A 57232-nucleotide genomic window follows, 5' to 3' on the forward strand; every position below is an offset into this window, starting at 1 on the left:
CCACAGTCCGAGCATCCTGCCCCCATTCAGCCGGGGTTCGCCGGACGGAATGTCCGGCTGCTGCCTCGGCTCGGGCCATTTCGGTCCGCCGTTTTTCGACGTCCCCCAGATCGCCGAAAAAGTGCGGGAAAGTGAGTACGGCTTAGACACTGGCCCCGGCAGGCCGGACGCGGGACGGCGAGCCATCCGACGAAGCAGCCTCATCCCCGACCGGTCAGGGACCGAAGGGATCCTCAATCTTGGAGAAGGGCAGGATCCGGCAGACACCGCGCAATGCGCGCAGGGTCGGCCTCTCGAGTTCGAGCTCGAGACGGTCGACCTGTGCATCGGGGACCGCGGTGACGATTCCCGGCGGCGTTCCGGCGGTCGCCAGGACATCACCGAGGCGGAGCAGAGCCTTGGCGGCCTTGCCGGCGTTGCTCTCGATCTCGTAGAGCCGATGGAGACGGCCGCCGCGCAGGACGACGACGTCGACCTGGGCGAGACTCCGATCGGCCGCGTCGTCGCCGAGGCTGGGGAGTGCCAGGGTCAGCCGGTCCCGAAGGTCGGGATGCCGGTTGCGGTCGCCCGCCGGGAGATAGACGCCGTCGCTCATCAGCAGGTGGGTGCCGGCCAGCAGCCCCTGAAGGCGTTCATGCCGCGACAGGGGACGGGGAGTGCCGGGAACGGCCGCTGGCACGCCGGTGCCCGCGAGGCTGACCGCGCGGATGAACGAGCCGGGCCGCACCTCGAGGTCCGGATAGCCCCCGACCGGGCCGGCGGCAGCAGCTTGGCGCGCAACTCATTGGCGATCTGCTGTGTCCGCTTCCCGGCGCGGTGGGGGGCGTGGGCGCTGGCCAGCAGCTCGGCGAGGCCGTTGGCATGCAGCCAGATCCCGAGGATGCCCGGATCGCGCAGCAGGGTCAGGGCGTCGCCGACGAGGGACCCGCGCCGGTGGCGGGCGGAAGCATGCGCGGCGGTGGGGGTGAGGGCGGCGGAGTGAAGCATGGCGGTCTCCTGGCCTCCGGCCGGCACGATGCCGGCGGCGGGGCAAGGAGGGCGGGATGACCGCCGATGCCGTCGTTGTGCCGGATCGTCCCCGCGGATCGCCACCCCGCCGCGCGGCGGCAGCGCGTTCCGGAGCCGTCATGTCTTCCGAAGAACGAACGGAACCATCCCACGCATGCGACGCCATATGTTCGTCAGCCCCTGCTTGACCGCGCCGATCCACCGATCGGCCGCCGTCGTCACGACAGGAGGCCTTCCATGCGAGTCGTCTACATCCATTCCGCAACCGCCGACCTGACGGAGGGGGATGCCGCCGCGATCGCCGGCGCCCGGATCGTGCAGGACACCAGCGTCGACCGGGCCGGCCTCTGCACCCTGCTGGCCCTCCTCGCGGATGGCGACGATCTCCTGGTCCCGGACTTCGGCCATCTCGGAGCCACCGCCCGCGCGGCGCTGGCGTCGTTGCGCCGCGCGTCGGAGGCCGGGGTTCGGGTCTTCGTGCTGCGGGGCGGCCTGGACGGCGCCGCCATTCTGCGGGTCGCCGAACATCTCGAGTCCCTGCCGGACGGCGGCGAGGCGCCGCCGCCGGCGCGTCCGGGAGTCGTCCCTACGGCCGCGCGACCCCGGAACGCGTCGCCGAGATCCTCGCTCTGTCCGCGGCCGGCGTCGTGGTTCGGGAGATCGCCGCGACCGTCGGGCTGTCGGTCGGCACGGTCATGCGCGTTCGCCGCGAGAAGCGGGCTGTACCCCGCGCTCTCCGGCCCACCGCCGGCCTCGCCGAGTGCCTGGGCAGTGCCGACTGATGCCCGCTTCGGAGTTCCTCCCATGAAGCCGAACCGCCACATCCTGATCCATCTCGACGGCCCCCGCTCCCCGAAGACGGTCGCCGTGTCACTCGAGCGCAGCGTGGTGATCGTCAGCCGCTACACGAAGGACGGGCTCTTCGACTCCGGCGAGTTGCTCGACCGCCCACCGACCCGCGAGGAGGCGTGCGCGGCCATCTGCGCGGCCCACCGGAGCTCCGACTTCAATCTCCTGCCCCCACAGGACAAGGCGGGCATCCTCTGGCGCCTCGCCCTCATCGCCGCGGGCCTGCCCAGGGCGGCTGGTCCGTAGGGCCGACGCGGCAAGGTGGAGTGCACCGGATGGCGGGGCCGGCACAGGCGCTGTCCCCGGAGTGGTGGAGGTCGTGATCGACGCGCGGCCGAGGCTTCCCAACCGGAGCCTTGTGGGGTGGGGGCCGGTGTCTATCTCGGGGGCGCCCCGGCGTCGCCGGGGCCGAAATGCGAAGCGCCCGGGGTCGGACCCGGGCGCTCCATCGGTCGAAACGTGTTGCGCCACGTCCGGCACGATCCAATCGACGAGATAGGCACATGCCTGTCGTCGACAAGCCCGGAAGTGGCCCGAGGAGAGGGCACATGGGACGATCCGCGTTGCCGCGGTTCCCGGTCCGGGCGGGGATGCATGGCTGATCTCGAGGAATGCGGCCGCGGTGTCGGCGCGCCGCCCCCACCGCACTACACCGTCGACGCCCTGCTGCCGGCCGAGGCGCAGGCGATCCTGCGGCAGGAGGCCGCCGTCTGGGCCGCCGCGGCTCTCGCCGGCCCGTCCGGGAGCGCCCGGACCGTGATCGGCATCCGGGGGGCCGCCGGCCTGGGAAAATCGACGACCCTGCTCGAGGCCGTCCTGCCGCTGCTGCGCGCCGGCCGCCGGGTGGCGTTCTTCGTCCCGCGTCACAACCTCGGGACCGAGCTGGCCGAGAAGACCCTCGCCAACCTCGAGGCCGTCGCCGAGGCCGAGCGTGGGGAGTCCGACCCGCTTGAGTTCTGGGAGCCGCCGGCGCCCCTGCCGCCCGTCGCCGTCCTGCGCGGCCGGGAGGCGATCGACGCCGCCGGTGCGGCGGTCTGCGGTCGGGCCACCCTCGTCAAGGCGCTCCACGCGAAGGGCCTGTCGGCCTACCGCAATCTGTGCGAGCGCGTTGCCGTTCAGGACGGGGCGCCGGTCACCCTCCGCTGCCCGATGGCGCACCGCTGCGCTCACTACGACCAGTCGAACGATGCCCGGCCGGGCCTGTTCTTCGCGCCCCACGCCTACCTGACGATGCCGGCGCCCAGCGGGCAGCGGAAGCCGGACGCGGTCATCATCGACGAAAGCTGGTGGCAGGTCGCCATCAAGGAGCGCAGCATCACCCTCGAGGACTGGCTGGCCGACCGGGTCTGGCTGGGCGACGCTCCCGTCGACGAGGACGACGTCACCCTCGGACCGGCCCGTGCTTGGCTCGTCAGGCGCGCCGGCCTCGCCCACCAGCTCATGCTCGCCGGCACCGCCCCGGCCGACTGGCCCGCCCACGGCCTGACGGCCGCCGACTGCCGGCGGGCCGCGCGGCTGGAGGGTGAGAGCGCCGCGCCGGCCATCGATCCGGCGATGGCGGACACCGCCATCGGCGCCGTCCTGGCGGCCCATACCCCCACGCCGGCCTCCCGCCTCGCCGGCCTGTGGCGCGCCCTCGCCGTGGAGATCGAGACCGCCCGCCCCGCGCTCCACTCCGTCGCCCTCACCAGGAGCGGCCCCGCCGACGCCCGCCGGACCGTCATCGCCTGGTGCAAGCGATCCGACCTGCGCGGCATCCCGGCCAAGGCCCCGGTCCTGCTGCTGGACGCCTCGATGGAGCCGGAGATCGTCCGCCTCTGGTTCCCGACCATCCGCATCGTCCGGCTGGACGTCGAGCGCAAGGCCTGCGTCGTCGGTCTGGCCGACCGCGCGCTGGGCCGGTCGTCGCTGGTGGAACTCGGCGACGAGGACGGCGGCTCCTGCGCCGGCCGGACCTTCGCCCGCAACAACCGGCGCGCCCTGGCAGCCCTGTTCGAGGTCGTCAGCGCGACCGCCGGGCCGACGCTGTTGGCGACGTACAAGGCCATTCTTCCGGCCCTGCGGGACCACGAGGACACCGCCGACACCATCGCCCGCGCCGTCGCCAAGGGCTCCGCCCTCGGGCATCTGGGCGGCCTGCGCGGCTCGGATGCCTACCGCGACTACGCCGCCGTCATCGTTGCCGGCCGCCTGCAGCCGACCGTCCTCGCCGTCGAGTCCATGGCCCGGGCCCTGTTCTTCGACGCCGGCACGCCGCTGGACTTCCTGGGGGCGAACCGTCTGCCGAAGGTGGAGCGCCGGCGCCGCATGCGGGATGGTTCCGACTCCGTGGCCCTGGTCGAAGCCCACCCCGAACCACGCATCCAGGCTGTCCTCGAGCAGTGCCGGGAGCGCGAGCTGGAGCAGGTGGTCGACCGCCTCCGCCTGATTCACCGGGACCGCCCGGCCCTGGTGATCGTCGCCTCCTCCGTCGTGCTGGACGTCACGTACGACGCCGTCCTGCCATGGTCCGACCTGGTGCCGTCGCGCGCCGTATCCGCCCTGGTGCGCGGGGGCGTTCTGCCGGCGAACGCGGGCCTGCGCGCCGTCGCGTTCCCGGATCTCTGGACCACCGCCGACGCCGCCAAGAAGGACGGCCAACGAGCGGGCCAATTGGGGGACAATCCCCTGTGGAAGCTCATTCAGAGAGCTTTGTCCCCCAATTGCGGCGCAGCGAAGACCCTGGCGGTGGACGCGACCTACCGGCGGGCCGGGGTGCGCGGCCTGCCGAGCGCCGCCAAGGTCCTCGCCGGCCTGACGGACGCTGAGATCACGACGGTGCTGGAGGGGCTCCACGGCGATGCCATCACGGGCCTGCAGGTGGCGCGTCCGGTCACAGCGGAGGCCGTTCCGGAGGCTCCGGCGGGTGCGCCCGAGCCGGAGCCGGACGCCGATCCGCCCGCCGTCGGCGGGATCGTCGTTCCCTTCCGGGACGCCACCGCCGGCGCCGGCCGCACCGGTGCTGGATCCAACGGCGGCGTCCGACTCCACGCACGGATGTCCGCCGCGTAGCCGTCCATCGGACTCCCGTCCGCAGCCGATCGCTCCGCCTCGCCGGCGGGGCGACGGGTGATCGACCAGATGCCCTTGGCGTTGGGGCCGGCGCCGATCCGACGCCACGCTCTGGATGCCCTCCCGCCGGCAGCGCCTGGGCTTGGCGCGGAGCGATCACGCCGCCGGTCTCGAGCCCCGCCGCGCGTGCCGCCGGCACTCCGGCTCCGGCCGGGGGGTGGCGGGGGGTGTCCCCCGCCTCATTTCGGATCGGCTCCGGGGCGGCCGCGGCGCCCGGTTCGACCGGCCCGTCCCGGGACCGGAATGGCACCGCGTTCCATCTTCACACGCTGCCTTCCACGCCCGCCCGTCCTCGCCCGTTGCGAAGGAGTCGGCCGCCGCCATCTCCCCGGCCCAGAGCGGGCCGCGGCGGAGGGTAAGGCGCACTTGTGGGATTAGGCCCTGCGGGACGCCGTGCTACGCCCGGCTCCTAATCCCCCACGTCCGCCCCAGCCCGCGCCGCTCACAGTTGGGGGAGGGGAAGGATGACCGAGCCGCGGGCCGAAGCGCCCTTCACCTGCTCGGCCTCCTTCATCGGCAAGGAGGGGCACGGCGACGCCGCCGTCGCTGTCGCCAAGGCGCACATCGACTACATCACCCGCGCGTCCGCGCTGACGGAGATCGTCGCCGTCGGCGCGGTCCTGGAGGACGGAGCGCCGGTCGGTCGGTTGCGCGCCGTCGCCAAGGCGGAGATCGACCGCAAGGCGGCCAGCCGGAGCAACGCCCGCGTCATCGACAAGATCGTCGTCGCGATCCCCTACGAAGTCCCGGACGCCCGCCGCGGCGAGCTGCTGCGCGCCTTCATCCTGGAGCTCGCCGGTATCGACACCGTGGCCGGCCTCGGGGAAGCGGTCGCCCTTGCCGCCATCCACGGCGACCCGGCGAACCCCCACGCCCACCTCGCCCTGATGGACGGCAAGGAGCCGAAGGCCGCGGCGCGCCGGCGGGCCAAGGCCTCCGGAGCGCAGCGCGTCCGGCAGCGCGACGTCTTCAGGCTGTCCGAGAAGGATGCCGTGGAGCGCGTCCGGGAGACCTGGGAAGCGGTCGCCAACCGCTTCCTCGAGGACCTCGGCGTGCCCGCGCGCATCGACCGCCGCAGCCTGGAGGCCCGCGGGATCGCCCGCCTCCCGACGGCCCATGAGGGGCCGAAGCGCCGCGCCCTCGTCGCGAAGGTCCGCGCGGCCGAAGGGCCCGCGGCCGCCGCCGACATCATTCACGTCGACCCGAGGATGGAGCCCATGCGCGCCAATGCCCTTGCCGCCCGTGCCAACGCGGTCCTTGCCGCGGAGGCGACGTGGACCGCAGCCATCCAGGAGGCCGAACGCCGTGCCGCCGCCGCCGAGACCACGGCGGAGCGCGAGCGGCGGTCCCGCGCGGAAGCCGAGGCCCGGGCCGAGCGGGAGCGTGCGGCGAAGGACGCCCTGGCCGTGCGCGTCGCCCGTGCGGAGGCCATCCTGCGCGACACCGAGGCAGCGCTCGCGCCGGTCGCCACGGCGGTGGCGGCGCCCATCCTTCCGGCCGACCCGCTGGCCACCAAGGTGCTGGCGACCGCCCGTGCCTCCTACGCGGCCGGCGCCAGGAAGGCCGGGGCCAAGGCCGCCGAGCGGGTCGCCAAAGCGACCACCCGCTCCACCAGGGAGGCCGCGCGGGCCGACGACTGGGAGGCGGAGGCACTGGAGCGCGGGCGGCTGGCCGAGGAGGCGAGCCGCACCGCCAATCGCCTACGCCATGCACTCGAGGACGAGCGGGAGGCCCGTGCCGATGCCGAGAGCCGCGCCGCCGACGAGGCCGCCGCCCGCGCCGCGGCCGCCGCCCGGGAGGCCGCGGCGACGACACGCGCCACCGCCACGGAAGCGGGGCTCGAGGCCGCGCGCGCCGACATGGCGGCCGCCCGGCGGCGGGAGGCGTCCCAGCGGGAACGAAGCGAGCGGCTCAAGGCGCGCCTGACCCACGCGCGGAGCCTCCTCGAGGAGATCGACACCGCGATGGCCGGCGTCGAGGCGAGGGAAGGCCTTCGCATCCCGGACTCGGTCCCGCTTCCCGCCCGCGTCGTCCAGATCATCGACGCCGTGCGGTGCGCCGCCTACCGTCGGGGCTTGGCCGAGGGCGCGCGCCGGATGCGCCGGCGGGCCGCCACCATCGCCCGCTGGCTGTGGGAGCGCCTCGTCAAGCGCCGCGAGGAGGCGGAGCAGGCCAGGGCGATCGTCACCGCCATGGCCGCCGGCGAACTGACCGGGCGGGGGCCGGACTGGCTCACGCTCCCGGAGTGGCAGCGGGCGCGGGCGCTTTCCAACCTGGTCCGGAACGGCGGGCTCACCGTTTCGGAGCCGCCCGGCCCCGCCAGGGTCATCCCGTTTCCCCGCCGCAGCCGCGACGATCGGGCCCGCTGACGGAGTGCGGGGACGAAGCACCGATTGCTCGGCTGGTTCGGTCGCCGGAGCTCGAGCCGGCGGCGCCCGCTTTCGGTGGGTGCGGTCTGCTGTCCGTCACATTCGCAATGTTCCGCACATTCGCAACATTGCGAATGTGACGGACAGCTTTGGGAATGTTGTGGACGGCTCCGGCTACGGCCCCATCTCCGATCCCGAACACGAACACTGGAGGCGAGCGTGGCGAACAAGAAGGTGGTGACCCGGCAAGCGGTCGAGGAGGCGATCCAAGCGCTTAAGGCGCAGGGGCGCGGCGTGTCCGCGACCGCCATCCAGGGGCTGATCGGCGGAACGCGGGCGTCGATCAACGCCGAACTGAGCGACATCAACGAGGAGAACCGCTGTCGCGCCGTGCCCCAACCCCAAGTGGGCGCGCCGGCCATCATCGACCCGTCAGCCGATACGCCCGCCGAACTGCCGGCTGTGGTTCTGGCTCAGGCCGACGCGCTGATGGTGTCCCTGGCCGATACCCTGACCGCGACCATTCGCCAGGAACGGGAGCGCGCCCGCCAGGAACGGGACGCCGAGCGGGAGGTCCATCGGGCTGCTCTGGAATCCGAGCGCGCCGCCGGGGAAGCCCGCGCCAAGGCTCTGCAAGGTCAGATCGATGCCCTCTCGACGTTGCGCGCCGAGATGAGGGACCAGCTCGCGGAGGCCGGCGCCGAGCAGGAGGCCCTCCAGGAGATCCTCGAGGCGAAGGACGCGGAACGCCGGGAGATGGAGGTCGCCCTCGATCACGCCAACGCCCTGCGCGACGAACTGACCGCCTCGTTGGACGTCGAACGCAGCCGGGTGAACCAGTTGGAGATGGACCTGCTGCGCGCCCAGGCCGACGCCGCCGAACTGCGGGGTCGCTTCGAGCAGCGCGCGGCCGATCTGGAGCAAGTCACGGCCGAGGCCCGCGCCTGCCTGACCCGCGCCGTCCTGGCCGAGGCCAACGCCATCCGCCTCGCCGATGAGCTGAACGAGATGCGGGCCGCCGCCAAGGAACGGCCCGCCCCCGAGCCGGCTCCAAGGTCCAGGAAGGGCGGTGCCGGCAAGGTTCGGCCGCCCGCGCCAGCCGCTGCCAAGGAGCGGGGCGTCGACGCCGTCGACGCTGCCATGGCCGTGGAGGACAGTCACCCGCCGCTACCGTTCGGCTCCGCCGGTGGGCCCGTCGGGAGCGCGTGACGTCCGTGTGAAGACGGCCGGCCCGGACCATGCGTCGGGACGGCCGCGGTCAGGGACGTTCTCCTCCCGCCCCGGACGTCGAGTGATGCCATCATATGACTGGCGCCGACTTCAATTCAGCTCCAAAAGTCGGCGTCGTCGCGGACGGAGTTCCCCAACCGAACCCGTTGGGGCGGCCTTGGCTGAGCGGACTGCCACCACCGGGCATAGCGCTCGAGGACGACCCGCCGGCGTGTCCGCGGCCGCCTGGCGCGGGTGAACGTTCGCTCGGCCTCGATGCTCAGCGCCGCGTTCAACGGCTGCTGGAACTGCGGCCATTCGCCTGACGGATACTCCTTCCACAGCTCCTCAAGCGCGCCTTCCTGGTACTCGGCTCGACTTCGGAACGGACGCACAGTGCCGGTGGGCAGGTCGATCAGCAGCCGATCCCGCCACCAGAGCGTTCGGCCGTTCCTATCGGTGCCGTAGGCCCAGCAGCGGGGCACCACGCCGGCGTCCATCAGGGGCGCTAAGTGCTCGGCGTCCTCGCTGGGGATGTGCCCCAGCATCCACGGGCCCGCCGGCCACCAAACCTCCACGGCGTTGCGGTCATACGGGTTCGCCGGATCACGCCGCAGTGCCAGGGGTTCCCACGCACCAGGCAACATGCCCATCTCCTCAAGTCCGCTGAGGTCGTGGTATGCTCCGCCGGCCAAGAAGAGGTGGAGCAGGTCGCCCACCGGCCGTTCGGCATGTTGGGCAGCCGCGGCCGCAGCAAGCGCAGCCAGCTCGTGCGCCGTCAGCGCCGCCCGCCTCATGACGCTCCGGCGGCGCTGCCGCCCTCCTCGGAGAGCGCGCCGGCCCGCCCCGCGGTGCGGCGGCGGGCGTGGGGGATCGCCTCCTCGCGGGTAGTCCGGCGCGGATCGGTTGCCTCTGGCACCGGGGGCAGCGGCTTCGCCAGCTGGGCCGTCTTGATCTCACCCTTCAGCAGTGTGCTGGCAACGCGCCAGAGCAGCGCGACGTCGGCCGCGCTGACGACAGCCGTGGCGTCGATCAGGCCCGCGGCCTTCATCCTGGCGCCGCGCCGGCTCGATCGTTCCGCCGGCCTCAGCCGCTCCTCCTTCCGCAGCAGCATCCATCCCCGCTTTCTCGTCACGCCTCCCACCTCCGCCTCCCTTTCCCCGCGGCTTCATGGAAGCGGATGTGGGGCGCCCAGCCCAGGGGCGATACTTTTCCTGCGGCGGCACGGGACGGACCTGATCCGATTGTCCGCGTAAGCGGGACTCGTCAGGTGGAGCCTCCTCGAAATCGGTGGTTCTTCCGCAGTTTGCGTGGATAGGAACGAGGGCCATCGTCAACAGCCTTTCTGCGGGGGAAAGGTCATCTCATTCAGCGATCCCTCCGCCGAAGTTTCCTGTTTTACGTTCTCTTACCTTGTGTATAACGATTTTTTCGTGCATCGTTGGTCAAGTTGCGGTCTGTTTGATCGATTCGCTCTGTGATCGTCAACCAGTGATATAGTAGGCATACGACGAATATTTTTTATTCTCTTCGCCCACCGAAGCCGAAGTGGCGGCATGCTGCCTGTGGAGTGCATCGTGTTCATAGAGCGTCAGCCATGAGCGTCGAAGCTGATCTCATCGCCCACGCCGAAATCGAAGAGCCCGATGGCCGGCCGCTTTTTGCCTACGGGTGCACGGATGCGCAGCGCGCGCAGCTCGCCCGCGATCTCGCCATACGGCTCGACCGAAGCCCTGCCAATCAAGTGACGGCCGCGCGTTTCGTCATCTGGGCGGCCGAGGAGATCCGCGCGAACCTTCCTCCGGGGCGGTTGACCTGGGATTGGCTCTTCGGCCGGCTCGGGCGACTGGCGGATGTCGAGCTCGGCCGCACTCTCACGCTCCGCGGCCTGGAGTCATGGAGCCGTGCGGTGCGCCTCTCCGAGGGCGGAAGCCGGCAGTATCTCTATTCCCTGATGGCCGAGGGAGGGCTGCCGGACGCTTATCTGGCAGAAGCCGTGCGTTACCGGGGCACGGTGCTTGCCATGTTGTCCGAGATCGAGGTCGAGGGAGCCCTTGGTCCGGCCGCGGCCGAGCGCGTAGCACGGCGACGCGTGGCCGACCTGCCCCAGACCTTCCGGAATGAGGATACAGCCCTCCTGCTCGCCGATCTCGCGCTCGCGCTTGCCCATGCACGGACGCTCCTGCCGCTCGGTCTCCCGCCCGAGGCGGCCGAAGCCTGGCTCGATCAACGGTCGCCCGACTGGCGCGCGCACCTGCCGCTCCGCCTTTCACCAGCGGCGTTCGAGGCACTGATCCGCCCGGCACTCCGGGCCGTACGCGGCGAGGCACGGCGCCCGTCTGGTTTCGTCTTCCACCGTGAACTCCGTCGCCGTGCCGATGGCGGCGGCTGGGTGGGCTACGCCGCAGTGAATGACGGGGCGGTTCTTGCCGCGCGGTTCCTCGACGATGCCGATCCCTCCTTGCGTCTGCGGCTTCAGATGTTGGCGGACGGCGACGGCCCAGGCCTGAGCTTTCTCGGCGTTCCCGAACCGGGTGGATGGCGGCTCGTACGAACGGGCGGTGGTGCCGAGGCGGCCGTTCGCCTTCCCCCCGATCGTCCGCTGATTCTCGCGGCGTTCGCCGACGGGCGCCCGATGGGCGAGGCCTTGGTGGACACGGGCCTACCGCTGCCCGAGGTCGCTCCCAGCTTCTGGCGTGCGCTCGACGCGGAGGAGGACCCGCCAGTCCGGCTTGAACGCCTGACAGGGTCCGCTCGAACGCGGGCGGCTCGGCTCTGGCTGCTCGCCGGCCCTGATGCGCAGCCAATCGCAGGCGGGAGCGTAACGCTTGGAACGCCGCGTCCGGCACCGGGCGGGCAGCTTTGGCCGATCACGGGAAGCGGGACAGTCACCGTGGTGGGACAGGAGCTGAGGGTCGCCACCGGCGCGGAAAGCGAGACCCTGCCGCACCGCTTGCATGTCTTCGGGCGCGTGCTGCCCCGCTGGCGGACCGAGGGCGGGCAGATACCCTTTGTCGGATCGCCGGAGTTCTGGGGTGCCGAAAGCGATGGTGCGCTGCATTATCTGCGCACCGGGGTCGCGCAGCGATCGCTCCCGCGCTGTCTCAGCGGAAGGATTGCGGAGTGGTCGGTGGACGGCGAGGTCGTGGCACGCACCTCCTTCATCGCGCTCCCCGAAGGAGTGAGGCTGGAGCTCGCCGAGACCAGCCCCGGGGCGCTGATGCTCGCCATGGAGGGCCTTGTTCCCGGCTGGCATGTCGGGCTGACCACGGCAGACGCCCGATCCGCAGTGGTGATGATCCGCTCCGACGGGAGCGCCCGGCTCGCACTCGCGGTCGATGGGCAGGCGGCAGCCGAGCTGCGGTTGCGGCTTTCCGACCCCGCAACCGGCGCGGCGCTCGTCCTCCTCGCCCCCTGGCCCGCGCGGCGCGGCATGATGGTGGGGCCGGATGGCACGCGCCTTGCCGGGGACCAGGGACTGGCCGTTGGTGCGCTCGGCGGCTGGCGCGCCTTCGTGCCGATGGGGCGATCCGGTACCCTGGAGCTTCGCCATGGTGCCAAGGGCCTCCGCCTGGGCCTGACCGTGGCGGGTGAGGTCCGGCTTGCGGCGGCCGAGCCGCTCGCGCGGACGATGCTCGCCTTGGGTGGATTGGATGCCGAGGTGCGGCTTCGGCTGATCGTCGGCGGCGAGGAAGGGCATCGCCTGACGCTGAAGCGCTACGACGACGGTGCGCGAAAGGTCGGGAACATGTTCTTGGGTGGGGCCTCCACCTGGACCCTGCACGCGGTGGCGCTCGATCCCCCGGGCGAGGTGCGCGCAGCGTGCGAGGTTCGTGGCCCCTTCGACCTCGCCGCATGGCTCAGTGACACGTCGAAACTCTGGCTGGCCCAGGCGCGCTCCGCCGACGGCGGCGTGGCACGCCCCCTTGCGTGGCACGCCGGACGACGCCCGGCGTCCACCCGTGCCGCACGCATCGCGGGCTATGCTGCCGACTGGCGCCGCCTGCTCGACGCACCGGGAGATCCGGCATGGGACGTACACTGGGCGCTGATTCGCGCCGCGCACGACGGGGGGACGCCGGCGCGCTCGACCAAGTGCAAGCGCTGGGCGAAACGCCGGAGGCCGCGGTCGCGCTCCTCTTCCGCGTTGCCGAAGCGGAACTCGCCGAGGCTCTCGCGCTCGAAGGCAGTGCCCCGCTGTGGTGGCCGATCACACCGATTTCCGCCTGGGTCGCGGGTGCGTTGATCGAGATGACGCGATGCTCCGACGCGCTCGCCTCACTGAGCTTTCCGGAAGCGGAACGGCGCCGATGCGTCGGTGAGATGATCGCACGCCGTGTCGGCATCATCTTGTTGCTCCGCCCGGAACTGCGTGGGCATCTCGGTGCGGCTCTGGTCACCTTGGGCTTTCCTCCCGTTGTGCAGGCGGCGCGCGGGCCAGAGCCTCTGGCGTTCTCCCAGCCACGGACCCGGCTGCGTGATCTGGCCAGAGACGCGGTCGAGCGCTTCGAGCAGCTGCCTGATGGAACGGCGGGGCTCCGGGCGCACCCGAAGCATCGCCTCGATCTGGGAAACGAGGCCGTGCGCCCCTTGCTCGACGCCCCGGTAGTCGCAGCCGAAATCGCTCAGGGTTTGCGGTCCGACGTCGACACAACCCTGCGCCTTCAGCTTCTCGGGCTGCGGCAGGCCGATCCGATCTGGTTCGACGCTGCCCTGCCTGTCGCCGTCCAACATGTCCTTGAAGAGAGCCGACGATGATCGCCTCCTCCGTCTCGCATCTCAACGAAACGCTCGATCGTCTCGCCTCCCGGTCGGCCGCCGCCGTGGTGGCGCGCGCGCGAGCCGCGAGCGCTGGGCTCAATGCGACGCTCCTGCGGCGGCTTTCCACGATCCCAGGGGCAGCCGATTCGCTGCTGGCGGAACCGGTGTTCGAGACGGCGCGCGCCTGGGCGCCGGCAGACAGGACCCTGGGGGCGCTCTCCGGTGGCCTTCTTCATCCCGATCTCATCGAAGCGCTGGACCGCGCGGGCGACTTCCGCATGGCGCGGGACATGACGCCCTACGTTCATCAGCTTGCCGCCTGGACGGCGACGCTCGCTGAGGGGCGTTCCTGCCTCGTCACCGCGGGCACCGGCGCCGGAAAGACCGAGTGCTTCCTGATTCCCGTGCTCGACGATCTCCTCCGACACACCCGCCGGGGTGGCGGGGTGCAGGCGATCCTGCTCTATCCGCTGAACGCACTGATCGAAAGCCAGCGCGAGCGGCTTGCCGCCTGGGCGGAGGGCCTGGATGGGCGCGTGCGCTTCGCACTGTTCAACGGCGACACGCCCGAGACCCCGCGCCAAGCGGGCGAGACGTCCACGAACGCGGAGATCAAGAGCCGCAAGGAAATCCGCGAGCGCCCGCCTGAAATCCTCGTGACCAACATCACAATGCTGGAGTATCTGCTCCTCCGGCCGGCCGATGCGCCGATCCTTACGGCGTCCCAGGGAGCGCTGCGCTGGCTCGTGCTCGACGAGGCGCATACCCACGCGGGAGCCCAGGCCGCCGAGATGGCGCTCCTGCTGCGCCGCGTGCGGGCCGCCTTCGGGGTGACGCCCGGGGACGTACGCCTCGTCGCCACCTCGGCCACGATCGGCGGTGAACAGGATGCTCGGACGAAGCTGCGCGACTTCGTCGCCGCGCTCGCCGGGCAGTCCCCCGAGCGCGTGGAGGTGATCGAGGGATGCCCGGTCGAATCGCCCCTCCCGCCGCCGGGGCCGGATCGACCACTCGACCCCGGCGGCTTCGCCGGGCTGAGCCCGCCGGTGCTCTGGGAGCATCTTGCGCCACACCCGAGGCTGCAGACGCTCCGCCGGGCCGCCGGGGAGAAGGCGGTTGGGCTGTCGCACGTGGCGCGCATGCTGTTCGACGCCCCGGAGCGGGCTGCGGACGCGCAGACCGTTCTCGACGCCGCCGCCCGGGCGCAGGGGCCGAAGGGGCCGCTTCTGCCATGGCGAGCCCATATCTTCCACCGCGCTCTCGGGGGTGTGTGGGCGTGCATCGATCCTGGCTGCCCCGATCGCGACCCGGAACTCGTGCCGACCGACGCCGGCTGGGGATTCGGTGCCATCCAGTTTGGCCCGCGCGACCGCTGCACCTGCGGGGCGCCCACCTTCGAAGTGGTGTTGTGCGGCGCATGCGGCACGGCGCATCTGACCGCACGGCAAGTGGCGGGGGCCGAGCCACGGCTGGCCGTGCCTACGGGCGGCGAGGTCGACGATTTCGCGCTCGATGCCGAACCCGAGGACGGAGCGGATCCGGCGGTCGAGACCGGCCACGCCTGGCTTGCCCCCGCCCGAGGTGAAGACGGCGGAGCGTGGGTGACCGTCGCGGACGCGCGTATCTGGGACAACAGGCCGTCGGATGGCGCCCGGACCGTGCGGCTCCGGATCATCGAGAATGCCGGGGCGCGCGGGTGCTGTGTCGAGGCGGAGGGGGCCGTGTTGTGGCCACTCCGCTACGGCCCCGCCTTCTTTATGGGCAACGGCCTGCCGCTCGTGCTCGAAGCGCTGGCCCCTGCGACCCACGGGCCGGACCGGCCGATGGCCGGGCGGAGGGCCTTGAGCTTCACCGACAGCCGGCAGGGAGTGGCGCGGCTCGCCGCCAAACTCCAGCAGGATGCCGAGCGCACGCTGACGCGCAGCTTCCTGTATCACGCGGTCCAGGAGAATGCGGACGTCGACCCGACCCGGGTCGCTGAGATTGAAGACCAGCTCTTGCGCCTTCGGACGATCCCGAAGACGTTCGACGACATGATCCGGGCGAAGGAGGAAGAACTCGCGGGCCTGCTCGGCAACGCCGTGCGGCACGTTCCCTGGCGCGACTTGAAACGTCGCTTTGCCCAGCAGGCGGATTTGCGTGATTTCGCGGGTGAGGTCTGGCGGCCACGGGTGACCGGTGGCGAATTTGCCGATGACCCGGAGCGGCTCGCCGAGGTGTTTCTGTTCCGGGAACTGTTCCGGCGCCCGAAGGTGCAGAACAATCCGGAGACCATGGGGCTTCTGCGCCTTTCGTTTCCGGACCTCGAAAACCGGGCGCGGCTTCAGAGGCCACCCCGACCGCTGGTCGAGGCGGGGATCGACGCCGAAGGTTGGATCGGGCTGGCCCTCGCAACCGTTGACTTCGTCTTCCGCAACCTTCTTGCCGTCGATCTGCCGGATCCGCGCTTCGTCAGTCTTGTCAGCCCCCGCTTCGGCGTGCAGCGCGGCGTTATGGCACCGGGCACCGCGTTCAGCGGAGCCGCCGGCGACAGCTGGGTGCGGTCGTTCCCAGGCCCGGTGCCCGGAGCGCGCCCCGGGCCGGCACACCGGATGATCTACGCGCTCATCGGGGGGCATTGGGACCATGCGGCCGACCGTGATCGAGCCGCGGAGGTGCTCGATGCGCTCTGGTCGCTCGTCACCACCACCGCCGCGCGGGACGTCGGGCGCGGCGTGTGGCGGATCGATTTCACGAAGGCGGAGGTGGCGCGGCTCGATCGCGCCTTCCTCTGTCCGGTCACCCGCCGCCCCTTCGGCTACGCCGTGGCGGGCCGCAGCCCTTTCAGCCTGGTACCCGGCCTGTCACTGGAAGCGATCCCCTCCATGGAGCGGATCGCCCTGCCACGCCTGCCACGGGCCAACGCCGGTGGCCTCGACGAGACCGGAGGGCGGCAGGTCGCCCGCTGGTGCGAAACGGACCCGCAGATCGCCCCCCTGCGTCGGCGTGGCCTGTGGACGGACCTTCATGACCGCATCGCCGCCTACTCCCCCTTCCTGCGCGCGCAGGAGCATTCCGCGCAGATCGAACGGAAGGTGCTCGCCAGCTACACGGAGGCGTTCAAGGACGGTCAGATCAACCTGCTCAACTGCTCGACGACGATGGAAATGGGGGTGGACATTCCGCAGGTGCGGCTCGTCGTGAACGCCAACGTCCCTCCTTCCATAGCCAACTATCGCCAACGCGCCGGGCGGGCAGGGCGGCGAGGCGAACCCTGGGCCTTCACGCTGACCTTCGCACGGGACCTGCCGCTCGACCGCTGGGCGGTGGATCGTCCGGATCGCTTCCTTGCCCATCCGATCACCGCCCCACGCGTCTGGTTCGAGAGCGCCCCGCTCGTTCAGCGCCATGTCAACGCCGCCCTGCTCGCGGCCTTCCTGCGCGGCCGGGGCGGACAAAGCATCAAGGGGTCCATCGGCGCCTTTGTCGGCGCCGGCGAAAGCGCGGACGCCGCCGTCCTGACTGATGCGCCCGCCGATGCTTTCCTCACCGCGCTGGAACAGGAGCTTCCGGCAAGCCCTTCCGTCGCGGCGGCGCTTGCGGCCCTCGTGCTGGGCACCGTGCTGGCGGGGCGCACTCCGGAGGCCCTTGCCACGGCAGCGGCACTGGGCTTCGAGGATCTTCTCCGCCAGTGGCGGGCGGAACACCGCCAACTGCTCGACCGTGCCGCGGCGATGAACGAGCCGGCGGCGCGTCGGGCGCTCGAGATGCGGGCGAGGCGGATGCAGGGCGAGTTCCTGATCGCCGAACTCGCACGGCGCGGATTCACGCCATCCTACGGCTTCCCGACCGATGTGGTGAGCTTCGACTATCTCTCCGGCAAGAAGGGCGCCTCCGACACGACCCTTGCCTTCGGCGACTTCCGCGGTGCTGCGTCCCGCACGCTCGACGTGGCGATCCGTGAATACGCGCCGGGTGCGGAGCTGGTGATCGACGGCTTGGTCTATCGCTCGGAAGGAATTCGCCCGGCCTGGGGTGCGGAGGCCGACGCCTCGCACCTGGAGGATCTGCGCGACCTCTGGTCCTGCCCCGCGTGCGGTGCTTTCGGGCTGGCGCGCCTTGCGCCGGGCGCCTGCCCCCGCTGTGGGGTCGAAGGGCTCGAGCATCAGCGTGCGCTGATCCCGGTCGGCTTCCTCAGTCGCCGGGCGGCGCACACCGGGTACGAGGCGCTGGCGCAGGTGCCTTACGAGATGCCACGGATTTCCGCCGGCGGCGCTCCCTGGATCGCTTTGCCCGATGCCTCGGCGTGGCGGCTGAGGGCCGATCCGGAGGGGCAGGTCATCGTCACCAGCGGTGCGGTGCATGGGCAGGGTTATGCCGTTTGTTTGGCCTGTGGCCGCGCCGAACCCGAGATGGACAGTGACGGCACGGCGATGCCGCCTTTGCCCGAAGCGATCCGGCGTCACAAACCGCTTATGCTCGCCAAGGGAATCCCGTTGACCAGTGACGGTTTCTGCCCTGGCGGCTACACCCAGCGCGAACGGGTCCAGCGGCTGGTCCGGTTCGTACACGCCACCCGGACCGATGTGTTCGAGCTTCAGCTTCCATCGGGCGTGACGTCCGAGGCCGGGCTTGCGCTTGCGGCCGGACTGCGGGAGGCGCTTGCCGAGCGGCTCGGCATCGAGGCGCGCGAGGTCGGGGTCGGGATGGGCCGTCCGGGCGGAGCAGGCACTCCCCTATCCGCTTTCCTCTTCGATCGTGCTGCGGGAGGCGCCGGCTATGTCGCGCGGCTTTCCGATCCCGAGACCTTCGAGGCGGCAATCGCGCGCGCGGCGGAACGGCTGGACTGTCCCGAAGGTTGCGCGCAAGGCTGCGCCGCCTGCGTGCTCCGCCCGGACCTGAACCTTCGCGATGTCCGGATCGACCGCCCCGGCGGGCATCTGGCTGCCGAAGCCCTTGCCCGCGCGCTCAACCTACCCGAAGACCTCCGCGTGTTCGGTCCCGAAACGCGCTTTCTCGGCCGATCGGCCGCCGACTGGATCGCCGCCGAACTGCGGGCGGGACGGCTGTCCAGGCTGGTGCTCTTCCTGCATGGAATGCCTGAAGCCTGGGACATGGGCGGTTGGCCCGGGACCGCACTCCTTCCCAAGCTCGCCGAGGCCGGTGTCGAGACGATGCTCGTGTTGCCGTCGGCTCTGCCGCACTCGGGCATGCTCGACCTCGCCGGCCGCCTCGCCCTGGCTCGTCTGGCGGGCTCGACCCTGCTGGCGACGCTTCCCACACTTCCGCAGGAGGCGGAATGGCCCGTGCTCGCGCTGGCCGAGGGACCGGGTGGAATACTCGCCATCGCAGCGTCTCGGGCGGAGGCCCCGCCTGGTCCGGACTGGGGAGGCGGGGCGATGGCTCCGGCCCTCTGCGGACCCTGGCCGGAGATGCCGCGGCCGGCACCGCTCGGCCCGGAGTCGCTGGTGCAGGGGGCTCTTGTTGGCGTGCGGCTTCTCTGGCTCGGGGCGGAACTCAGCGGCCCGCTCAAGGGCTTTGGTGCAAGATTCTGGCAGCTCGTCCGGCGCGAGGCACCGGCCGTTCACGGGGTGCTGTCCGCAACGGGAGTGGATGAGATCGCTTACAGCGATCGTTATCTGCTCACACCGTTGATGCTCGGGCTGTTGCGCGAGGTCGTGGGAACTGCGCCGGGCGCCGCGGGCGCCAGAATCGCGATCACACTCGCTCCTGTGGACCGGCCGGCGGCACAGCCGTACGCGGCCCATCATGCCTTTGCCGAGGACGCACGGCGCCGCGACGTCCTGGCGGCGTTGCTTCCAAGCGCTAAGATCACGCTCGCCAAGCGCAAGACGGACCTGCCGCATCACCGCCGTCTCGACCTCCGGCTTGCCGACGGGCAACGGGTGCTCATCCTCCTGGATCAGGGCTTCGGCGGCTGGCGCACGCAGAGTGTTGTCCGCTATGATTTCCATGCTACGGTTGCAGCACAGGGCCACAGCATAGCCGGGATACAGGCGTCCGTTTCCGCCGAACACGCGCGCGGCTACCCTGCCACCATCGAGGTGTCGCGATGAGCGATATGGTTCTGGAGGAAACGTCCGATTGGTTCGAAGGCCTGACGGTCGAACTCCTGCAGCAGATTTTCCCTATCGCGAATAGCATCCGGCGTGAGAACCGCGATCTTTTCGAGCCTTGGATCGCCTTCGATGCAATCAAGGACAATAGGCTGTTCTACGGAGCTCTGGCGCGGATCATCCGAGAAGAGCCCGACCTTATCCGTACCTTCGATCATCGGATGCTGAAGAAGCGGGGCAAGCGGAAATCGTTCTTCATCCGAGCCAATGACTTCCTCAATCGACACGTCGGTGGTGGGCTGGGGTTCGATGAACTGGCGGAACTGCCGGATGACCACTTTCCGCCTGGGTCCGACGAGCGGGCCATCCATCGCCTGTGGCGGCAGATCATGGAGCCGATCATCAAACAGGAAATCTCTCCGGTCTCTGTCGGGACCGACGCGGATTCGACCCACGCGGCATTCGGAGACGGCGACGAACCGGATTCGGACATGGGCAGCCTTGCCGGCCTGGCGGATGACTGGCGCGAGCTTGCCCTGGACCTGACGACCCTGTGCGGTGCGCTCGATGCGCCGGATCCCGGGCGCGCGGCCGCGATCGTCGACAAGGCGAAGCTGCTGCTCGAAGCATGCAAAGCGGCGGCGGAGCGCGAACGGGCGGCTTCGGCCCGGGCCGAACAGTTCGAGGCGATCGGCCTCCGTCTTGTGGCGCTGCGGCTGCCCCAACCCTCCGTGACCGCTCCCGCCATCGTTCCGGAATCGATCATCGAGGCGATCGAGGAGCGACTTGCCGCAGCCGAAAAGGCGCAGGCGGCCCTTGCGTGCGCGCAGGAGGCGGATGAGGCGCTCACGCAGCAGAAGAACGCCGCGAACGCCGACGAAGACCTCGACACCCTCATTTCGGTCGCTGCAAAGCTGAAGGAAGCCCGAACCGCCGTGCAAGCCGCGAGAGCCGCGGCCGATGCCGCCCTCGCGGACTGCCGTGACGCGCTCGCGGAACTGGACCGCGCCGGTTGCCTGGAGAAGGAACCCGGCGCACGGAGCGTCCCGGTTCCAGTGATTGCCGACGCGTTGGACGAGGAGGCCGAGGACGAGAAAGCCGTGAACCTGGACCTGGCCGATTCTGGCCGGCATGGTCCTTCGGAGGCGGTCCCGCAGGACGCTTCCGAGGCGGCGTCCACGGCCCCGGACGAGAACCCCGAAGAAGATGCCGCTGGCCCGTCTCCGGTCCATGTGCTGCCGGAGCCGACGATTGGGTCGCCGGCCGGGGCGAATGGCGGTGGTGTCGTTGGTTCCGCGATCGACGGGACGGGCGACCGCTCCGCCGCGCCGCCTGACGCGTCCGACGACCGGGCGGACGCGTCCGACGACCGGGCGGACGCGTCCGACACGGGCGATGATGCGCAAGCGTCGTGCGCTGCGGCACAGCCTCTGGACGATCTGCTCGCGCACTATCTGCTGCGCGGCGAATTCGCTTTCGCCCATCACCTCGCCGCGCTGGTGGAAGAGCGTGGAGAACTGCCCGGTGTTCCGTCGGCGCTGCTCAAGGCGCTTGTCTATGCACCGACGTTCGAGCGGCCCGAAGATGTCGCTGATAGCCGCAATCAGAACCTGTTGGCCGAGGCGATGGCGGCGCTCCTGGACACGGAACAGAGCGGGGACGAGAACCGCGCTGCCCGCGCCCGCGTGATTGCCTTCGCCGCGCTTCTCCGACCTGCGCTTTTCGATTTCAACAGGACGGCCCGCTCGCATCTCGGCAGGGTATCCTTGTCGGGCGCGCTTCAAGCGGTCGGGCCATTGGCCGCCGAGCTTTCAGGGCTTGGCTTCGATGTGCAGCCGTCGATCGATGACCTAGCCGAGATCCACGGGCGGGAACGTCAGCGGAAGACGCCCAGGGCGCTTGAGGAATTGCGCTCGTGGCTGGACATAAATCGGACAGCCCGCACGTCGCACCAGCCGACCTACCGGATCCTCCATTGGCTTCTTGCGCCAGAGAGAAGCATTGGCGCCGTCGTCGAGGCCGCGCTTCGGGGCGATTCACACGCGCCGGATCTTGCGCGTGACCTCACGGTGCGTCTGGCCGATGCCGAGCGCGTCGTGGCGGAGGCCGAAGACGCCGTTGGCCGGCCGCGGCGCGATCGGATCGAAGGACTGGCTCTGTCGTGGATCACCGGACGCCTGGAGGAAGGAAGGGCCAAGATCGACGCATGGATCGAGGCGCGGGCGGCAGATTCGCTGTTCGATGATGATCGGCGCCGCGCCGCGCTCCAGCGCTACATCGGCGCGTTGACCAAGATCAGCGATGGCATCCCCGGCGATGACGAACGGGAGGAGCCGGGTCTCTCCGGCGCCGTCCACACTGTCCTCGTCCGCTCGCTCGCCGATTTCTCCCGGCTCCTGCGTGGTGAGGCGGACATGCGCGACCGGAGCGCTGCCGGCGATCCCCTTCGGATGCCCTTGTTGAGGCTGCCCGCCTGTTGCCTCCCGCACTGGGGCGATGGCGACGCCTATGACGACGAGCGAGCCCTGCAACGCGAGCGTCTGTTTGCAGCACTCCAGCAGCCGGAGTGCATGGCGCCCGACCTGGACGCGGCGTTCCGAGCGCGCGTCGATGAGGAGGCGATGGCTGCCGCCACGGAAATCCTGGCCCTTTTGGAGCGCATGAACGGCGAGGAAGCCGCGTTGCGCCGAATGCGCCAGGAGCTCAAGGAGGCGATCGACTCCTTGCGAGACAGGGCGCGCGAGAGGATGCACTGCCTGCGCCAGGACTTGGCGACCCTGCTCAATCTCGATCTGAGTTCGGGCGAGGAGATCCGGCTCCGGCTCGACAGGCTGGACCTGATCGTTGCGAGCCTCTCGTCGGATCGCGACGACGGCCCGACGATCCCGGTGTCCAATGGCATGCGCAACCCGGAGGTGCCGCCGGATTTTTGCGAACTCGAGATACTGCTGAAGCAGTTCGACCATTTCCGCGACGAACGTCGAAAGCGCATTCGCGACGATCAGCAGGGTCGTCTGGAGCGGCTCGAACGTTCGCCGGATCGCGCCACGGCCACCCGCGAGTTGATCCGGCGTGTGCCGATGATCGATCCGGTGACGCTCGACGACATGATCGCCGATCTCGAAGCCGGTCGCGATCCCTTGGCATCCGACGAGGGCGCGAAAGATGCGTTTGCGGCGTTCTTTCCGGATTTTGTTGACGCGCTGGCGAAGGAACGCGATTTGAACCGCGGCAGGATCATCACCGCCGCCGCCGAAGGCGGGTGTGTCGGGCCGCTCGATTTCCGCAGCCTTGACCAGACCTCCGCGGACCGCGCGAAGGCACTCATCGAGACGTGGGGACAGGTCGGCGAGGCGCTGGGCCAGCGCAAGAACGAGAAACTGCAGTCATCGGTCGCGAAACTGCTTGGCCTGATCGGCTTCACCGGGGTGAGAGTCGAGGCCGAACGGATACTCGACCAGGGCAGACTGCATGGCCTGCGGCTCGCGTGCGACATACCGAAAGCCGGCCGCTGGTTCCTGCCCCCGATTTCGGCAGCATCGCGAAGGGCAGCTACCGGATCCTGGTCGCTTCAGCCGCGGTCGATCCCAACCAGGTCGCGACGACGGTCGGCGGGGCACCGGACCGCCCCTGGATCGTTCTCCATTTCGGCCGGCTCGACCGCAAGGGGCGCGAGACGCTGGCCCGGGCGATGCGGCAGGACCGACGCAAGGTGCTGACGCTCGACGAGGGGCTCCTCCTCCATCTTGCCGTCGCGGGCGGCGACCCGCTCGAACGGCTGATCGCCTGCGGCGCGCCGTTCGCCTGGGTGCAACCCTACACCACGGATCCGCGCAACATCCCGCCCGAGGTCTTCTTCGGTCGACGGGAGGAGATCGCACGCATCACCGCCCACAGCTCGGGAGGCTGCCTGATCTACGGTGGGCGCCAACTCGGCAAGTCGGCGCTTCTCAATCAGATTCGCCGCGATCTGCACCAGCCGGCCAAAGGTCAGTGCGCCATCTATCTCGATATCGTCGATATCGGCGCCGAGCCGGTTCCCACCTCGGCCGTATGGCAGCGGATCGCCTCCGCGCTCGAACAGGAGCGGGGACCGGCTCCGAAACGCGCGGATGCCGACGGTGTCCTCGATGCCATCCGGTCATGGCTGGACGGGGCGCAGGAGCGGCGCATCCTGCTCATGCTCGACGAGGCCGACCACTTCCTGGCGGGCGAGCATCCGCGCTATCCGAACCTGCGGCGCATGAAGGACCTGATGGAAGCGACGGCGTGGCGCTTCAAAGTGGTCTTCGCGGGTCTTCACAACGTTCGCCGCCTGGCGCAGGCCCCGAATTCCCCCTCGTTCATCTCGGCGAACCCGTCTGCATCGGTCCGATGAACACGACCAACGAGAACCGGCGCGAGCTCCGCCGTCTCGCCACGCAGCCGATCCAGGCCGCCGGCTTCGTCTATGACCCGCCGGAGCTCGCGGCGGACATTTTGGCCCGTGTGAATCACTACCCGTCGCTCGTGCAGGTCTTCTGCAAGGAAATCGTGGAAGCCGCGAACAACAGGTTCCGTGGGCTCGGTCCCGGCCCGCGCTGGAAGCTCGGGCGCGAGATGCTGTTCGAGGGTGGTCTCGCCTCGCGGATCGCGATGGAGATCAGAAAGCGCTTCCAATGGACGCTGGACCTGGACCCGCGCTATGACCTGATCGCCAAGTGCCTTGCGCTCTATCGGCTGGATCATGGCAACGGTCATGCCGCGGTGCTGCGCAAGGGCCTCACGGCCGAAGAGATCGGCGGCTTGGTAGAGCCGTGGTGGCCGGCCGATCTGGAACGGGTGTCGTCCGGAGACTTCCGTGCGCTATTGGACGAGATGGTCGACCTCGGTGTTCTCGGCAACAAGGACGAGGGCCGCTACGGGCTGCGCAACGCGCAGGTGGCGCAGATGATCGGGAACCGCGACGCCATCGAGGTGGAGATCCTCACGCTCTTCGAGAAGGAGGCGAAGGCCGATTACGACGCTGCGACTTATCACCGCCTCGGCAACCCGACGGATCCCGATAGCCTCTCGCCGCTTCCAGACCGGCAGTTGCAGAACCTGTTCGCCCGGGGGACCCGCGGCATCCGGTTCGTGGTCGCGGCGCCCATGCTTTGGGGGAGGATGTCGGCGCACGGCTTGCCGCGCTCGCCGGCGCATGGGAAGGGGAGGACGGACGTTCCCTTCAGGTGCTGCATCACATCGGCAAATTCGCCGACCTTCGTGGCCGGATCGAAAAGCAACGGGCGGTGCCGCTCGTCGTCGTCATCGAGGGAGATTGGGACAAGGCCGGCTTCGACTGGCTCGCCAAGCGGGCGGACGTGAAGAACGGGCAGGTCCGACCCATCTGGGTCATCAGCCCCGCGCAGGCTCGTCAGGCCCGGACCGACGGATCGGAAGCGGTGGTGTTCCGCGCCCCGATGCTGGGCGACACCATGCTGCGGCACTGGTTGCGTGGGCACGGACTGGCAAAGCTCGACGATGCCGGGACGCGCAAGGCGATCCTCGCCGCATCGGGGGAGTTCCGACACGCCTTTCCATGCTTCGCTCGATTCTCGCCGAACTCGGCGATGACAGTCCCGCGCACCGCGCTGCGCGTCTTGACGACTGGGCCGCCAAGCATCCGCTCGAGGCGGATGCCGTCGGGCTGGAGCGCGCTGCGGCCGAGAGCTTCCGGAACGTTGCTCCGCTTTTGAGCGGCGAGAGCGAGCCGAACACCGAAGACGAGCGGGACACCGTTCTTCAGCTCGTGCCGTCGGCCGGGCCGCTCTTGCCGGTGTTCACCGAAAGCGGGCTGCTCGAACCGTTTTCCGACCGGCGCCTGCAGCTTACGCAGCTCGGAAGGCTGCTTGCACAGTGATGCTCGCACGGGATCCGTGGCTGCTTCCCTCGGCCGCAGCCTTTCTGGACGAGATCGAGGCCGCGCATGATGCCGGCATCGCCATCATCGTTGCCGATCCGGCCATGCCGGACGGCTGGGAACGGGCCTTGACGGCGCGGCTGAGGATTCGCGGCCAGGACGTCCTTTCCGCCAGGGCCGAGGCTGGATGTCTGCCTGCCGCGGTGCTCGCCGACGAGCTTCATTGTCCGCGGACTCTTCAGGCGCTCGTGGAGCCCCGGCATCTCGGCACCAGTGTGATCGTCGACCTGTCTGCACTCGGTGCCGAGGCACGCGCCGACTGGTGTACGTTTCTCGGGCGCTTCAAGGAGGCCCGAGAACGGGCGGAAACTGGCGTCGCACTGGTCGTTGCGGGGGGCAGCCTTCGGACAAACTTCCCTCCGGGCTAAGGCGCCTTCATTGGGACTCGCGGTTGCGTCGCCTTGATGTGGCAATATGGGCCGACCTGAACACACCCGACGAACGAACTGAGCCGCTCGCAACTCTTGCGACGGCGCTCGGCGTCGAACTCTGCTGCTGGCGGCTTGATCTCGCAGCTGAGATTGTCCGGTCCAGCCGCAGTGATCTTATCGATCCGGTCTCCTGGCTTGAACGCCGCGATTCCGCGCTGATACCCGGTGAGCGGAGCTTCGGCGGGTTCCCGATGCGGTGCCCAATCGCCGTCTTGCGCGACGGAGACCGGGCAGAACTTGAACGACGGGTCTGGCGCGCGCACCTATCCGCGTTGTTTCCATGGATCGAGGACCTTCGCCAAGCCGTGATCACCCGCCACCGCGGACGCCTGAGAGTCGACGACCACCTCCGCAGTCTGGGTGTTCGGGACATCAAGGAAATCGAATTCGGCGCGCTCGCCTGGCAACTGCGGTCCCAAGTCGATCTGCATGAGGCGGCTCGGCTGGACTGCCTCGCCCGCATCAGGAACGCACTCGCTCATCGCAAGCCGGCTTCACCGGAAGACCTCGAGTTGGCGCTCAAGGGATACGTCACGTCTCGCTGAGCTCGAGTAGGTGAACTACGGCCCGTATGATTCCGGCCCGGTTCACGGCCTCACCAGTCGATCTCGATCATAGGACTATAACGATGAGAGCACTCCGCTGCTACCAGAGTTCACTCTGGCAATTTCATTACGTGTCGAGGTGTGATAAACGCCTCGTCGTTGTTAGACACTTTGATGGTTTGCCTTGGAATTGCGTTGGGAGTTAGACACCATAGTGGCGGCTAAGTTGTTGACGTAAGTACGATAATTGGGGCCTGAAAATCCCCGTGTCGGCGGTTCGACTCCGTCCCTGGGCACCATCCTCCCTCCGAAGTTCAAGGTCTGGATGGTGTGTTCCGGTCAAGCCAACTGGCCGTACTCTTTCCCCTTCGCATCAAAGTCTTCCCTTCGTTTTCAAAGCGCCCCCTCAAAGCGTCTTTGAATCGAACCACCCCACCCGCCCAAGTCCCGGCAGCTTCACCGCAAGGTCCAGCGGGTCGATGCCGATGGTCAGGCCCAGCAGGTTGATCTCCAGCCCCTCCTCCAGCGCCAGCAGCAGGCCGGCGACGCCGAACAGGCTGATCTGCCAGCCGGTGCCGCTCGGCGCCCGGGCGAACAGGCCGCGGCCGAGATAGTCCTTGCCCAGCGCGGTGGACGGCAGGTCGAGCCGCAGTTCCGGCACGGCGCGCCCGACCCAGGCGGCGAAGGTGTTGCTGTTGGGGCCAGGCCACACCCGGTACTCGCCGGCATAGGGGTAGCTGGCGGCGGCCGCGGCGATCTTGGGGATCGCGGCCTCCGCCGCCGGGCCGCGCAGTTCCGCCAGCAGCGTGGGCTGGGCACCGAACCAACGGCCGTCGGGGTCGCGGTTGCTGACGGCCACCACCGGCAGGCCACGGTAGGCGCGCCAGCCGATCACCTCATAGACGGTGTAGCTGCGGGCGCCGGCCTGCTTCACGGCGAACCAGGGGTGCACGCCGAAGGCGCCGCGCCAGGACAGCACGCGCGCGGCGTAGACCTGCACCACTGCCTCCGGCGTCGTCGCCGCATCGGGGGCGAGGCCCACCGGGCTGCGGTCGATGCGGCTCCAGTCGACAACCGTCGATACGGTTCCGGTCGCAATCAGAAAGGCCGGCCCGGCGAGCAGCAGGACCAGCGTCAACAGAAATACCAGCAGCACCTTCACGACCCTCACGTCCGGCCCTCGCGCGCGCTCCACGCCCGTCTTCTATGTAGTCACCCGGACAACGGATTTCCGGTGACAGCGAAGGGACGGTGCAAGGAACACGGACGGCTCGGGCCGCAAGGCGGTCAGATGCTGTAATCGCCCTGCTGCAGGCTCTGGTCCATGGTCAGCGCCGGGGCCGGCTCGTCGCGGCACCAGCCGACGACCTTGGCGGGCACGCCGGCCACGGTGGCGCAGCCGGGGACGTCCTTCAGCACGACGCTGCCGGCGCCGACCTTGGCGTGGGCGCCGATGGTGATGTTGCCCAGCACCTTGGCCCCGGCCGACAGCAGCACGCCGTCGCGGACCTTGGGGTGGCGGTCGCCATGCTCCTTGCCGGTGCCGCCCAGCGTGACGTTCTGCAAGATCGAGACGTCGTTGCCGATCACCGCGGTCTCGCCGATCACCACGCCAGTGCCGTGGTCGATGAAGACGCCGCGCCCGACCGGAACCGCCGGGTGGATGTCGACGGCGAAAGCCTCCGACACGCGGCTCTGCAGGAAATGGGCGAGGTCGTGGCGCTGGCGCTTCCACAGCCAGTTGGCGACGCGGTGCCATTGCAGGGCGTGGAAGCCCTTGAAATAGAGGAAGGGCGTCAGGCAGCCGTCGGCGGCCGGGTCGCGCGCCAGGATGGCGGCAAGGTCGGCGGCGGCGGCATCGACGATGGCCGGGTCGGACTCCATGGCGTCGCGCACCACGGCGGCCAGCCGGTCCTCCGGCATGGCGCGGTCGGCCAGCTTGCGCACCAGCAGCGCCGCCAGCGCCGGGCCGAAGCCGTCGCGCGCCAGCACCGCGTCATACAGGAAGGGGGCGAGGCCGCTTTCCTCCTCCGCGACGCGGGCGGCATCGGCGCGCAGGCGGCGCCACAGCGACTGTTCGACCGACTCCGCCGCCTCCCGCACTGCAACGTCCAGGCTGTCCATCGCCATCACCCCTTCCCGCGGGGCGTGCCCCGCGATATCCGTCCGCCATAGCCGAAGGATGCTACTGTGGTGAGGCGCCCCCGGTCCGGTCAAGGCCGTTGCCGTCAAGGCTGCCTCCCGCTGCACCGTTGGCCTCCTGCCCGTCCCTGGCGTGCGCCCGCCGGAAAGCCTGCGGCGACCGCCCCTCGCGCTTGGCGAAGAAGCGGGAGAAATAGGCCGGATCCTCGAAGCCCAGGGCATAGCCGATCTCCGCCATGCCGTGGCCGGTGTAGATCAGCGACCGCCTGGCCTCCAGCATCAGCCGGGCATGCACCAGTTGCAGCGTCGACAGGCCGGTGACGCGGCGGCAGGCGGCGTTCAGCCGGCCCGGGGTGACGCCCAGGGTCGCGGCATAACGCTCCACCGGCCAATGCTGGCTGAACCGCTCATCGATCATCGGCCGCAGCCGGGCGAGCAGCCGGACGTCGGCGGACTGCCCCTGCCCGTCGCGGGCCCCATCGCCGCGCCGGTCCGCCCGCAGCCGCGCCGCGGCGACCAGCAGCAGCATCACATGGGCCGAGATCGCGCTGGCCCGGCCGACATGGTGGGCGCGGAACTCCCGCCGGATGGCGGCGAAGGCATGGGACAGCGCCGCCGCCTCGTCCGATCCGGCCTCCAGGTCCCAGGCCGTCGGCAGGGGCGGGGCGTTGCGCAGTTCCGCCTCCGGCACGGCGGCCAGCACGCCGGCCAGGAATCCCTCCGACATGGTCAGCACATGGCCGTCGGTGCCGGGATCGAAGCGGAATCCGTGCACCACCTGCGCCGGCACGATGATGAGGGCGGGGGCGCGGAACGCGGTGTCCCCGCCGTCAGCCGTCAGCCATCCGCCGCCGCCGGTGACCAGCAGCGCATGGCTCAGCCCGTCGTGGCGGTGGGGCCGGACCTCCCAATTGTACAAGCGCATCCGCTCCGGGATCGTCTCGATATGGACGAAGCGAAGCTCCGGGACCGCCGGCGGTTCACCGTAGAGCCAATAGCGGGGAATGGGTTCGGCGGCATGGGCAAGCTGGGCGGACATCGCACGGCCTCCTGCGGTCTGGAGATGAAAAGTACAAGCCTTTCGCCGGTTCGTCTATGTCCGGCCCTCCGCCTCCGGGAATAGCATGTGCGCTAATGATTGGCGCGCACAACAATCAGCGGAATCGCGCCGGCCCCGGTTTCCCGAAGAGGGCGAGAGACATGCAGACCACCAGATCGAACCGCACCCAGGTCGCCATCGTCGGCGCCGGCCCGGCCGGCCTGTTCCTGTCCCATCTGCTGCACCGCCAGGGCATCGAGTCGGTGATCCTGGAGCATCGCAGCCGCGAGGAGATCGAGGGCACCATCCGCGCCGGCGTGCTGGAGCAGTGGGTGGTCGACCTGATGAACGACATGGGCCTTGGCGGCCGCATGATGCGCGAGGGTCATTTCCATTCCGGCATCACCCTGCGCTTCGACCGCCGCAGCCACCACATCGACATGGCGGAGCTGACCGGCGGCAAGCGCGTCACCGTCTATGCCCAGCACGAGGTGATCCGCGACCTCGTCTCCGCCCGGCTGGAGGACGGCGGCAGCATCCTGTTCGGCGTGTCGGACGTGCAGTTCCACGAGCTGGACGGCAAGGCGCCGCGCGTCCGGTTCCGCCGCGGGCCCGACGGGCCGGTGGAGGAGCTGCGCTGCGATTTCGTCGCCGGCTGCGACGGCTTCCATGGGCCGAGCCGGCAGGCGATCCCCGCCGCGCGCACCGAATACCAGATCGTCTATCCCTTCGGCTGGCTCGGCATCCTGACGGAGGCGCCGCCGTCGCACCCCGAGCTGATCTATGCCAACCACGAGCGCGGCTTCGCCCTGCTCAGCACCCGGTCGCCGGAGGTGCAGCGGCTCTACATCCAGGTCGATCCGAAGGACGACATCGCCAACTGGTCCGACGACCGCATCTGGTCCGAACTGCACCGCCGGCTGGAGGACGAGAGCGGCTGGACCCTGACGGAAGGTCCGATCTTCCAGAAGGGCATCATCGCCATGCGCAGCTTCGTCTGCGATCCCATGCAGCATGGCCGCCTGTTCATCGCCGGCGATGCCGCCCACATCGTGCCGCCCACCGGGGCCAAGGGCCTGAACCTGGCGGTCGCCGACGTGCTCGTCCTGTCCCGCGCCATGACCGCCTACTACAAAGCCGGCAGCAGCGACGGGCTGGACCGCTACAGCGCCACCTGTCTGCGCCGCATCTGGAAGGCGGAACGCTTCTCCTGGTACATGACCACCATGCTGCACCGGAACGAGCAGGAGTCGCCCTTCGAACAGCGCGTGCATCTGGCTGAGTTGGACTATCTCGTCCATTCCCGCGCCGCGATGACGGCGCTGGCGGAGAATTACGTGGGTCTGCCGATGGAGTGAGGGAGCTAACACCGCTTCCACCCCCGAAAATCCCACCCCCGTCCCCTGGCCCGCCCCGCAATCGCACGCCATCATCCCCCTCACCCGACACCGACAGGAAAGCCCGGCACGATGAAGCAGGTGATGTTCGTGGAACTCGGCATGGGGGTGGATCTGCATGGCCAGGACGTGACCAAGGCCGCCGTGCGCGCAGTGCGCAACGCCATAGAGCGCAACTCCATGCCCGGCATGCGCGCCCTGGTGGACGGCGACACCAGCCGGATGCAGGTGCGGGTCCATCTCGCCGTGCCGGCCGACGCCGACCGGCTGGACCACGAGGCGGTGAAGGCGGTCTTCCCCTATGGCGCCGTCACCATCCATGTCACCGGCGGCGGCATGCTGGCGCCCAGCGGCATCTTCCTGGCCGACAAGAACGACCGCAACGAGCAGATCTACGTCGTCAACGCGGCGGTCGAGGTCGGCATCTGAACGGCCGGCCTCTTCCCGGCCGGGGGTAATTTCCTTCAATACCGGCCCCCGCCCCACCCGCGACAGTCCACCGGCCTGACCTTCGTCCAACAGAGGAAAGCCGGACGTGACACGCTGCGCCTTCATCATCGACCGTGCCCTGCCGCCGGGCCTGATCGCCAACACTGCCGCCGCCCTGTCGATGACGCTGGGGAAGGAGCGGCCCGAACTGGTGGGCAGCGACCTGATCGACGCCGACGGCATCGGCCATCCCGGCATCACCACCATCGTCATGCCGATCCTGGTTTCCGACGCCGAGGGCTTGCGCGCCCTGCGCCGGCAGGCGGCGGAACGGGAAACCGACGGGCTCCGCGTGATCGGCATGACCGACGTCGCCCAGCGCGCCAAGAGCTACGACGACTACAGCCGGCGCCTCGCCGCCACCCGGCAGGAGGAGCTGCGCTATCTCGGCCTCTGCCTGCACGGGCCGGCGGCGCTGGTGCGCTCGCTGACCGGCTCCCTGCCGCTGCTGAAATAGGGCGGGACGATGACGATGCTCTACCTGTCGATGGCCGGCTTCGCGCTGGCCGCTTCGATCTCTCCCGGCCCGGTCAACGTGGTGGCGCTGTCCAGCGGGGTGGCCCACGGCCTGCGCGCCACCCTGCCCCATGTCGCCGGGGCCACCCTGGGCTTCGTCTTGCTGCTGCTGTTGGCCGGGCTCGGGCTGGCGGAGCTGCTGCAGGGCTGGCCCGCCGCCGTCACGCTCACCCGCTGGGCGGGCATGGCCTTCCTGCTGTGGATGGGATGGGCGCTGTGGCGGAGCGACGGCAAGGTCGCGGCGGGAGAACAGCCGCCCGCTCCCTCCCTGTTGCAGGGAGCCGCCATGCAGTGGCTGAACCCGAAGGCCTGGGTTGCCGCGCTGGCCGGCGTCGGTGCCTATGCCGGAGACGATCCGGCCCGGCTCTGGGTGTTCGCCGCGCTGTATTTCATCATCTGCTATCTGTCCGTTGGCAGCTGGGCCTATGCCGGCGCCCGGCTGCGCCATCTGCTGGCGGACGAGCGGCGGATACGCCTGTTCAACCGCACCATGGCCGCCCTGCTCGCGGCGAGCGCCGTCCATATCGGCTTCGCCGCCTGACCCCGTCAGTCCCGCCGCATGTACTGGCCCGGGGTGGCGGCGACATGCCGCTTGAAGGCGCGCTGGAAATGGGCCTGGTCGGCAAAGCCGGCATCCAGCGCGACCTCCACGATCGGCCGGCCGCGCTGCAGCTCGCGCTTGCCGAACTGGATGCGGCGGTTGATCTGGTAGGCATGGGGAGTCAGCCCGTAGCGCGCCTTGAAGGACCGCACCAGATATGAGGGAGACAATCCGCAGGCGGCGGCGATGTCGGCCAGCCGCAAGGGCTGGGTGCAATGGGCGGAGATGAAGTCGGCGGCCCGCCCCAGCGCCGCATGTTCCCCGCCGTCCGCCCCGTTGACGGGCGTTCCGCCCAGCGCCCGCCGCAGACCGGTGAAGAAGGACCGCACCGCCTCCTCCGTCCCGGCGCTGCCGGTGGCCGGATCGAACAGCAGCCCGAACAGCCGGCCCAGCCGGCCGGCCAGTTCCGGGTCGCGGCTCACCGCCGGGGCGAAGGGCCGGAAGCGCTCCTCCCCCTCCACCGCCGCCAGCCATGCCGCATCGGCATACAGCATCCGGTAGGACCAGGGCTGCCCGCCATGCGGGTTGCAGACATGCGCTTCCTCCGGGTTCATCAGCACGATGGTGCCGGCGGAAACGCGGTGGCAGTCGCTGCCGATGCGGAATTCGCTGACCCCGCCGGTCACCAGCCCGATGGAGAAGGTCGGGTGGCTGTGCCAGCCATAGCAGACCCCGTGCCCGTCCTCGATGCTCCGCGCCTCCAGATGCGGAAGCGCCGGGTCACGCCAGAAGCGGTGAAGGTTCGTCGATGCGCGCGCCATATTCGGCCTGTCCCGCCCAGGGTCTGTTCCGCTTGGGAAATGTTCAGGCGCCGATCTTATGACAGGCGGATCGCGTCCGCCATCCGCATGGACCGGAAAGAGGAGGCCGGCGGTGTCCGGTCAGCCCTGCCCTTCGCGCATCTTCGCTGGCGAGACGCCGAACCAGCGGCGGAAGGCGCGGCTGAAGGCGCTGACCTCCGAATAGCCCAGCAGCGCGCCGATGTCGACGACCGGGACATGGCGCTGGCGGATATAGACGGCGGCCAGATCGCGCCGCACCCCCTCCACCAGATCGGAGAAGCTCAGCCCCTCGTCGGCCAGCCGGCGCTGCAGGGTCCAGCGGGCGATGCCGAGCCGGTCGGCGATGTCCTCGACATAGGGCGGGCCTTCCGGCAACCGCGCCCGCACCTCCGCCTTCACGCGGTCGAGCAGCGGCGGCGTGCCGGTGCCGCGGGCGATGTCGATCAGCGTGCCGCAGAGCCCGGTCAGCCGCGCCATGTCGCCGCCGGGCATGCGGCGGTCGAGATGGCGGTCGCGCAGCAGGATGGCGTTGGTGCGCTGGCCGAAATGGGCGGGTGCGTCGAACAGCGCTTCGTGCTGGCGCCAGCCCTCCGGCTTGGGATGCTCGAAATGAACCTCCTCCGGCATCCACTGCGGGCCGAGGCAGGCGCGCACCACGTTGGCGAACATGCCCATGGTCAGTTCGGCATCCTGCCGCCGCTCCACGATGCAGCCGTCGAGGATGCGGTATTCCAGCCGCAGCAGTTCGCCCTCGCGGACGAAGCGGGTCTCGGTCGCCTGCTGGTGGAAGGGGAACAGCCGGGCGAGATGGTCAAGCGCGGCCCCCAGCGTCGGGGCCGCCAGCGCGATGGAGCCGATCAGCCCCAGCATCTCCGGCTGGAACTGCCGCCCGAACATCAGGCCGAAATTGTCGTTGCCGGTCTCCGCCGCCGCCACCTCCATCATCGCCACATAGGCGCGGAGGTCGAGCGCCACCGTCGGCTGGCCGAGCGCCCGCTCCTCCACGCCAGCGCGGTGGAACACCCGGTCGGGGCAGCCGCCCTGCGCCGCGATGAAGCCGGACACCCCGCAAGCCGCGGCGGCCAGGATGTTGTGCTGCACAGATCCTGTGCGTCGGTCGGCGTCTCGGTCGCCGATCTGCCCAATAGTCGGTCGGTGCGGTCCCATGACACAGCCCCTCGCAGCCGGTTTGCCGCAACGCAGCAAACATCATGCCGGGATTCAGGCTGCCAGAGACCGTTCGTATGGGAAATTGTACGATGGGCTTATGATTGCGTAGCCGATAACGGCGAACGCCCCCGCGGGGCACGGGCGGGAATGTCCGCCGGCCCTTTCCGATCAGATGCTGTAATTGTCCGCGATTTCCGAGCGCAGCTGCTCCACCTGATCGCGGAACACCGAGCCGTCGCGGCCGGCGCTGTTGCGCACGTCGCGCACCACCCGCGCCGGGGTGCCGCCCAGAACGATGATGCGGTCGGCGAGATGGACCGCCTCTTCCAGGTCGTGGGTGACGAACAGCACGGTCTTGCCGGTCTCCTGGTGGATGCGGCGCAGCTCGTCCTGCAGGTTGTGGCGGGTGATGGCATCCAGCGCGCCGAAGGGCTCGTCCATCAGCAGGATGTCCGGGTCCACCGCCATGGCGCGGGCGATGCCGACGCGCTGGCGCTGGCCGCCCGACAGCTCGTAGGGCCAGCGGCGGGCATAGCCGTCGAGCCGGACCAGCTTCAGCGCGGCCTCCGCCCGGCGGCGGCGCTCGTCGCGGCCGACCGGCAGGCCCTCCAGCCCGAACTCCACATTGCGGATCACCCGGCGCCAGGGCAGCAGGCGGGAATCCTGGAACACCAGCCCGACCGGGCGATGGCCGGGACGCTGGTCCTGGTGGATGGTGACGCCGCCGCTGCGGGCGGTGTGCAGCCCGGCGACGACGCGCAGGAGCGTGGACTTGCCGACGCCCGACGGGCCGACGATGGCGACGAAGCTGCCGCGCTCGATCGACAGGTTGACGTCGACCAGCACCGGCGGCGCGTCGCTGCCGTAACCGATGGACACGTCTTCCAGGTCGATGACCGACGCGGTGGCGGTCTTCGGGAGGGTCACCGCTGCCATGAGAGCACCCGCGACTGAACTTGCATGAACAGGAAGTCCGACACGCCGTAGAGCAGCGCGATGGTGACCATGTAGAGCACGACGATGTGGGTCGCCAGCAGGCCCGACGCCTCCATCATCCGCATGCCGAGGCCGGAGATGCCGAACAGCTCGGCCGCGACCACCGTCATCCAGCCCTGCCCCAGCCCGGCGCGCAGGCCCGACAGGATGCCCGGCAAAGCGCCCGGCAGGATGATCTTGAACAGGCGCGGGATCAGACCGCCCTGGCCGAAGGCATAGCCCAGCTCGATCAGGTCCTTGTCCACCCCGCGCACCGCGGCGTAGCTGGCGTAGTAGTTGATCCAGAACACCGTCAGCGCGATCAGGAAGGACGCCGCCGCCTCGCTGACGCCGAACCAGATGATGGCGAAGGGGATCCAGGCGATGGCCGGGATGGGGCGCAGCATGCGCACGACCCAGGCCTGGAAGGCGTCCCATTTGCCCCACAGCGCCGCCGCCGTGCCGAAGGACACGCCGAGGAAGGTGCCCAGCGCCAGCCCGACCAGATAGTGCGACAGGCTGGCCATCACCATCGCCTGCCAGGTGCCGCTCCTGAACTCGGTCAGGAAGGCGGCGGGCACGGCGCTCGGCGACGGCAGAAGCCGGGCCGGCACGACGCCGCTGCGCGCCAACGCTTCCCACGCCAGCAGGAAGACGACGACGCCCAGCGCCGACAGGGCGATCTTGTTATAGGTCTTCATCGGCTTTCCGATATCCCCGGGCGCGACGGCTTACTTGGCGACGGCGTCGTAGAAGCTGAAGTCGAAGGCTTCGGCCACCGGGATGGTCTCGCCGGCCGACCCGATCTCCTTGGTGAAGGCCATCATCTTCTCCACCGCCGGCACGACCGAATGCGGATCGGCGACGAACTTGGACCCCGGACCCTTGAAGGCCGCTTCCAGCGTCGCCGGCTCCATCAGGCCCTTGCCGAGATAGTTGTTCACCAGCTTGGCCGACGCGGCCGGGTCCTTGGCGATCATGTCGACGGCACGGATGTGGGCCTTGACCAGCGCCTTGATGGCGTCGGGGTTCTTCTTCAGAACCTCCGCGCGGGCGGAGACCACGGTGCCGGGCTGGTCGGGGAACATCTGGGCGCCGGTGGCGACCAGCACGACGTTCGGGTCCATCTGCTGGGTGACGGTCACCGTCGGCTCGCGGATGGTGGCGGCGTCGAGCGCGCCGGCCAGCAGGGCCTGCTGCGTCTTCTCGATGCCCATCGGCACCAGCTCGACGTCGGCCGGATCGACCTTCACTACCTTGAACAGCCAGTGCTTCAGCACGGTGTCGGGAACCGAGCCCGGCGGCTGGGTGCCGATCTTCGGCTTGCGGCCGGTATCGGCGGCGAACTTCCGGAAGGTCTCGGCGGTCGGGTTGGTACCGATCGCCTTGGCGAAGGGACCGCGGGCGGCCACCACCATCTCCTCCACCGCCGAGTTGGCGATGACGGAGATGTCGGCGCCCTTGGTGCGGGCGACCAGCACCGGGGCGACGCCGGCATAGAGCAGGTCGATCTGGCCGGCGGCCATCGCCTGGATGGCGTGCGGGCCGGATTCGAAGCGGGTCAGCTTCAGCTCGATCCCCGCCTCCTTGGCCCAGCCCTGCCCGTCGACGATGAACAGAGGCGAGGCGGCCAGGATCGGGATGTAGCCGATCTCCAGCTTCACCGGGTCGGCGGCGCGCGCGGTGCCGGGCATGACGGCGACGGCCGATGCGGCAGCCGACGCGAGGGCGACCAGGGCGGCAAGGGTGGAGCGACGGGTCAAGCGGAGCATCGGATCATCCTCGACTGGGGTTCCGACGCTATTTAGCACGATTGCGCGATTCGGGAAGAGAGATTTTCACACACCCGCTCACGGGAATTTACAATAACACATGAACGGCATGTTATAATGGAGAGAGGATTCGTCGGAAAGCCGCGGGAATTGTGGGTTCGGCGCGGAGCCGGCGGTTCGGACTCAGGTCTCCGTCAGCAAATAGAGCGAGACGCCGCAGAGCGAGACACCCACCATCAGGATCGCCACGGCGATGCGGGTCCAGAGTGCGATGTGCGAATCGAACGGTTCGGCAAAGTCGTCTTCGTCCATATCCGGACTTCCGTCACTGTGGGGGAGACGGCGGGGCGACCCCCGCCGGCTCTCGGTGACGGTAAGCGATAGCGGGGCCGTGTTGCCGCCGTGTGTCCCGCGGACGGCGTTGTGTAACGGATGGTAACGGCCCCCCAGCGCGTTACAGCCCCTCCACCACGATCATCTTGAAGTCGGCGGCGTCGCGCCGGGCCTCGCGCGCCTTGCGATATTCCGGGCTGTCGTAGAAGGCCTTGGCGCTGCCCAAGTCCGGGAATTCCAGGATGACGATGCGGTTGGGCTGCCAGTCTCCCTCGAGCACCGCCGTCTCGCCGCCGCGGCTGAGGAAGCGTCCGCCGTTTTTGGCGATCGCATCGGGGGTCAGCGACTTATAGACCTCATAGGCGATCGGGTCGGTCACGCGCACGTCGGCGATGATGTAGGCGGCCATGGTTTCCGCATCCTCTCTTGTCTTTTTCGGCCCAAAAGAAAAAGGGCGCGGGAAGCTTCGCCCCCACGCCCTTTCCGGTCAATTGCAGATGGATGCCGATCAGGCTTCCATCGCCTTCACCACCTCTTCGGTGACCTTTTTGGCGTCGCCGAACAGCATCATGGTGTTGGGCCGGAAGAACAGCTCGTTCTCCACACCGGCATACCCCGCGGCCATGCCGCGCTTGATGAAGAACACCGTCTTGGCCTTCTCCACGTCCAGGATCGGCATGCCGTAGATCGGGCTGGCCGGGTCGGTCTTGGCCGCCGGGTTGGTCACGTCGTTGGCGCCGATGACGAAGGCCACGTCGGCGGTGCCGAAGTCGCGGTTGATGTCCTCCAGCTCGAACACCTCGTCGTACGGCACGTTGGCTTCGGCCAGCAGCACATTCATGTGACCGGGCATGCGGCCCGCCACCGGGTGGATGGCGTATTTCACGTCCACGCCTTCATGCTTCAGCACGTCGGCCATCTCGCGCAGGGCATGCTGCGCCTGGGCGACGGCCATGCCGTAGCCGGGGACGATGATGACCGACTGGGCGTTCTTCATGATGTAGGCGGCGTCCTCGGCCGAGCCGGCCTTGACCGAGCCCTGCGGACCCTTGGCCGCACCGCCCGCAGCGGCACTCTCGCCGCCGAAGCCGCCGAGGATGACGTTGAAGATCGAGCGGTTCATGCCCTTGCACATGATGTAGGACAGGATCGCGCCCGAGGAACCCACCAGCGCGCCGGTGATGATCAGCAGGTTGTTCTGCAGCGTGAAGCCGATGCCGCAGGCCGCCCAGCCGGAATAGCTGTTCAGCATCGAGATGACGACCGGCATGTCGGCGCCGCCGATCGGCAGGATCAGCAGGAAGCCGAGAGCCAGCGCCACCAGCACGATCAGCCACATCGCGGCCGACGAGTTCGACTGCACCAGCCAGATGATGAGGATGACGGTCAGCACGCCCAGCGCCGCGTTCAGCGGGTGCTGCATCGGGAAGACCAGCGGCTTGCCGGTGACCAGCCCCTGCAGCTTGGCGAAGGCGACCAGCGAGCCGGTGAAGGTGATAGCGCCGATGGCGGTGCCCAGCGCCATCTCGACCAGCGAGCCCTTGGCGATGGCGCCGCGGATGCCGATGCCGTAGGCCTCCGGCGAGTAGAAGGCGGCGAGCGCCACGAACACCGCGGCCAGACCGACCAGCGAGTGGAAGGCGGCGACCAGCTGCGGCAGCGCCGTCATCTCGATCTTCTTGGCGACCACATAGCCGATGGCGCCGCCGATGGCGATGCCGAGCACGATCATCCAATAGGACTGGACGATGGGCGAGGCCAGCGTGGTCAGGATGGCGATGGTCATGCCGACCATGCCGTAGATGTTGCCCTGGCGCGAGGTCTCCGGGCTGGAAAGCCCGCGCAGCGCCATGACGAAGCAGACGGAAGCGACCAGATAGAGAAGGGCCGACAAGGTTTCCATGGTCTTACTTGCCCTTCTTCTTGAACATGGAGAGCATGCGCTGGGTCACGAGGAAGCCGCCGAAGATGTTGACGCTTGCCAGGATGACGGCGAGGAAGCCCATGACCTTGGAGAAGCCGAAGCCGGCCGGACCGGCGGCGACCAGCGCGCCGACGATAATGACCGAGGACACGGCGTTGGTGACGGCCATCAGCGGCGAATGCAGGGCCGGGGTGACGCGCCAGACGACGTAGTAGCCGACGAAGCAGGCCAGCACGAGCACCGTCAGGCCGGTGACGAAGAAGTCGCCGTGGCCGCCGGCGGCCTCGGTGACGGGCTGGGCCGCGTGGGCGACCTGGGCGGCCAGCTGGTCGGCCTGCTGGCTCAGCGCCGCGAGGTTCGCCTTAAGCTCGGCAATACGGGCGGACAGTTGGGTCTGGTCCATTGCGGTAAGTCTCCTCAGGCGCCCGGTCAGCCGGCGAAGGCGGGATGGACGACGGCGCCGTCGCGGGTCAGCGCGATGGCCTTGACGATCTCGTCGTCCCAGTTGACGGCGACGCCCGTTTCCTTGCCGTGCAGCGACGTCAGCAGCGCCAGCAGGTTCTTGGCGTAGAGCAGCGACGCAGACTCGGCGATGCGGCTGGCGTAGTTGGCATGGCCGACGATCTTCACGCCGTTGGCCGTGGTCACCACCTCGCCCAGCTTGGCGCCCTCGACGTTGCCGCCCTGCTCCACCGCCAGATCGACGATGACCGAACCCGGCTTCATCGACGCCACATGCTCCGCCGTCACCAGGATCGGCGCCTTGCGGCCGGGGATCAGCGCCGTGGTGATGACGATGTCCTGCTTCTTGATGTGCTCGGCAACCAAAGCCGCCTGCTGACGCTTGTAGTCGTCCGACATCTCCTTGGCGTAGCCGCCGGCGGTCTCGGCCTGCTTGAACTCGTCGTTCTCGACGGCGACGAAGCTGCCGCCCAGCGACTGCACCTGCTCCTTCACCGCCGGGCGCACGTCGGTGGCCGAGACGATGGCGCCGAGGCGCTTGGCGGTGGCGATGGCCTGCAGGCCGGCGACGCCGACGCCCATGATGAAGGCGCGCGCGGGCGGCACGGTGCCGGCGGCGGTCATCATCATCGGGAAGGCGCGGCCGTATTCCGAAGCGGCATCCACCACGGCCTTGTAGCCGGCGAGGTTGGCCTGGGAGGACAGCACGTCCATGACCTGGGCGCGGGTGATGCGCGGCATGAACTCCATGGCGAAGGCGTTCACGCCGGCATCGGCATAGGCCTTCACATGGTCGCGGCTGTTGTAGGGGTTGAGGATGGCGAACAGCAGCGCGCCCTTGCGGATCAGCGCCAGCTCGTCCTCGCCGCCTTCCGCGGCGATCAGCGGACGCTGCACCTTCAGCACGATGTCGGCGTCGGCCAGCGCCGAGGCCGCATCGGCGGCGATGGCGGCCCCCGCCGCCTCATAGGCCGCATCGGTGATGCTGGAGCCGAGGCCGGCCCCGCTCTCCACCACCACGTCCAGTCCCAAACCCTTCAGTTTCTTCACCGTTTCCGGTGAGGCGGCCACGCGAAGTTCGCCCGCACGTCGCTCCTTTGGAATGGCGACTTTCATTAGATAAGACTCCCCTGCCTCAGATACGCCGATCCCGGCATCCCCCATGGGTTATCGGCCCAGACGACGCGCATACATGCCGGATCCATGTGACTTTGTGAAGCCGGACCCCTCGATGGTAATACCAGCCTATACAGTGCATCGCAACAAAGGGAATAGCTGCGTGAGCCTATCGTACGATTGTTTCAGATAATAAGACAAATCAGCCACGGGCTGTTCAAATCCGCGCGGAGACCCAGGGTGTACGAAGGAACAACCGCGACGCGATGACGCAGGTGCAAACCCGCCCCGTCCGGCCGGGGCGCATCGTCGGCTTGCCAATCCCCCTCCCGCCGATATTGTCCCGCCCCTGTTCCAGAACACCCCCATCGTTTGAGGTTTTGCCATGTCCGACGTCGGCGGCATCGCGGCGGATCGCCTGAAGTCCTTCGTCGAGCGCATCGAGCGTCTCGAAGAGGAAAAGCGCGGCCTGCAGGAAGACATCAAGGAGGTCTACGCCGAGGCGAAGGGCACCGGGTTCGACACCAAGATCATCCGGCAGATCATCCGCCTGCGGAAGATGGACAAGGCCGACCGCCAGGAGCAGGAAGCCATCCTGGAGCTGTACAAGGAAGCGCTGGGGATGGTGGAGTAAGACCCGGGATAAGCTGATGGCCGGTCAGTTGCAGCCGGCCATCATCAGCCCCAGCGTCTTCTCGTCCGCCTCGTCCGGCAGCACCTCGCCGACGATGTGGCCGTCGAACATCACGACGATGCGGTCGGACAGGGCGCGGATCTCGTCCAGCTCCACCGAGACCAGCAGGATGGCCTTGCCCTGGTCGCGCAGGGCCACCAGCCGGCGGTGGATGAACTCGATGGCGCCGATGTCGACGCCACGGGTCGGTTGCCCGACCAGAAGCAGGTCGGGATTCCGTTCGATCTCGCGCGCCAGCACGATCTTCTGCTGGTTGCCGCCGGAGAAATTGGCCGCCGCCAGCGTGCCGTCGCGCGGCCTGGTGTCGTAATCCTCCATCTGGCGGGCGCAGTTGGCGGCAACGGCGTCGCGGTCGAGCAGCACCCGCCCGTTCCAGGCCGGATCGTCCTGGAACCCCAGGATCGAGCATTCCTCCGCCGAAAAGCCGGTGACGAGGCCGACCTTCTGCCGGTCCTCCGGCACATGGCCGACGCCGAGCCTGCGCAGGGCACGGGCGTTGAAGCGGTCGGGCCGGCCGGCCAGCTCCTCCCCCCGCAGCCGGACGGAGCCGCCGGCGATGGGCCGCATGCCGGCCAGCGCCTCCAGCAGCTCGGACTGGCCGTTGCCGGACACCCCGGCGATGCCGACGATCTCTCCCGCCCGCACCGACAGGCCGACGCCCTTCACCCGCTCCACGCCCGACGGATCGCGCACCCGCAACCCCTCGACCCGCAGCACCTCCGCCCCCGGCCTGGCCGGCGTCTTGTCGACGCGCAGCAGCACCTTGCGGCCGACCATCAGCTCGGCCAGCTGCTCCCGGCTGGTGTCGCGGGTGGCGACGTTGGCCACCACCTGCCCGCGCCGCATCACCGTGACGTTGTCGGTCAGCTCCATGATCTCGCGGAGCTTGTGGGTGATGATGATGACCGTCTTGCCCTGCTGGCGCAGCGCCCGCAGGATGCGGAACAGATGGTCGGCCTCCTGCGGGGTCAGCACGCCGGTGGGCTCGTCCAGGATCAGGATGTCGGCGCCGCGGTATAGCGCCTTCAGGATCTCCACCCGCTGCTGGGCGCCGACCGGCAGGTCGCCGACCGGGCTGTCGAGATCGACCTCCAGCCCATAGTCGCGGGCCAGCCGGGTCAGCTCCGCCCGCGCGCGGGCAAGGCCGCCCGCCAGGGTCACCCCGCCTTCCGCCCCCAGCAGCACGTTCTCCAGCACGCTGAAGGGATCGACCAGCATGAAGTGCTGGTGGACCATGCCGATGCCGGCGGCCAGCGCGTCGCGCGGCGTCCGGATGGCGGCCGTGCGGCCGTTCACCCGGATCTCCCCGCCGTCGGCGCGCAGATAGCCGTAGACGATGCTCATGATCGTCGACTTGCCGGCGCCGTTCTCGCCGATCACGCCATGGATCGTTCCGGCCGGCACGGAGAGCGACACGTCGCGGTTGGCATGGTTGGTGCCGAACCACTTGTTGATCGCCACCGTTTCCAGAGCGATCCCGGAGCGGGCGGGCGGCAGGCTTTCCTGCATCATCGACTGACCCGGCCTCAGGGCTTGTAGGGCTTGACCGCCAGCGATCCGGCGATGATCTGCTTCTCGGCCTCCTCCAGCTTGGCCTCCATCTCCGGCGTGATCAGCTTGCGGTTGTGCTCGTCCAGCGCATAGCCGACGCCATCCTCCTTCAGCCCGACGACGCGGTGGCCGGCCTTCCAGCTGCCCTCCTTCGCCGACTTCATGCAGTCATAGACGACCACGTCGACCCGCTTGACCATGGAGGTCAGCACCTTGCCGGGATGGACATGGTTCTGGTTGCTGTCGACGCCGATGGAGAGCTTGCCGGCATCCGACGCCGCCTGCATCACGCCCAGGCCGGTGGCGCCCGCCGCGGCGAAGACCACGTCGGCGCCGCGCGAGAACTGGCTCTTGGCCAGCTCGGCCCCGCGGCCGGGATCGTTCCAGGCGGCCGGCGTGGTGCCGGTCATGTTGACGAACACCTCGGCGCCGGGGGTCACATGCTTCACGCCCTGCTCGTAGCCGGTCAGGAAGTTGCGGATCAGCGGGATGTCCATGCCGCCGATGAAGCCGACCTTGCCGGACTTCGACGCCAGCGCCGCCGCCATGCCGACCAGGAAGGAGCCCTCCTCCTCCTTGAAGGTGACGGACTGGACGTTGGGGGCCTCCAGCTTGTCGTCGATCAGGCAGAACTTGGTGTTGGGCGATTCCTTCGCAACCTTATCCACCGCCGCGGTCTGCGAGAAGCCGACGGCGACGATCACCGAGGCGCCGCGGCGGACCAGCGTGCGCAGGGCCTGCTCGCGCTGCCCCTCGTTCGTGACCTCGAACTCGCGATAGGCGGTGCCGGTCTCCTTCTTGAAGCGTTCGGCGCCGTTGTAGGCGGCCTCGTTGAAGGACTTGTCGAACTTGCCGCCCTGGTCGAACACCACGGCCGGCGAGAAGTCCTGGGCCAGCGCCTGGGGCCCGACCGCAGTGATCGCCGTCATCGCCAGCATGGCGGCAAGGATACGCGTCTTCATGTCCCACCCACTCCGGAAAGCCGAAACTTGACCCAAAGGATAACCGCGCCATCATTCCGCACAACAGGGAAAGCGGACGATACGGTGCAGCGAATCGCGGCGCCCCCGGTTGACGACGGGAACGGGGGCGTTTATCACCCCCGCCGATAGTCGTTGCGTCGAACCGGTTCCGGTTTGCAGCGGCAAGCCGGCAACGGCCATAGGCTTCGGCCACGGAAATTGGCGATTGGGTTCGGGGGGCGACGCTCGGTGGACGAAGTCTGGGTGCTCTTGCAGGGAATCGTTCTCGGATTCGCCATCGCCGCACCCGTCGGGCCGATCGGTCTGCTGTGCATCCGCCGCACCCTGCAGCACGGCCCCCTGATGGGCTTCTTTACCGGATTCGGCGCCGCGGTGGCCGACACCATCTATGGCGCCATCGCCGCCTTCGGCGTGTCGGCGGCGCTCAGCTTCCTGCGCGGGCACGAGACGGCCTTCCAGCTGATCGGCGGCATCTTCCTGCTGGTGGTGGCGGTCCGCACCTTCCGCCAGCAGCCCGACGCGGAAGAGCGGGAGGCGGCGGCGGCCCCCGACACCAAGTCCTGGTTCACCGGCTTCATGACCGGCCTGTCGCTGACCCTGACCAACCCGGCGACCATCATGGCCTTCATCGCCATCTTCGCCGGATTCGGGCTGGGCGGCACGCTGGGCCGGCTGGAGGCCTCGACCCTGGTGCTGGGCGTCTTCATCGGATCGTCGCTGTGGTGGATGACGCTGTCGATGGGCGTCGCCGCCGTGCGTCACCGCATTTCCGACCGCGGGCTGACCATGCTGAACCACTGCACCGGCGTGGCACTGGGCGCCTTCGGCCTGTGGGCGCTGGGCATGGCCGCCACCGGCATCGCCGGGATGGCCTGAAGCCGCCACGCCGGCAGCCACATTCCAGCGGTCAGCAGCCCGCTTGCGGCGTGATGGTGGGCGTCTGGTCGCCGCCGCCGCCCTTGCGCAGCAGATGCAGGTGTCCGGCCAGCCGCCACAGATAGAGCCCGACCAGCACCACCAGCAGCCCGACGGTGAAATAGCCGACCAGCCGGTGGGCAAAGGGCCAGGTGGACAGCATGTAGCCGGTCCAGGCCAGCAGCGCCGTCCACAGGATCGAGCCGATGCCCGAGGCCAGCGAATAGTTCAGGATCGACATCTTGCACGCCCCGGCCGGGATTGAGATCAGGGTGCGCACCCCCGGCACCGGCTGCGAGAACAGCACGGCGATGCCGCCACGCTTGGCGAACCAGTCGGTGCTCTGCCGCACCTTCTTCGGGTTGATGGTCAGCCAGGGGCCGTATTTCTTCAGGAAGGCCTCCAGCCGGTCGCGCCCCATCAGCCGGCTCGGCAGGAACCACACCAGCTGCCCGGCCAGCGAGCCGAGCCCGCCGGCGATGGCGACCCCGACCAGCGTGAACTCTCCGGTCGCCGCCCCGATCCCGGCCAGCGGGATCACCGATTCGGCCGGCAGCGGCGGGAAGATCCGCGCCAAAGCCACCAGCAGGAATATCCCGATGTAATGGAGGTGGTGCATGGTCTGCACCAGCCAGTCCGTCAGTCCGCCATCCATTCAGTTCCGCCCTCCCCCACCGGTCGATATGACCCGCATCAGGAAAACGGCCGGCCGCGGCGGGCGGTTCCCGCCCCTTCGGCAGAGCAGGATTGAGTCGTTGGGGGAGGGCGGACCGGCATTCGGCGGCCGGACCCGGAAGGGCGGGGACGCCGGGGCGTTGGATTGAACGTGCCCGCACATCCCCAAGCGTCCCCGCCCTTCCGGATGGTTCGGCCGGCCATCCTTCGGCACCGGACAGGAGGCCCGCCGGGACAAGACCCTCTGAACCGGAGGATCCTGTCTGGAACAGTTCCAAAGATGCCCTTAAAGGACTGATCCGTCCAATCGATTTTATGGAACGCATTGATAGGAACAGTCGATCGGCGGGCAGGCGCCCCCTGCGGGGCCACTCAGGCCGGCCGCGCCATCCCGCCGCCGGAGCCGCTGTTTTCCTGGTGGCAGCGCCGCAGCCGGAAGGCGGTCACCAGCGCCAGCACCCCGAAGGCGATCAGGTAGGCCGCCACACCCCAGGCGAGCGCCAGCAGGCCCAGCGCCGGCAGCACCCACATGCTGAAGCCGAACAGGATCGACAGGACGCCGGCCACGCCCCAGGCCCATTTGCCGTGGGTGCGGTCCATGCGCCAGGCGCCCATCACCTCGGCGAAGCCGGTGATGACCGACCATGCCGCGATCAGGAAGACCAGGGCGAACAGGCTGGCGGCCGGCCACAGCGCGGCGACGATGCCGGCGATCAGACTGACGACGCCCTCCAGGATGAAGGGCAGCGCGCGTTCATGGTGGCGGGAGGCGCGGATGCCGGCCAGGATGGCGAAGACGCCGTCCAGCAGCAGATAGGCGGCGAAGGTCAGCGCCAGGGTCGCCACCGTCACGCCCGGCATCATCAACGCCAGGATCCCCAGCAGGATGGCCGCCGCCCCGCGCAGTGCCAGCGCCCACCAGTTGCGCGCCAGAAGCATGTTCATGCTGTGCAGGCGGCTTGCGGGCTCAAGCGTCGCCCGCCGTGCCGGATCGTAGGACATGATGCGCCTCCCGCTGCCCGTCTTGCGGAATGACAACAGGAGGCGAAGGGTTTTGTTGCCGGACCGGTGTTGAGGATGCCGGACCGCTCAGTTGCCGCGGCCGAAGTCCGATCCGCGTGCCGGCTCCTTGAAATAGAACATCTCGCGGTCGAAGGTGACGTCGGTGCGCGGGTTCAGCAGGGCGACCTCGGTGGTCATGCCCTGGGCGTCCAGCACCCGCCACTTGCGCAGCTGGAAGGGACGATCCTCGAACACCAGGGTCAGGGTGCCCTTGCCGGGATCCTTGGTCTCCAGCAGGCTGACCTCGATCACGCCGGGGGCCTGGAACACCTCGGTGACGGTCACGTCGCCTGACAGGCGGATGTTCTTGCGCAGGATGAAGTCGGCCAGCGTCGACCCGATGGGGGCGCTCGACTGCTGGCGCATCTCGCCGTCCCAATAGAAGACGAAGCTGCCGTCGGCGACGATGAAGTCCTTCAGCGGCCGGTCATATTCCAGCCGCATCCGGCCGGGCCGCCACAGATAGAAGGTGCCGGTCGCCTGCCGCCCGTTGGGCGCCACCTGCAGGAACTTCGACTGCAGGGTGGTGATGCCGTTCAGATACTCTTCCACCTTGGCGACGACGGCCTGATCCTGCGCCGACAGCGACACGGGCGAGGCCGGGGCGGCGACGGCGGACTGGGCGAGCATGGCCGGCAGCGGCACCAGCAGGGCGGCGGACAGCAGGGCGCCGGGAAGCAGAGAGCGGAAGAGGCGGCGAAGCACGGTCTTCATCCTTGGTCGTAGTGGCCCGTATTGCTTGGCCGGGCAGTGTGGCGGACATAAGGCGTCCGCCCCCCGCTGCCAAGGATTACCGGGGTCGGCAAAGTGGCTGCTTCAAAGTGGCTGCTTCAAAGCGGCTGTCCGCGGATCATCCGCGGCAGGTCGCCGACCACGCCCATGGCGTGCTTCATGAAGAAGCGCTTGACCGGCGGCAGGCGGTTGATCGCCGCCATCCCCAGGTTGCGCGCCAGCTTCAAGGGCGGAATGCTGTTGGAGAACAGGTGGACCAGCCCGTCGCACACCGCCGCCAGCAGCACGGTGTCGAAGCGGCGCCAGCGCTGGAAGCGGGCCAGCACCTCCGGTCCGCCGACGTCGAGGCCGAGACGATAGGCGTCGACCACCACCTCGGCCAATGCCGCGACATCGCGCATGCCCAGGTTCAGCCCCTGCCCGGCGATCGGGTGGATGGCATGCGCCGCCTCCCCCACCAGGGCCAGCCGGTCGGCGACGAAGCGGTCGGCCAGCAGGACCGACAGCGGCCAGGCCTCGCGCTTGGTCAGCAGCGTGATCTCGCCCAGATAGCCGCCGGAGCGGTGCTGCAGCTCGTCGATGAACTGGTCGTCGGGCAGCTTCAGATAGGTATCGACCAGCGAGGTCTTCTCGCTCCACACGATGGAACAGCGGTTGTCCGTCATCGGCAGCACGGCGAAGGGGCCGTTGGGCAGGAAATGCTCGACGGCGATGCCCTTGTTCGGCTCGGTGTGGCGGATGGTGCAGATGATGGCGCTCTGGTCGTAGGACCAGCGCCGCACCTTGATGCCGGCGCTGTCGCGCGCCAGCGACCGCCGCCCGTCGGCGCCGACCAGCAGCCGGCCGCGCACCGTGCGCCCGTCGGCCAGCCGCACCGACACGCCGGAGCGCGTGCGCTCCACCGCGGTCGCCTGGGCCGGCGCCAGATGGACCAGCCCCGGCAGTTCGGCCGCGCGGGTGAACAGGGCGCGGCGGATGTCCTTGTTGTCCAGGATCCAGCCGAAGGGCTGGTGCTTGCCCTCCATCGCCAGTTCGGTGTGGTCGTAGTGGATGAACAGGGGCGAGAACTGGTCGGCGATGCGGATGTCCAGCATCGGGCCGGCCTGGTCGGCCATGTGGCGCCATACGCCCGCCGCCTCCAGCACCATCTTGGAAGCGTAGGAGATGGCGGTGGTGCGGATGTCGAAGCCCTGGCCGCCCATGCGTTCCGGGCTGTCCCGGTCGATGCAGACCACCGGCACGCCGGCGCTGGCCAGCGCCGCCGCCATGGTCAGCCCGGCCAGACCGCCGCCCAGCACCACGACTTCGGTGGTGATGTCGCCGCCGACGCCGCCGACGCCTCCCTGCGGGGGGACGGTCGCGTTGCCCGATTCGGTGCCCGGTACGGCCATGATGCTCGCTGCCCTCTCGCCTTCTTGTGCCTGCGCTGCGGTCTGCCGGCCGGACGTGAGCCTTGCCGGTGCCGCGCGCGGTGAAACAATTGTCGCACGGGGGCGTCCTGTCCAGTCTCCTGTCCCCGGCCGGACGATGCCCCGCAGCGGACAGATTGTCGCTGAACGAATTTTAGGCAGATGCCGCCCTTTTGAGCGCCCAATCAACAGGCATATTCCCATCGTTGCAGCGCATTTCAACCGGCACGATTCTTGTAATCGTTGCTTTTTGCGGTCGACGCGAACAGGCTTGGGCCATCGGCGGGAGGAACGGAACGGCTGTCGGGCCGGACTGGAACCGCAACGGGGCGGCCACAGCCTTTATCCGCGGCCGGAACAACGCTTTAAGGGGAAGCCACATGAAACTGGTTATGGCCATCATCAAGCCGTTCAAGCTCGACGAAGTGCGCGAGGCGCTGACGTCGCTCGGGATCCAGGGCCTGACCGTCAGCGAGGTCAAGGGCTTCGGCCGCCAGAAGGGCCAGACGGAAATCTACCGCGGCGCCGAATATTCCGTGAGCTTCCTGCCCAAGGTAAAGGTCGAGGTCGCGGTGTCCGACGACCAGTACGAACAGGTGGTCGAGGCGATCCAGAAGGCCGCCAACACCGGCCGTATCGGCGACGGCAAGATCTTCGTGCTGGAAATCGCCCAGGCCGTGCGCATCCGCACCGGCGAGACCAACGCCGAGGCGCTGTAAGGCTTCCGGCCTGAGAATTGCCGGCCATGGCGGGTCCGCTCCCCGGGCGGGAACGGACCCCGCGGGCGCATGTCCCGCTTTCCGGCCGGCACGCTTCATCATCCGGCAAACGCATCCGCCGCCATCGCGCGGGCATAGTCGCGCAGGTCTGCCGGCCAGTCCGCCGTCAGCGCGTCGAACCGATTGCGGTCCGCGACATAGAGCGCCCGAACCGCCTCCTCGTAGCCCGGCCGGTCGCCGGCCAGTTCCAGCATGACGCGATAGGCGGCTTCCTGCGCACGGCGCACGCGGTCCTTCGCCTCGCCACCCTTGCGCGCCTCGTCGACCAGCTTGCGCAGCGCCACCGACGCCCCGCCCGGCTGGGCGTTCAGCCAGTCCCAATGGCGCGGCAGCAGCGTGACCTCGCGCGCCACCACCCCCAGCTTCGGCCGCCCCGGCCCCCGCGGCGGGGGAGACAGACGCCATGCGACCTCCGCATCGCTTCCCCGCAGGTCGAGGTCGACCCTCTTGCCGGTGGCATCGTCGAACACCAGCACCGGCGGGCCATCCGGCTCCGCGTCCAACACCGCCCGCAACGCCCGTGCAACGCTCAGCGCATCCCCGGCGGCAAGGCGGCGCTCGCCGCGAAAGGCGGTGCAGAGGGTCTCGGCAGTGACGGACATGTCGGAACTCCGGTTGTGAGACCCACGTTTTACCCGGATGAAATCCTTGAGTCAATATCATCCGGGTATAATGTAGATCGCCCTCTCCCGCCCCGGGAGAGGGAGGGGACCCGCGCCAAAGGCGTGGGGAGGGTGAGGGTGCGCCAAGAAGCCGGAAGCGCATGGTTCCTTGCTCTACCCCTCACCCTTCCCACCGCTTCGCGGTGGGCCCCTTCCCTCTCCCGGGGCGGGAGAGGGGTTTGTTGCCCCTGTGACCGTTCGGCCACCTGCTCCGCTCAAGGGTTTTGACCGCTTGTGCCCCTTGTCCGGCGCCGATAGGATCGGCCGGACATGGACGTGGCCGCCTCCCCTGGCCGGGGTATGGCGCCCAGGTGGGAAGAGGGTTCCGGTCGTCATGGTCTCTGCCGATTTCAACGTGAACAGCGGTGCCGTCTTCACCGAGGCGATCGGCAACGACCGGCTCGACCTGCTGACCGACTACCCCTTCACCCGGCTGGCCAACCTGCTGGCGCCGATCACCCCCCGCGCCAACGTCGCCCCCATCCTGCTGACGGTGGGCGAGCCGCAGCACACGCCGCCCGCCATCATCGAAGAGACGCTGCGCGCCAACGGCGCCGGCTGGAACAAGTATCCGCCGGTCGGCGGCACGCCGGAATTCCGCGCCGCCGCCGGCGACTGGCTGACCCGCCGCTACACGCTGCCGGCCGGGCTGCTGCATGCCGACAGCTCCGTCCTGCCGCTGTCCGGCACGCGCGAGGCGCTGTTCATGCTGGCCCTGCTGGCGGTGCCGACGCGCAAGGCCGGGCGCCAGCCGGCGGTGCTGATGCCCAACCCCTTCTACGCCCCCTATGAAGGCGCGGCGGTGATGGCGGGGGCGGAGCCGGTGTTCCTGTCGGCGACGCGCGAGACCGGCTTCCTGCCCGACCTCGACGCCCTGACGCCCGAGCTGCTGGAGCGCACGGCCCTCTTCTATCTCTGCACCCCCGCCAACCCGCAGGGTGCCGCCGCCACGCCGGCCTATCTCGCCAAGGCCATCGGGCTGGCGCGCCAATACGGCTTCGTGCTGGCGGTCGACGAATGCTATGCCGAGATCTGGCTGGACGCCCCGCCGGTCGGCGCGCTGCAGGTCGCGGCGGGACTGCCGCATGAGGACGGGAAGCCCTGGGCCAACCTGCTGGTCTTCCATTCCCTGTCCAAGCGGTCGAGCGCCGCCGGCCTGCGCTCCGGCTTCGTCGCCGGCGACCCGGCGCTGATCGGGCGCTTCTCCCGTCTGCGCAGCTACGGCTGTGCCGGCATGCCGCTGCCGATCCTGGCCGCCAGCACCGCCCTGTGGCGTGACGAGGCGCATGTGGAGGAGAACCGCGCCGCCTACCGCGCCAAGTTCGCGGCGGCGGAGGCGGAACTGGGCGGTCGCTACGGCTATTACCGGCCGGCCGGCGGCTTCTTCCTGTGGCTGGAGGTCGGCAACGGGGAGGAGGCCGCGAAGCGGCTGTGGGCGGAGGGCGCCGTCCGCGTGCTGCCCGGCGCCTACCTGTCGCGCAGCAACCCCGGCGAGCCGAACCCCGGCGACGCCTTCATCCGCGTGGCCCTGGTGCAGGACGCCGACACCGTCGCCCAGGCCTGCGCCGCCATCGTCCGCATTCTCGGCTGATCGGCTCCGGCCAGCCCCCGGTCCGACCAGCCTGCATCTTCGGTTTCTACAGCACGAGGTTTCCGCCCCATGGCCCGACCCGCCGGCCCCACCCCCGCGCGCCCCCGGCCCAGCCTGGGACGGACCGCCTCCAGCCCGCGCAAGGGGTCGCCCCGTGACGGCGGCAAGGAATTGGGCGCCAAGGATCCGGGGAAGGACCGCCTGCGCGCCGGCCGCAGCCGGCCGGAGAAGCCGCCCTTCTTCTCCCCGGCCATGCGCGCCTTCGTCGTCGCCCGCGCGCGCGAGGCGATGGGATTCGTGCTGGGGCTGTTCGGCCTGCTGCTGATGGTGGTGCTTGGCAGCTACGACCCGCGCGACGCCTCTCTGAACTCGGTCCCGGCCACGGCGGGCGACACCCACAATCTGTTCGGCCCGCCCGGCGCCTATGTCGCCGACCTGCTGATCCAGTCGCTGGGCTGGGCCGCCTTCGTCATCGCGCTGGTGCCGATGTTCTGGGGATGGCGGCTCGGCGCCCAGCGCAAGCTGGGGAACCCGCTGTTCCGCACCGTGCTGGCCCTGTGGGGGGTGATCCTAGTGTCGATGGCGCTGGCCGGCCTGACCGACGCCTCCACCGATCCGCTCGCCCCGCTGCCCGGCGGCAGCTTCGGCCAGATCCTGCTGCGCGGCGTCGGCAACCTGTTCGGGGCGGAGCCGATGGTGGCCACCGCCGCCGCGATCGGCGGCGGTCTGGTGCTGTTTCTGGCGGCCGGCCTGACCATCGGCGAATGGATCGCCAGCTTCCGCGCGCTCGGCCGCGGCACCGTGAACGGCGTCCACCTGATCCGCCACGGCGCCCGCAGTGGCGTCGACGCCCTGCGCCGCCACGGCCGCAACGCGGCGCAGGCCGCGGTGCAGACCGCCTCCATCGCGGTGGACGACGCGCTGCGCGGCGACGGGACGTCCAAGCGCAAGGGCCCCAGCTTCGACGATGCCGTGCGCGTGGAGCCGCTTCCCCGCCGGCCTGGATGCCGGCCCGGTGCCGCTGTCGGCCGCGCCTCCCGCCGCCGAGAAGCCGCTGCGCCCGGTTCCCATCGTCACCCCGCCGAAATCCGCCGCGGCTGAGCGCGACGCCGCCAAGACCGACCCGCGCCAGACCCGCCTGCCGCTGGGCGAGGAGGACGGTCCGCCGGGCTACGAGCTGCCCCCGCTCGACCTGCTGCAGGCGCCGCCCACCGGCATCCGCGGCGAACAGCTGGACGAGGCGGCGCTGCAGCGCAATGCCGGACAGTTGGAGGGCGTATTGGGCGATTTCGGCGTGCGCGGCGAGATCCAGAAGGTCCATCCCGGCCCGGTCGTCACCCTGTACGAGCTGGAGCCGGCCCCCGGCACCAAATCCTCCCGCGTCATCGGCCTTGCCGACGACATCGCCCGCTCGATGAGCGCGGTGTCGGTCCGCGTCGCCGTGGTGCCGGGCCGCAACGTCATCGGTGTCGAGCTGCCCAACGCCAAGCGTGAAACCGTGCTGCTGCGCGAGCTGATGGCGGCGGAAGGCTTCGACAAGCATGGCGGCAAGCTGGCGCTGGCGTTGGGCAAGGACATCGGCGGCCAGCCGGTGGTCGCCGACCTCGCCCGCTTCCCCCATCTGCTGGTCGCCGGCACCACCGGCTCGGGCAAGTCGGTGGCGATCAACACGATGATCCTGTCGCTGCTCTACCGGCTGCCGCCGGAGCGCTGCCGTTTCATCATGATCGACCCCAAGATGCTGGAACTGTCGGTCTACGAGGGCATCCCCCACCTGCTGACGCCGGTCGTCACCGATCCGAAGAAGGCGGTGGTCGCGCTGAAATGGACGGTGCGGGAGATGGAGGACCGCTACCGCAACATGTCCAAGCTGGGCGTGCGCAACATCGAGGGATACAACGCCCGCCTGCGCGAGGCGCGCGAGGGCGGCGAATCGCTGACCCGCCGCGTCCAGACCGGCTTCGACCCAGACACCGGCAAGCCGCTGTTCGAGGAGCAGCCGCTCGACCTCACCGAACTGCCCTACATCGTCGTGATCGTCGACGAGATGGCCGACCTGATGCTGGTCGCCGGCAAGGACATCGAGGCGGCGATCCAGCGGCTGGCGCAGATGGCGCGTGCCGCCGGCATCCATCTCATTATGGCGACCCAGCGCCCGTCGGTGGACGTCATCACCGGCACGATCAAGGCCAACTTCCCGACCCGGATCAGCTTCCAGGTCACCAGCAAGATCGACAGCCGCACCATCCTGGGCGAACAGGGTGCCGAACAGCTGCTGGGCCAGGGCGACATGCTCTATATGGCCGGCGGCGGCCGCATCACCCGCGTCCACGGCCCCTTCGTCTCCGACCACGAGGTCGAACAGATCGTCCGGTTCCTCAAGGCGCAGGGCGAGCCCAACTATGTCGACGCCATCCTGGAGGACGAGGAGGGCGAGGAGTCCTTCGACGACGGCGGCCTGCCCGGCACCGGCGGCGGGTCCGGCGACGACCTCTACGACAAGGCGGTGGCGGTGGTCTGCCGCGAGCGCAAGGCCTCGACCAGCTTCATCCAGCGCCAGCTGCGCATCGGCTACAACTCCGCCGCCCGCCTGATCGAGCGGATGGAGACCGAAGGGGTGGTCAGCAAGCCCAACCACTCCGGCAAACGCGAAGTGCTGGCACGCAACATCGACGAATGAGTGTTTTCGGGCTGGCCGTTGACAGCGATGGGATGCCGCACCAATATCGGGGGTAGGCAGGCCGGAGACTGGTACTCCCCGGCCCGCCCGCCCGATCTTAGTGCATCAGAAGGTCAAGCAGCCGCTTGACGATCTCCAGCACCAGGATCAGGAGAGTGAGGATCTTCTCCATCCTCCAGCCCTCCATTGGTACGGCGGCAGTGGCGGCCAGCCCGCCACTGCGTCCGCCGGCGGACTATGGCGCAGGCGAACACCGCCGCAAACGGGAAATCCACACGGCCGTATTCTTTTCCTGATTGCGGATACCGCCCTCAGCGCCGCAGCGGCACCAGCGATCCCAGCAGGAACAGCGCCGCCGCAGCCACCACCACACTCGGCCCGCCCGGCAGATCCCAGTTCAGCGACGCCAGCAGTCCGGCAACCACCGCGACAACGCCCAGGACCGAGGCCAGCGCCGCCATCCCCTCCGGCGTGCGGGCGAAGCGGCGGGCGGCGGCGGCCGGGATGATCAGCAGCGAGGTGATCAGCAGGATGCCGACGATCTTCATGGCGATGGCGATCACCAGCGCGATCAGCAGCATGAAGGCCAACCGCAGGGCGTCGACCGGCATTCCCTCCACCCGCGCCAGATCCTCGTCCACCGTCACCGCCAGCAGCCGGCGCCACAGCAGCGCCAGCCCGGTCAACGCCACCGCGCCGCCGCCGTAGATGGCCAGCAGGTCGCCGTCGGTCACCGACAGGATGTCGCCGAACAGATAGGCCATCAGATCGACGCGCAACGTCTCCAGGAAGGCCAGGGCCACCAGCCCCAGCGACAGCGACCCGTGCGACAGGATGCCCAGCAGCGTGTCCGCCGCCAGCGTCCGCCGCCGCTGCAAGGCCACCAGGGCCAGCGCCAGCGTCACGCAGACCGCCATCACCCCGACCATCGGGTTGACGCCCAGCAGGAAACCCAGCGTCACGCCGAGCAGGGCCGAATGGGCCAGCGTGTCGCCGAAATAGGCCATGCGCCGCCACACCACGAAGGACCCCAGCGGCCCGGCCAGCAGGGCGATGCCGCCGCCGGCGATCAGGGCGCGGATCACGAAATCATCCATGGCAGCAGCCCCCGTCATGGTCGGGCACGACCTTGCCGTCCTCGGCATGGGCGTGGTCGTGGTGATGGACATAGACGGCAAGGTCGCCGGCATGGCCGCCGAACAGGGCATGATATTCCGGATGCCGGCTGACATCCTCCGGCCGGCCGGAACAGCAGACATGGCCGTTCAGGCAGATCACCCGGTCGGTGCGCGCCATCACCGTGTGCAGGTCGTGGCTGACCAGCAGCACGCCGCAGCCGCGCCGCTGCCGCACCTGGGCGATGCGGTTGAACAGCTCCGCCTGCCCATGGACGTCCACCGCCTGATCCGGCTCGTCCAGCACCAGCAGGTCGGGGTCGCCCAACAGGGCGCGGGCCAGCAGCACCCGCTGCATCTCGCCGCCGGAGATGGTCTGCACCGCGGAGTCGGCAAGCCGCGCCACCCCGGCCTCCTCCAGCGCCGCCTCCACCCGGTCGGCGCTCACCGGCCGCCAGAGCTTCAGGAACCGGCGCACGGTCAGCGGCAGCGTCTGGTCCACCGACAGCTTCTGCGGCATGTAGCCGATGCGCAGGTTCGGGCGCCGCAGCACCCGCCCGCCGTCGGGCGCCACCAGTCCCAGCACGGCACGCACCAGCGTCGTCTTGCCGGCGCCGTTCGGGCCGATCAGCGTCACCACCTCCCCCGGCTGGACGGCGACGTTGACGCGGTCCAGCACGGTGCGGCGGCCGAAGCGGACGGTCAGATCCTCGGTCCAGGCGAGCGGGCCGGCGAACAGCGCGGAGGTATCACGGCTTGGATGGGGTGTTGACATGTTACGTTATAACGTGACACCAAAGTGAAACTGGCTTCCCTATGCGCTGAAACCAGCAGCCTGTCCAGCAAGTCGAGAGGATCCCTCCCATGCGCCGATCCGCGCTGTTCGCCGTCCTGATGGGCACCATGGCCGCCTTCGCCGCAACGGCGGCCCAGGCCGAGGCGCCGAAGGTGGTGGTGTCGATCAAGCCGATCCACTCCCTGGTCGCGTCGGTCATGCAGGGGGCGGGCGAGCCGACGCTGCTGGTGCGCGGCGGCGCCTCGCCGCACAGCTACTCCATGAAGCCGTCGGACGCGAAGGCGCTGTCGGCCGCCGATCTGGTGGTCTGGGTCGGGCCGGAGCTGGAGAGCTTCCTGGAAAAGCCGCTGAAGGCCAACGCGCCCAAGGCGACGCGGCTGACCCTGATGGAGCTGAAGGGCCTTACCCTGCTGGAAACCCGCGAGGGCGGCGCCTGGGAGGCCCACGACCATGGTCATGAAGGGGGTCGCAAGGGCGGCCACGATCACAAGCACGATCATAAAGGCCACGACCATGCCGAAGAGCATGAGGAGCTGAACAGCCACATCTGGCTCGATCCCGCCAACGCCCGCGCCATCGTGACCGCGACG

The 57232-nt window shown here is 69.4% G+C and carries 50 protein-coding genes (1 of these 50 cut by a window edge); 24 read left to right on the forward strand and 26 right to left on the reverse strand.

The features are described 5' to 3' along the window. Positions 1-214: 214 nt before the first annotated feature. Positions 215-679 (reverse strand): hypothetical protein, encoded by a 465-nt coding sequence (locus tag AB8P05_RS26760; RefSeq protein ID WP_472761552.1) that lies wholly within the window; start codon positions 677-679, stop codon positions 215-217. A 182-nt stretch (positions 680-861) separates the two neighbouring features. Here AB8P05_RS26760 and AB8P05_RS26765 point away from each other — a divergent pair, with 182 nt between their 5' ends. From AB8P05_RS26765 to AB8P05_RS26785, 5 genes are all read left to right on the forward strand, one after another. Beyond that, positions 862-1047 carry a hypothetical protein gene (locus tag AB8P05_RS26765; RefSeq protein WP_472761553.1) on the forward strand — a complete coding sequence of 62 codons (186 nt, stop codon included), beginning with the start codon at positions 862-864 and terminating at the stop codon, positions 1045-1047. Positions 1048-1245: 198 nt separating this feature from the next. Then, positions 1246-2103 (forward strand): recombinase family protein, encoded by an 858-nt coding sequence (locus AB8P05_RS26770; RefSeq protein ID WP_472761554.1) that lies wholly within the window; start codon positions 1246-1248, stop codon positions 2101-2103. Positions 2104-2451: 348 nt separating this feature from the next. Further along, entirely contained in the window at positions 2452-4908 is a 2457-nt protein-coding gene (locus AB8P05_RS26775) for a hypothetical protein (RefSeq protein ID WP_472761555.1), read from the forward strand. A gap of 524 nt (positions 4909-5432) precedes the next feature. Beyond that, complete coding sequence (locus AB8P05_RS26780) at positions 5433-7337, forward strand: MobA/MobL family protein (RefSeq protein WP_472761556.1); 1905 nt, start codon at positions 5433-5435, stop codon at positions 7335-7337. 219 nt (positions 7338-7556) lie between these two features. After that, positions 7557-8546, forward strand: a complete 990-nt coding sequence (locus tag AB8P05_RS26785) for a hypothetical protein (protein WP_472761557.1) — start codon at positions 7557-7559, stop codon at positions 8544-8546. Between the two features lie 116 nt (positions 8547-8662). Here the strand turns inward: AB8P05_RS26785 and AB8P05_RS26790 are convergent, their stop codons facing one another. Both AB8P05_RS26790 and AB8P05_RS26795 read right to left on the reverse strand, forming a co-directional pair. Continuing rightward, a complete protein-coding gene (locus AB8P05_RS26790; RefSeq protein ID WP_472761558.1) occupies positions 8663-9343 on the reverse strand; it encodes an HIRAN domain-containing protein in 681 nt (226 codons plus the stop codon). Beyond that, the gene (locus AB8P05_RS26795; RefSeq protein WP_472761559.1) at positions 9340-9660 is read right to left on the reverse strand and encodes a hypothetical protein; all 321 of its coding nucleotides are present in this window, start codon (positions 9658-9660) and stop codon (positions 9340-9342) included. The genes AB8P05_RS26790 and AB8P05_RS26795 overlap by 4 nt, the downstream gene beginning before the upstream one ends. Positions 9661-10143: 483 nt before the next feature. On the opposite strand from AB8P05_RS26795, the gene AB8P05_RS26800 reads away from it, so the two are divergent. Next, positions 10144-12792, forward strand: coding sequence for an STY4851/ECs_5259 family protein (locus tag AB8P05_RS26800; RefSeq protein WP_472761560.1), 2649 nt, complete (start codon positions 10144-10146; stop codon positions 12790-12792). Between the two features lie 32 nt (positions 12793-12824). On the opposite strand, the gene AB8P05_RS26805 is transcribed toward AB8P05_RS26800, so the two are convergent. Continuing rightward, positions 12825-13280 carry a hypothetical protein gene (locus AB8P05_RS26805; protein ID WP_472761561.1) on the reverse strand — a complete coding sequence of 152 codons (456 nt, stop codon included), beginning with the start codon at positions 13278-13280 and terminating at the stop codon, positions 12825-12827. A 20-nt stretch (positions 13281-13300) separates the two neighbouring features. Here AB8P05_RS26805 and AB8P05_RS26810 point away from each other — a divergent pair, with 20 nt between their 5' ends. The 7 genes from AB8P05_RS26810 (at position 13301) to AB8P05_RS26840 (ending at position 26280) form a co-directional block, all read left to right on the forward strand. Further along, positions 13301-19363 (forward strand): DEAD/DEAH box helicase, encoded by a 6063-nt coding sequence (locus AB8P05_RS26810; protein ID WP_472761562.1) that lies wholly within the window; start codon positions 13301-13303, stop codon positions 19361-19363. Further along, positions 19360-23082, forward strand: coding sequence for a hypothetical protein (locus AB8P05_RS26815; protein WP_472761563.1), 3723 nt, complete (start codon positions 19360-19362; stop codon positions 23080-23082). Before AB8P05_RS26810 ends, AB8P05_RS26815 begins: the two co-directional genes overlap by 4 nt. Continuing rightward, positions 23076-23741 (forward strand): AAA family ATPase, encoded by a 666-nt coding sequence (locus tag AB8P05_RS26820; protein WP_472761564.1) that lies wholly within the window; start codon positions 23076-23078, stop codon positions 23739-23741. The genes AB8P05_RS26815 and AB8P05_RS26820 overlap by 7 nt, the downstream gene beginning before the upstream one ends. Beyond that, a complete protein-coding gene (locus AB8P05_RS26825) occupies positions 23738-24709 on the forward strand; it encodes a hypothetical protein (RefSeq protein WP_472761565.1) in 972 nt (323 codons plus the stop codon). Before AB8P05_RS26820 ends, AB8P05_RS26825 begins: the two co-directional genes overlap by 4 nt. Positions 24710-24923: 214 nt before the next feature. Further along, a complete protein-coding gene (locus AB8P05_RS26830; protein WP_472761566.1) occupies positions 24924-25244 on the forward strand; it encodes a hypothetical protein in 321 nt (106 codons plus the stop codon). Continuing rightward, a complete protein-coding gene (locus AB8P05_RS26835; RefSeq protein ID WP_472761567.1) occupies positions 25244-25672 on the forward strand; it encodes a hypothetical protein in 429 nt (142 codons plus the stop codon). The genes AB8P05_RS26830 and AB8P05_RS26835 overlap by 1 nt, the downstream gene beginning before the upstream one ends. Before the next feature lie 23 nt (positions 25673-25695). After that, positions 25696-26280, forward strand: a complete 585-nt coding sequence (locus AB8P05_RS26840; RefSeq protein ID WP_472761568.1) for a hypothetical protein — start codon at positions 25696-25698, stop codon at positions 26278-26280. A 406-nt stretch (positions 26281-26686) separates the two neighbouring features. Here the strand turns inward: AB8P05_RS26840 and AB8P05_RS26845 are convergent, their stop codons facing one another. From AB8P05_RS26845 to AB8P05_RS26855, 3 genes are all read right to left on the reverse strand, one after another. Further along, entirely contained in the window at positions 26687-27451 is a 765-nt protein-coding gene (locus AB8P05_RS26845) for a DUF3750 domain-containing protein (RefSeq protein WP_472761569.1), read from the reverse strand. Between the two features lie 116 nt (positions 27452-27567). Further along, positions 27568-28410, reverse strand: coding sequence for a serine O-acetyltransferase (gene cysE, locus AB8P05_RS26850; RefSeq protein ID WP_014189812.1), 843 nt, complete (start codon positions 28408-28410; stop codon positions 27568-27570). A 55-nt stretch (positions 28411-28465) separates the two neighbouring features. Continuing rightward, on the reverse strand, positions 28466-29461 hold the full coding sequence (locus tag AB8P05_RS26855; RefSeq protein ID WP_472761570.1) for a helix-turn-helix domain-containing protein: 996 nt from the start codon (positions 29459-29461) through the stop codon (positions 28466-28468). 161 nt (positions 29462-29622) lie between these two features. Here AB8P05_RS26855 and pobA point away from each other — a divergent pair, with 161 nt between their 5' ends. The 4 genes from pobA to AB8P05_RS26875 all read left to right on the forward strand — a co-directional run bounded on the left by pobA (position 29623) and on the right by AB8P05_RS26875 (position 32404). Continuing rightward, positions 29623-30819 (forward strand): 4-hydroxybenzoate 3-monooxygenase, encoded by a 1197-nt coding sequence (pobA, locus tag AB8P05_RS26860; RefSeq protein WP_472761571.1) that lies wholly within the window; start codon positions 29623-29625, stop codon positions 30817-30819. A 111-nt stretch (positions 30820-30930) separates the two neighbouring features. Further along, the gene (locus AB8P05_RS26865; protein ID WP_472761572.1) at positions 30931-31287 is read left to right on the forward strand and encodes a Lin0512 family protein; all 357 of its coding nucleotides are present in this window, start codon (positions 30931-30933) and stop codon (positions 31285-31287) included. Positions 31288-31393: 106 nt separating this feature from the next. Beyond that, positions 31394-31804 carry a DUF2000 domain-containing protein gene (locus tag AB8P05_RS26870; protein ID WP_472761573.1) on the forward strand — a complete coding sequence of 137 codons (411 nt, stop codon included), beginning with the start codon at positions 31394-31396 and terminating at the stop codon, positions 31802-31804. Between the two features lie 9 nt (positions 31805-31813). Beyond that, positions 31814-32404: a LysE family translocator gene (locus AB8P05_RS26875; RefSeq protein ID WP_472761574.1), complete on the forward strand. Its 591-nt coding sequence runs from the start codon at positions 31814-31816 to the stop codon at positions 32402-32404. Between the two features lie 5 nt (positions 32405-32409). On the opposite strand, the gene AB8P05_RS26880 is transcribed toward AB8P05_RS26875, so the two are convergent. From AB8P05_RS26880 to AB8P05_RS26925, 10 genes are all read right to left on the reverse strand, one after another. Then, a complete protein-coding gene (locus AB8P05_RS26880; RefSeq protein ID WP_472761575.1) occupies positions 32410-33225 on the reverse strand; it encodes a helix-turn-helix transcriptional regulator in 816 nt (271 codons plus the stop codon). Between the two features lie 120 nt (positions 33226-33345). Continuing rightward, entirely contained in the window at positions 33346-34347 is a 1002-nt protein-coding gene (qhpR, locus tag AB8P05_RS26885; RefSeq protein WP_472761576.1) for an AraC-like transcriptional regulator QhpR, read from the reverse strand. 237 nt (positions 34348-34584) lie between these two features. Next, complete coding sequence (locus AB8P05_RS26890; protein ID WP_472761577.1) at positions 34585-35352, reverse strand: ABC transporter ATP-binding protein; 768 nt, start codon at positions 35350-35352, stop codon at positions 34585-34587. Further along, positions 35340-36092, reverse strand: a complete 753-nt coding sequence (locus AB8P05_RS26895; protein ID WP_472761578.1) for an ABC transporter permease — start codon at positions 36090-36092, stop codon at positions 35340-35342. Before AB8P05_RS26895 ends, AB8P05_RS26890 begins: the two co-directional genes overlap by 13 nt. A gap of 30 nt (positions 36093-36122) precedes the next feature. Further along, positions 36123-37163: an ABC transporter substrate-binding protein gene (locus AB8P05_RS26900; protein WP_472761579.1), complete on the reverse strand. Its 1041-nt coding sequence runs from the start codon at positions 37161-37163 to the stop codon at positions 36123-36125. Between the two features lie 183 nt (positions 37164-37346). Beyond that, positions 37347-37475 (reverse strand): hypothetical protein, encoded by a 129-nt coding sequence (locus tag AB8P05_RS26905; RefSeq protein WP_472761580.1) that lies wholly within the window; start codon positions 37473-37475, stop codon positions 37347-37349. A gap of 142 nt (positions 37476-37617) precedes the next feature. Next, positions 37618-37905, reverse strand: a complete 288-nt coding sequence (locus AB8P05_RS26910) for a DUF1330 domain-containing protein (protein ID WP_472761581.1) — start codon at positions 37903-37905, stop codon at positions 37618-37620. A 99-nt stretch (positions 37906-38004) separates the two neighbouring features. Then, entirely contained in the window at positions 38005-39399 is a 1395-nt protein-coding gene (locus AB8P05_RS26915) for an NAD(P)(+) transhydrogenase (Re/Si-specific) subunit beta (RefSeq protein ID WP_472761582.1), read from the reverse strand. Between the two features lie 4 nt (positions 39400-39403). Further along, positions 39404-39823, reverse strand: coding sequence for an NAD(P) transhydrogenase subunit alpha part 2 (locus AB8P05_RS26920; protein ID WP_472761583.1), 420 nt, complete (start codon positions 39821-39823; stop codon positions 39404-39406). A gap of 26 nt (positions 39824-39849) precedes the next feature. Continuing rightward, complete coding sequence (locus AB8P05_RS26925) at positions 39850-40998, reverse strand: Re/Si-specific NAD(P)(+) transhydrogenase subunit alpha (RefSeq protein ID WP_472761584.1); 1149 nt, start codon at positions 40996-40998, stop codon at positions 39850-39852. Between the two features lie 385 nt (positions 40999-41383). On the opposite strand from AB8P05_RS26925, the gene AB8P05_RS26930 reads away from it, so the two are divergent. Beyond that, the gene (locus AB8P05_RS26930) at positions 41384-41632 is read left to right on the forward strand and encodes a DUF2312 domain-containing protein (protein ID WP_012973951.1); all 249 of its coding nucleotides are present in this window, start codon (positions 41384-41386) and stop codon (positions 41630-41632) included. Between the two features lie 24 nt (positions 41633-41656). Here AB8P05_RS26930 and AB8P05_RS26935 read toward each other — a convergent pair whose 3' ends face one another. Both AB8P05_RS26935 and AB8P05_RS26940 read right to left on the reverse strand, forming a co-directional pair. Further along, positions 41657-43204: an ABC transporter ATP-binding protein gene (locus tag AB8P05_RS26935; protein WP_472761585.1), complete on the reverse strand. Its 1548-nt coding sequence runs from the start codon at positions 43202-43204 to the stop codon at positions 41657-41659. 14 nt (positions 43205-43218) lie between these two features. Next, a complete protein-coding gene (locus AB8P05_RS26940) occupies positions 43219-44205 on the reverse strand; it encodes a BMP family lipoprotein (RefSeq protein ID WP_472761586.1) in 987 nt (328 codons plus the stop codon). A 249-nt stretch (positions 44206-44454) separates the two neighbouring features. Between AB8P05_RS26940 and AB8P05_RS26945 the strand changes: the two genes are divergently transcribed. Next, positions 44455-45102, forward strand: a complete 648-nt coding sequence (locus tag AB8P05_RS26945) for a LysE family translocator (protein WP_455175478.1) — start codon at positions 44455-44457, stop codon at positions 45100-45102. Positions 45103-45133: 31 nt separating this feature from the next. On the opposite strand, the gene AB8P05_RS26950 is transcribed toward AB8P05_RS26945, so the two are convergent. From AB8P05_RS26950 to AB8P05_RS26965, 4 genes are all read right to left on the reverse strand, one after another. Continuing rightward, positions 45134-45796, reverse strand: a complete 663-nt coding sequence (locus tag AB8P05_RS26950) for a DedA family protein (RefSeq protein ID WP_472761587.1) — start codon at positions 45794-45796, stop codon at positions 45134-45136. A gap of 392 nt (positions 45797-46188) precedes the next feature. Next, entirely contained in the window at positions 46189-46818 is a 630-nt protein-coding gene (locus tag AB8P05_RS26955; RefSeq protein WP_472761588.1) for an HdeD family acid-resistance protein, read from the reverse strand. A gap of 87 nt (positions 46819-46905) precedes the next feature. Continuing rightward, positions 46906-47592: a LolA family protein gene (locus AB8P05_RS26960; protein ID WP_472761589.1), complete on the reverse strand. Its 687-nt coding sequence runs from the start codon at positions 47590-47592 to the stop codon at positions 46906-46908. 116 nt (positions 47593-47708) lie between these two features. After that, positions 47709-49001 (reverse strand): UbiH/UbiF/VisC/COQ6 family ubiquinone biosynthesis hydroxylase, encoded by a 1293-nt coding sequence (locus tag AB8P05_RS26965; protein ID WP_472761590.1) that lies wholly within the window; start codon positions 48999-49001, stop codon positions 47709-47711. A gap of 398 nt (positions 49002-49399) precedes the next feature. On the opposite strand from AB8P05_RS26965, the gene glnK reads away from it, so the two are divergent. Continuing rightward, complete coding sequence (glnK, locus tag AB8P05_RS26970) at positions 49400-49738, forward strand: P-II family nitrogen regulator (protein WP_012977707.1); 339 nt, start codon at positions 49400-49402, stop codon at positions 49736-49738. A gap of 98 nt (positions 49739-49836) precedes the next feature. Here glnK and AB8P05_RS26975 read toward each other — a convergent pair whose 3' ends face one another. Further along, complete coding sequence (locus AB8P05_RS26975; protein WP_472761591.1) at positions 49837-50400, reverse strand: DUF2239 family protein; 564 nt, start codon at positions 50398-50400, stop codon at positions 49837-49839. A 394-nt stretch (positions 50401-50794) separates the two neighbouring features. Here AB8P05_RS26975 and AB8P05_RS26980 point away from each other — a divergent pair, with 394 nt between their 5' ends. The 3 genes from AB8P05_RS26980 to AB8P05_RS26990 all read left to right on the forward strand — a co-directional run bounded on the left by AB8P05_RS26980 (position 50795) and on the right by AB8P05_RS26990 (position 54731). Beyond that, a complete protein-coding gene (locus AB8P05_RS26980; RefSeq protein WP_472761592.1) occupies positions 50795-52051 on the forward strand; it encodes an aminotransferase class I/II-fold pyridoxal phosphate-dependent enzyme in 1257 nt (418 codons plus the stop codon). 69 nt (positions 52052-52120) lie between these two features. Then, entirely contained in the window at positions 52121-53152 is a 1032-nt protein-coding gene (locus AB8P05_RS26985) for a DNA translocase FtsK 4TM domain-containing protein (RefSeq protein WP_472761593.1), read from the forward strand. Beyond that, entirely contained in the window at positions 53067-54731 is a 1665-nt protein-coding gene (locus tag AB8P05_RS26990) for a DNA translocase FtsK (RefSeq protein ID WP_472761594.1), read from the forward strand. The genes AB8P05_RS26985 and AB8P05_RS26990 overlap by 86 nt, the downstream gene beginning before the upstream one ends. A 311-nt stretch (positions 54732-55042) precedes the next feature. Here AB8P05_RS26990 and znuB read toward each other — a convergent pair whose 3' ends face one another. Next, complete coding sequence (gene znuB / locus AB8P05_RS26995) at positions 55043-55828, reverse strand: zinc ABC transporter permease subunit ZnuB (protein WP_455175486.1); 786 nt, start codon at positions 55826-55828, stop codon at positions 55043-55045. After that, the gene (znuC, locus tag AB8P05_RS27000; RefSeq protein WP_455175487.1) at positions 55821-56621 is read right to left on the reverse strand and encodes a zinc ABC transporter ATP-binding protein ZnuC; all 801 of its coding nucleotides are present in this window, start codon (positions 56619-56621) and stop codon (positions 55821-55823) included. The genes znuB and znuC overlap by 8 nt, the downstream gene beginning before the upstream one ends. 89 nt (positions 56622-56710) lie before the next feature. On the opposite strand from znuC, the gene znuA reads away from it, so the two are divergent. Further along, positions 56711-57232: the 5' portion of a zinc ABC transporter substrate-binding protein ZnuA gene (gene znuA, locus AB8P05_RS27005; RefSeq protein ID WP_472761595.1), read on the forward strand. The gene runs 456 nt beyond the window's last position; the window shows 522 of its 978 coding nt (coding positions 1-522); its start codon is at positions 56711-56713; its stop codon lies off the right edge, out of view.

The sequence above is a fragment of the Azospirillum sp. VT-I1 genome (assembly GCF_055698305.1).

Coding starts and splice junctions, on each gene's coding strand:
- AB8P05_RS26890 (WP_472761577.1), bottom strand. CDS start 35,352: ATGGCAGCGGTGACCCTCCCGAAGACCGCCACCGCGTCGGTCATCGAC.
- AB8P05_RS26795 (WP_472761559.1), bottom strand. CDS start 9,660: ATGCTGCTGCGGAAGGAGGAGCGGCTGAGGCCGGCGGAACGATCGAGC.
- AB8P05_RS26790 (WP_472761558.1), bottom strand. CDS start 9,343: ATGAGGCGGGCGGCGCTGACGGCGCACGAGCTGGCTGCGCTTGCTGCG.
- AB8P05_RS26875 (WP_472761574.1), top strand. CDS start 31,814: ATGACGATGCTCTACCTGTCGATGGCCGGCTTCGCGCTGGCCGCTTCG.
- AB8P05_RS26940 (WP_472761586.1), bottom strand. CDS start 44,205: ATGAAGACGCGTATCCTTGCCGCCATGCTGGCGATGACGGCGATCACT.
- AB8P05_RS26830 (WP_472761566.1), top strand. CDS start 24,924: ATGCTTCGCTCGATTCTCGCCGAACTCGGCGATGACAGTCCCGCGCAC.
- cysE (WP_014189812.1), bottom strand. CDS start 28,410: ATGGCGATGGACAGCCTGGACGTTGCAGTGCGGGAGGCGGCGGAGTCG.
- AB8P05_RS26770 (WP_472761554.1), top strand. CDS start 1,246: ATGCGAGTCGTCTACATCCATTCCGCAACCGCCGACCTGACGGAGGGG.
- znuB (WP_455175486.1), bottom strand. CDS start 55,828: ATGGATGATTTCGTGATCCGCGCCCTGATCGCCGGCGGCGGCATCGCC.
- AB8P05_RS26975 (WP_472761591.1), bottom strand. CDS start 50,400: ATGTCCGTCACTGCCGAGACCCTCTGCACCGCCTTTCGCGGCGAGCGC.
- AB8P05_RS26980 (WP_472761592.1), top strand. CDS start 50,795: ATGGTCTCTGCCGATTTCAACGTGAACAGCGGTGCCGTCTTCACCGAG.
- AB8P05_RS26965 (WP_472761590.1), bottom strand. CDS start 49,001: ATGGCCGTACCGGGCACCGAATCGGGCAACGCGACCGTCCCCCCGCAG.
- AB8P05_RS26950 (WP_472761587.1), bottom strand. CDS start 45,796: ATGGATGGCGGACTGACGGACTGGCTGGTGCAGACCATGCACCACCTC.
- AB8P05_RS26765 (WP_472761553.1), top strand. CDS start 862: ATGCAGCCAGATCCCGAGGATGCCCGGATCGCGCAGCAGGGTCAGGGC.
- glnK (WP_012977707.1), top strand. CDS start 49,400: ATGAAACTGGTTATGGCCATCATCAAGCCGTTCAAGCTCGACGAAGTG.
- AB8P05_RS26900 (WP_472761579.1), bottom strand. CDS start 37,163: ATGCTCCGCTTGACCCGTCGCTCCACCCTTGCCGCCCTGGTCGCCCTC.
- AB8P05_RS26825 (WP_472761565.1), top strand. CDS start 23,738: ATGAACACGACCAACGAGAACCGGCGCGAGCTCCGCCGTCTCGCCACG.
- AB8P05_RS26815 (WP_472761563.1), top strand. CDS start 19,360: ATGAGCGATATGGTTCTGGAGGAAACGTCCGATTGGTTCGAAGGCCTG.
- AB8P05_RS26895 (WP_472761578.1), bottom strand. CDS start 36,092: ATGAAGACCTATAACAAGATCGCCCTGTCGGCGCTGGGCGTCGTCGTC.
- AB8P05_RS26780 (WP_472761556.1), top strand. CDS start 5,433: ATGACCGAGCCGCGGGCCGAAGCGCCCTTCACCTGCTCGGCCTCCTTC.
- AB8P05_RS26835 (WP_472761567.1), top strand. CDS start 25,244: ATGCTCGCACGGGATCCGTGGCTGCTTCCCTCGGCCGCAGCCTTTCTG.
- pobA (WP_472761571.1), top strand. CDS start 29,623: ATGCAGACCACCAGATCGAACCGCACCCAGGTCGCCATCGTCGGCGCC.
- AB8P05_RS26985 (WP_472761593.1), top strand. CDS start 52,121: ATGGCCCGACCCGCCGGCCCCACCCCCGCGCGCCCCCGGCCCAGCCTG.
- AB8P05_RS26935 (WP_472761585.1), bottom strand. CDS start 43,204: ATGATGCAGGAAAGCCTGCCGCCCGCCCGCTCCGGGATCGCTCTGGAA.
- AB8P05_RS26930 (WP_012973951.1), top strand. CDS start 41,384: ATGTCCGACGTCGGCGGCATCGCGGCGGATCGCCTGAAGTCCTTCGTC.
- AB8P05_RS26800 (WP_472761560.1), top strand. CDS start 10,144: ATGAGCGTCGAAGCTGATCTCATCGCCCACGCCGAAATCGAAGAGCCC.
- AB8P05_RS26880 (WP_472761575.1), bottom strand. CDS start 33,225: ATGGCGCGCGCATCGACGAACCTTCACCGCTTCTGGCGTGACCCGGCG.
- znuC (WP_455175487.1), bottom strand. CDS start 56,621: ATGTCAACACCCCATCCAAGCCGTGATACCTCCGCGCTGTTCGCCGGC.
- AB8P05_RS26775 (WP_472761555.1), top strand. CDS start 2,452: ATGGCTGATCTCGAGGAATGCGGCCGCGGTGTCGGCGCGCCGCCCCCA.
- AB8P05_RS26810 (WP_472761562.1), top strand. CDS start 13,301: ATGATCGCCTCCTCCGTCTCGCATCTCAACGAAACGCTCGATCGTCTC.
- AB8P05_RS26920 (WP_472761583.1), bottom strand. CDS start 39,823: ATGGACCAGACCCAACTGTCCGCCCGTATTGCCGAGCTTAAGGCGAAC.
- AB8P05_RS26955 (WP_472761588.1), bottom strand. CDS start 46,818: ATGTCCTACGATCCGGCACGGCGGGCGACGCTTGAGCCCGCAAGCCGC.
- AB8P05_RS26905 (WP_472761580.1), bottom strand. CDS start 37,475: ATGGACGAAGACGACTTTGCCGAACCGTTCGATTCGCACATCGCACTC.
- AB8P05_RS26910 (WP_472761581.1), bottom strand. CDS start 37,905: ATGGCCGCCTACATCATCGCCGACGTGCGCGTGACCGACCCGATCGCC.
- AB8P05_RS26855 (WP_472761570.1), bottom strand. CDS start 29,461: ATGTCCGCCCAGCTTGCCCATGCCGCCGAACCCATTCCCCGCTATTGG.
- AB8P05_RS26805 (WP_472761561.1), bottom strand. CDS start 13,280: ATGTTGGACGGCGACAGGCAGGGCAGCGTCGAACCAGATCGGATCGGC.
- AB8P05_RS26960 (WP_472761589.1), bottom strand. CDS start 47,592: ATGAAGACCGTGCTTCGCCGCCTCTTCCGCTCTCTGCTTCCCGGCGCC.
- AB8P05_RS26925 (WP_472761584.1), bottom strand. CDS start 40,998: ATGAAAGTCGCCATTCCAAAGGAGCGACGTGCGGGCGAACTTCGCGTG.
- AB8P05_RS26915 (WP_472761582.1), bottom strand. CDS start 39,399: ATGGAAACCTTGTCGGCCCTTCTCTATCTGGTCGCTTCCGTCTGCTTC.
- AB8P05_RS26865 (WP_472761572.1), top strand. CDS start 30,931: ATGAAGCAGGTGATGTTCGTGGAACTCGGCATGGGGGTGGATCTGCAT.